Genomic DNA, 55,207 nt, shown 5'->3' with positions numbered 1-55,207 from the left:
TGCGCGCCGATGCTGAAGCCGATCTCACCGCTGCCGCTCTTGTTCTTCGACGACTGCGTGTGGTCTTCCGCTTCGCTACGCAGGGTGATGTTGTCCCGCGCGGCCAGCGCCACGTTGTCACCCTTCACCTGGCTGCCGATGATGCTCAGGTCACCGGCGGTGGCGACGATGCTGACGTCGCCCTGGCTGCGGATGGTGCTGCCCACCGCCGACTGGTCGTGGCTGGTCTGGCTCGCACTGGAGCTGGAGGCGCCGATGCCGATGCGCAGGCTTACGCCGTCAGTAGCGCCGGAAGCGCCTTGCTGCATGGCGCCGCCCACGCCAGCGGCGGCATTGGCCGCCTGCACCGCGTACAGCGCCTTCAGACGGTCATCCTGCGCATTGCCGGCGGCCTTGGCCGCACCGTAGGCGGCCAGGGCGGCGTCCACCACACCGCCGGTCAGGCCGACGTTGATGCCAGCACTCTTCTGCTTGGTGCTCTGGTGTACGTCGGTGGTGCCCTGCGCTGCGTCGATCACCACCTGCCCGCCCACCAGCTGCGTACCGGTCTTCGACAGCACGTCCGAACCGGTGATGTGCAGGGTATTGCCGGCACTCAGATTGACCCGCCCGTCGGTTGAACCGATCAGGCTGCCCTGCGGCGCGCTCTGCTCGATCTCCAGGCCCTTTTCCAGCTTGCTCTGGCCGATGGTCAGGTTGAAGCCACCGCCGCCGAACACACCCGAGCGCTTGACGGTCTTGTCATGCTCTTCGCTGTGCGTGGATGTGGCCGTGCCAATGGTCAGGTCACGGGTGGCGGCCACCACCACATCACCGGTGGCAGCCACCTGCGCCGCTTGCGCGACGACGTCACGACCGGCGCCGATGGTGACGGTCTCGCCGCTGAGCGTGGTGCCCACCACCAAGCTGTCGCGGGTCGCGTCATAGGTGGTGGTGGTCTTGCTCGACAGCAGGCCCTTCTTCCTGCGCGTGGTCTCCTGCTCCCAGCTGTGGTCCTCCTGCGCCGCCAGCAGATTCACGTCGCGCGTGGCCGCGATGCTGATGCCACCGTCGGTGCTGCCGACCTGGGTGGCAGTGAGGTTGGCATCGCGCCCCGCCACCAGCGCGATGTCACCGCCGGCCTGCAGCGAGGTGCCGTGCACGGTCTCGTCCATGCTCTGCGTGGTCTGCGAGAAGCGCTTGCCACGGCTCTGCTGCTGGCTGGTGTTGGTGGTGGTTTCGGCCTGCAGGTTGAGATCGCGCCCGGCCACCACGGCCAGGCCGTCGCCGGCCTTCAGCTGCGCGGCCTGCAGGTTCACGTCCTGTCCGGCCTGCATGCCCAGCGAGCCACCGGCCTCGATGCCGCTGGCGTTGAGGGTTTCGCGCGTGTAGCGGTTGCTGCCCCAGCCGCCCTGTTCGGTGGTGGTCAGTGCGTTGAGGTTGATGTCGTTGCCGGCCGTGGCATGGACGCTGCCGCCGGCCTTGGCGGTCACTGCCGTCAGGTTCAGATCTCGGCCGGCATCCAGTGACAGGCTGCCGCCCACATCCAGCGTGGTGCGGCGCAGGCTGCCATCACCCTGCATCTGCGTGGTGAGGTTGAGGTCGCGGCCGGCCTCCAGCGCCGCGTTGCCGCGGGCGCTGGTCTGCGAACCGACCAGTGCCAGGTCACGCCCGGCTTCCAGCGCCAGGCTGCCGCCACTACGGATGCTGGCCACGTCGATGCCACTGACACTCTTCAGGTCGCGGCCGGCCACCAGGGCCACGTTCCCGCCCTGGATCAGGCCACTGTTGTTGAGGATGTCCTCCACCGCAGTGATGCGCGCATTGCCGCCAGCGGAAATGCCACCGCGATCGTTGAGCAGGCTGCCGGTATCGATGGTCAATCGATCATCGGCGCGGATCATGCCCTGGTTGGACACATTGCCGGCGCGGATCTCCACCGACTCGCCGGCGATGGCGGCGCCCCCCAGCTGCAGGCGGTTGGCGGTGGCCTGGGACAGGTACACCACCGGTACCAACACCTTCTGGCCGTCCACTTCCTGGGCGACCATCCACACGATGTCTTCGTTGAGCGCGGCCACCTGTTCGGCCGACAGCGCCACGCCCACGCTCAGCTGCTGGCGCGCGGCTTCGCTGACGCCGGCATCCATCATGGCGCGGTACTGGCCCATGCCATCGCCCTGGTCGGCATCCAGGTAGCGACGCCCGGTCAGGCCGGTGATCTGTTCCATCACCAGGCGCTGCTCGTAGAAGTCGTCGCCCATCCGACGCAGCTGCTTGTCGGGGTCCAGGTTCAGGCGCTGGAACATGTAGTCCGAGCCGATCCACTGCCCGAAGTTGGCGAAGCGCGGATCGGTTTCCACCAGCCAGCGCTGGTTGCCCGGATTGACCGTGTACAGGCCGCCACTGGGCAGCGACAGGCCCGGCAGCGGATTCTGCGGGCTGCCCACCACCTGCGGCGGCGCCACCGTGGTGACACGGCCGGGGCCCGGGGAGCCGGTATCACCGGCCGTACCCGCACCCTGCGCCTGCGCGCTGGCAGGCCCGGTGGCTACGCCCTGCTGTGCACCCGGTGCGCCAGCGTTGCCGCCGACCGCGCCGGCGCCCTGCTGCTGGCCCAGTTCGGGTGCGTAGGCGTTGTTGCCCTGCCAACCGGCAACGTCCAGCGGCGTGCCACCACTGTGCGCGGTGACCACGGCGTTGTTGACCTCGCGCGCTTCGATCTGCACCCTGCGGCCGGCGGTGATGCTGGCATTGCCACCGGCCAGGGTGACCTGCTTGGTGACCGTGCTGGTGCCCAGCGCGCGGCTGCCGCCATAGATCTCGAAGTCGCAGCGGCTGGGGCAAGGGCGGTAGGTGTAGTCGATGGTCGACGTACGCTGGACCACCTTGTAGCCGGCCAGCGCCTCGTTGTTGACCACGCCGGCCCAGTCGTTGGGGTCTTCGCTGTTGGACGAGCCGCGGCCGTTGATCGAGAGGTTGCGACCGGCAGCGATGGCCGAGTTGCGGTTGTCGACCGAGCCGCCGGACATCTGCATGTCGCGACCGGAAATCAGCTGCGACGCCGCGCTGGCGGCGATGACGGTGGTGCCTTCCAGCACCAGGTCCTTGTGCTCGGTCCAGACCTCCAGCACGGCACAGTCACCCGGGCACAGCTTGCCCGGAGGTGCCGGGCCGTCGATGCCATCGACCCTGAACGTGCCGCTGTCCGGGTCGGCAGCGCCTTCGTTGCCGCTGTAGACCTTGTGCTGGGTGACCAGCACACGGCGCTCGTTGGCCACGCCCAGCGCAGCCAGGATCAGGTCGTTCTCGGCCTGGATGCGCCCGGAGCGGTTGCGGATCTGCTGGGCATTGCCACCGTTCCAGCCCTGCAGGCGGATATCGCCCAGGCTGAAGAGCTCGCCGTCGAGGTTGTCGATGTAGTTGGCATACAGGTTGATGCGGCCGGTAGCCGCCATCAGCCCTTCGTTGTAATCGCGTGCGACCAGCGTGTCGCCCAGGTCGCGGCCGTTGGTGATGCGCGAGGCGCGCAGTTCCAAGGCGTTGCCCATCAGGGTGCCGGTGTTGGTGATGTTGGCAGCCGACACCTCCACCGTATCGCCGTCCACGCGACCGGCATTGCTGAAGTCACCTGCCGTGGTCAGCACGACGCGGCCGCTGCCATTGCCTGCCGTGGCATTGAGCAATGCAGAGGCGGTGTTCTCGATCCGGGCCGCCGAGACTTCAAGGGTGCCCTTGCTCTCCAGGCGCCCCTGGTTGACCAGTGCGCCGGCCACGTCCAGCTTCAGCAGCCCGTTGCTCTCCAGGCGCTGGCCGTTGCCATGCACGTAATCGCCCGCCAGCGTCAGGCGCAGTTCGCTGCCGCCGAACAGGCGGCCGATGCCGCTGAAGGCCTGCAGGCGTGCGCCGAGTGCTTCATAGGCGCTGATTTCGCCACCACCATTGGCCAGGCTGCCCAGCGTCAGCTGGCTCTGGCGACTGAGCAGCCGGCCGTTGCTGTTGTCCAGCGCGGCAAGATCCAGGCGCAGCAGATTGCCTGCGCTGAGCTGGCCACCAACGTTGAATACCTGTGCGCCTGCGCGCTCCAGGTACAGGGTATTGGCGGCGTGGACCATGCTGCCGGCGTTGTCCAGCGATGCGGTCTGCAGGCGCAGGTCGGTTCCAGCCACCAGCTTGGCCTGGCCGCCTTCGGCGCGGTTGTCCACGCTGCCTGCGGTCAGCGCCAGCGCGCCGCCGGTGCTGCCCAGGGTGCCGCCACGGTTGTCCAGCGCACCGGCCGATTCCAGCGTCAGCGGCCCGGTGCCGTTGGCCACGATGCGGCCGCCACGGTTGCCCACTGAGGCAGCGCGGATGTTCGCCGTGCCCTGTGCTTCGATGTTGCCCTGGCTGTTGTCCAGTGCCTGGCGGATCTGCAGATCCAGCGAGGTGCCGCCGTGGACCAGACCACGCTGGTTGGCCAGCGCACCGGCCACGTCGAGCGCGAGTTCCTGGCGGGCGTACAGGTTGCCATCCACGTTGCGCAGGTCGCCCGTGCGACTGGTCACGCGCGCATTGCCCTCGGCCCCCAGCAGGCCATTGCTGTTGTCCAGCTGGGAGGCCAGCACCTGCAGCTGGCCGGCGCCACGCTGCACGATGGTGCCAGTGCGGTTGTCCACCGCCCCCGTGGCGTCCACGGTGAGGGTGCCACCGGCATCCAGGCGGCCACCGGCGTTGACGATCTCCGTACCGGTCACGCGGGCACCGGTGCCCGCGGTCAGCGTACCGCCGCTGTTGTCGAGGCGACCGGCAACGGCCACGTCCGCCTCGCCGTTGCCGACGATCAGACCGGCACTGCTGTTGTCCAGCGTGTCCGCCTCGATCTTCAGCACACCCGTGCCCGCATGCTCGATGCGGCCGCCCTGGTTCAGCAGCTGCGCAGCCTTCAGGTGGACACTGCCGGCGTTGGCGGCGATGCGCCCGCCGGTGTTGCGCAGGGCACCTGTCAGGCTCAGTTCAAAGGGGTCGGTGCCGGTCTGCAGCAGTTCGCCGGCGCTGTTGTCCAGCGCAGCCGCCAGCAGGCCGATGCGCATGCCCTGCAGGCTGCCGGCATTGCGCAGCAGGTCGGTGGCACGCAGGTCGAGCAGACCGATGGCGGTCAGGCTGCCGCCAGCATTGCGCCATTCGCCGGTGCGCGCCTGGGCCAGCAGAGTGCCACCCGACCAGACCTGGCCACCTTCCAGCAGCAGGCTGTCGCCCAGCAGGTGAACCTGCTGGCCGGCGTTGATCTGGCCGGCATTGCGCAGCTGCTGGCGCGCATCAAGGGTGACGCTGCCGGTGCTGCCAACCTTGCCGTCGGCCAGCAGGCCCGCCACGATCACGCCGCTGTTGTCGATCTGCCCTGCGCGCACCTCGATGTCACCCGAGGCCAGCATGCGCCCGCGATTGCTGGCCTGGGCAGCCTGCAGCGTGACGGTGCGCGCCTGCACGTCGGCAGCATTGCGCACGGCCTGCGCGGCCTGCAGCGACAACGCGCCGCTGGCGAACAACGCGGCCTGGTTGTCCAGATCGCCTCCGCTGCGCACCTGCAGATCGGCGGCGCTGTCGATCGTTCCCTTCAGCGTCACGCTGGCATCAGCGGACAGCGCGACGCCCTGCTGCGCGAAGACCTTGCCCGACTGGTCCAGGGTGCCGCCCGCGTGCGCGGTCAACATGCCCGCCGCCAGCGTACGGCCCCCCAGTACCAACGCCTGGTCACTGCCGAGCTGCACGTTGCCGCGCTCGCTGCCCAGTTCACCCTGGCTGCGCAGGGTCCGGCCCCGCACCTGCAACGCCTGGCCGGCCACCAGGCTGCCCTGGTTGTCCAGCGAATCGCGCGCGGTGACATCGACATCGCCGGCGCCGTAGAGGTCGCCACGGTTGTCGATCACATCGGCCGTGGCCGTCAGCGCGCCCTTGGCGAACACGTTGCCTGCGTTGTCCAGCGTCACCGCATCCAGCTGCAGCGACTGCGCACTGGACAGGTTGCCACCAGCGCGGTTGTGCAATGCATCCGCGCGCACGTCCAGCGCGCCATCGCTGGCGACTACACCCGCGTTGTCCAGCGTGGTGGTGCGCAGCCGGGCGCGGTCACCGCCATAGATCACGCCGCTGTTGGCAAGTTCGGTCGCGTGCAGGTCCAGGGCCTGCTGGCCGTGCAGGCGACCGGCATTGGTCACCTTCTGCATGTCCACGGCCAACACGCGTGCCAGCGCCGTGGCGGCCGCCWGCTGGCGCAGCGCGCCGCCCTGCAGGGTCAGCGTGCCGCCGGCTTCAAGCCGGTTGCGGTTGTCGAGCGTGGCAGCAGACAGGCGGGCATCGGCCGCACTGCCGATGATGCCGGCGTTGTCCAGCACATCCGCGTCGACCTGCAGGCCCTTGCCCCCCTGGATGCTGCCGGTGGGGTCATTGTCGATGCGTGCATTGGCCTTCAGCGCCAGCAGATCTACTGCCTGCAGCGTGCCGCTGTTGCGCAGACGGTCGACCGTCAGCGTGGCCTGGCGGGCCTCGAGAGTGCCTTGGTTGTCCACGCCGCCGGCAGACAGTTCCAGCGTCTGCTCGGAGAGGATGCGTCCGGCGTTGTCCAGCTGCTGGCGCGCCTGGGCCTTCAGCAGCACGCCTGCAGACAGCTCGGCGCCCTTCAGCTGGGTGATGCGGTCGGCCGCCACACGCAGGTTGGCACCGGCACCGATGATGCCCTCGTTGTCGATGCTGGCCGCGTCGAGTTCGACGTCGGCGTCGCTGTACAGCTGGCCGGCGTTGTGCAGCTGCGCGGCCTGCATCCGTACGCCCTGGTTGCCCAGCAGCAGGCCGGCGTTGTCCACCTGGCGCGCCTGCACATCGAGCACGGCCTGCGCGCCCAGGCGCGCGCCCTTGCCCTGCACCAGCGTGTCGGCACGCACGGCAAGCCCGGCGCCTGCGGTCACCTGTGCACGGTTCTGCAGCTGTGCGGCGGCCAGCGCGACGCTGCCCGCACTCTTCACCGTGTCAGCCAGCGTCAGCGTGCCGCCGGCGTCCAGCTGCACCTGCGCGGCCTGGGTGTTGCCGGCCAGGTCCAGATTCTGGAGGGCGCGTACCGCCATCGCAGCGCCCGCCGACGTGGAACCGGCAAGCGACGCCTGCCGGGCACGGATCTGAAGATCGCCTTGCGCGTACTGGGCACCGTCGGCCTTCAGGTCACCTTCGGTTTCGATCTGCAGGCGGCCCGCGGCCGCCGTGCGTCCGCTCAGGCGGACGTCGCCGGCCTGGGTCAGGATGAAGTCGCCTGCGTCGGCCACCATCTGGCCGGCGCTGCGCACGCCCACGCCGGCCTCGGTGCCGACCAGGCGGATCTTGCCTGCATACATGCCACCGAGAGCGGCAACGTCCAGGCCGAACTGCGGGCGTTCGCCGTCTCCGCTGATCGCCTGCGTCGCCAGCGTCTGGGCATCGATCTGGTTGGCGCCGGTCACCACGTTCACCTGGCGTGCCCACAGGCCAGCGTTGAGCTGCACCGCGCGGGCCAGCAGGTCGACACCTTCCAGGTTGCCGGCATCCAGCCCGTTGCCTTCCAGGCGGATCGTTCCGCGGGACACCCGGAACGCCGACAGGCTGCCATCGTTGCCGAACACCGGGGTGCCGGTGGTCAGCGTGCCACGGGTGGTGTTGATGAAGCCGCAGCCATCGCAGGTGATGCCGTTGGGGTTGGCGACGATCACCGCCGCCGAGCGCCCCGCCACCTCGATATGGCCCTGCAGGTGCGAGGCGTTGGTGGATGTCACCTCGTTGAGGATCAACCGTGCCGACTGGCCCGGCTGCAGGTTGCCGTTGCCCTGGATGTAGCCACCCAGCTGGGTCTGTACGGTGCTCGCGCTGTTGTTGAGGATCTGCCCTTCGCGCCCGACGTTGTAGTCCTGGAAGCGGTTGTGCGATACGCCGCCTGCGTTGGGCCGGTTGATCTGGATCACCGGTACGCCGTTCGCCGCCTGGTCGGCCCGTGCCTGCTCGCCGGCCTGCACCTGCACCTGGGCAAATGAGCTGCCCGGGGCCAGGAATGCCAATGCCAGGGTGGCGCTCGCCATCGCGATGCGCAGGCGCGTGGCCCAACCGGCGCCCGAAGCGGACAGGGACAGACTGCGGAATACGTTCTTCATGCCAGGTGCTTCCATCAACCCAGGGGGAACTGCACACACAACAACCCGATCACGTCGCCACCTGGCGACGGTGCTTCCAGTCGAATCAGAACTGCCAGGACGCGCGGAATCCGATGACGTGCCCGCGTGCCTCATGCTTGAGCCACGCCGGGCGGCTCATCGGTACGCCGACGAAGCCATCCCACGCCAATCCGCCCAGCTCGCCACGTGCACCCAGGTGGGCGCCGCTGAGGGTTCCGCCGCCGATCCCCTGGCGGTCGTCGCGCTGGATGTGGCCGATATCGATGCCCGCATAGGGCGCGATGGCACGGTGTGCCATCCAGCTGATGCTGTTGCGCCAGTAGCCGCCACGGCTGCCACCGAGTGGCACCTCGCCGTCGAAGCCGTTGACGGTATAGCGGCCACCGACGCTGATGAACTCCGAGCCGTACAGCGTGTCCTCGCTCCACTGGTAGCGGAGCGCGGTGTTCCATGCCAGCGGGCGCGGCCCGGAGGTCAGTGCGCCACCGGCGCCGATATCCAGCGTGGTCAGCCCGTAACGGAACGTCGGCGCCAGGTCATCACGGCCCACGGCGTCATCATCCCCCCCCAGCCATGGCACGCCACGGCGGTGCGCCAGGCGGATATCGGCCTGCACCCGCCCCAGGTACTGGCGGTGCAGCAACGCCAGCTCGACCGAGGTGGTACGGCGGCGCTGGCCTTCGATCTCCACGCCTTCCACGTAGCTGTGCGACGACCGTTGCGCCACGCGCAGCTCGATGCCGCTGCGGTAGCTCTGGCCGCGCACCAGAAGCCGCTCCACCGCCAGATCGACGTTGCTGGAGGTGCCGGTGCTGGCGAACGTGTCGGCGTTGCTGGCGATGGTCTGCTTGTAGCGCGAGCTGTAGGTACTGGTGCTGAAACGCCAGTTGCCCAGCGGAACCGACCACGACGCATTGAAGCCGTGGGTACCCCGGCCCTTGTCGGCACTGCCATCGCTGCTGACGCCAACGCTGAGCAGGTCGTTGACGCGAGCCAGGTTGTCTACCCATGCGGTCGCGCCGACCTGCTGCTTTCCGGTCGCACGGCTGCCGGCATCATCCAGCGACACCGAGGCGCGCCAGCGCTTGCCGTGGCGGATGCTGACGACCACGTCCGATTCGCCGGGCGCCTCGCCCGGCACCAGTTCCATGTTCACGTCCTGAGACGGAACGCGCTTGAGCTGTTCCAGGCCCTGTTCCAACGCGCGCAGATTGAGCACGTCCCCCGGCCGCGCGGGAAACGCACTCTTCCACATCGAATCGGGTACCTCTTCCGCGTTGAAGCGGATCTGCCGGATCACGCCCGGCACCAGCTGCAGGCGCAGGGTTCCGCTGCCCAGACTCTGCTCGGGCAGGCCGATGCGGGTGGTCACGTAACCCTTGGCCAGCGCCAGGTCCGAGGCACGCCGCACGATCAGCGCGATGCCCTGCTGGCCCACGCAGCGGCCGCGATAGCGGTCGAGATAGCGCTGCAGGAACGCGAACTGCCCCAGCTGCGCGCCGTCAAGCTGCAGCTGCTGCAAGGTGAAGCACGGTTGTTCGTCCGGCAGTTCCAGCGAATGCAGATCGGTGGCAGTGGCGGGCTGTTCGCGTGATACATCCGGCAATGCCTGCCGCTGCTCACGCTCGCGTGCCTCGCGCTCGGCGCGTTCGCGCAGTTCCTGCTGCTCGGCGAACGAGGGACTGGCCGACTGCGCATGCACGACGCCGATCCACAACAGCCCCGCAGTGCCCAGAACGGCACGCATGCTGCATCCTGCTTTTCTGTTACCCATCAACGACTTCCTTGTCCAGCATTGGTACAGACCTGAAGCTGTGAACAGACATCGTGCAGATAGAACATGCGGCCAACACCGACTCGACCGCCAACTGCTATCGGCGGGAGTGCGCGGAACTTTAGGGTCTTTGCATCCGTGCACCCATTGCGGCCCGGCCGTCACGGCACCCGTGCGCACACCCATACCCGCACGTCCTTGGCACCCGCCAAGCGCAACGTCTCGGCGATTTCCATCACCGTGCTGCCGGTGGTCATCACATCGTCCACGATGGTCAGCCGTGCCGGCGGCGACAAGCGCGTGCCGAATGCGTCAAAGAGATTATCCCGGCGCTGCTCTGCGCTGCGCTCGGACTGCGGCGCGGTGTGGCGGCGCCGGTAGAGGCCCTGCCAGACCGGCATCGGCAACAGACGGCACAGTTCGGCGGCCTGGTTGTAGCCACGCTGGCGCAGGCGTCGATTGTGCAGCGGCACCGGCACCAGCGGCGCGCACGGCCATGGCGGCGGTGCGCGCAGCATCAGCTGCGCGAGCAGGCGACCTGCCGCCAGGTCCTGATGGAACTTGTAGCGCACCAGCAGCTGATCCACAGGCGGCAGGTACAGCAGGCTGGCATGCGTGGCAGCCTGTGGCGGTACCTCGTCACGGCATATGCCGCAGACGATCAGGGCGTTGTCAGGTAGCGGCAGCGCGCAGCGCAGGCAGGCCCGGCCGGCCCAGGGCAGTTCGGCAGAGCAGGCGCCGCACAGATCAAGTCCATCGTGGCCCGGCTCGCCACAGACCAGGCAACGCAGTGGCAGCAGCACGCGAAGCGCTGCCTGCAGAAGGCGGGTGGGCTTGAACAGGGCCGGCATGCGCTACAGCGTGATCGCGCCGCTGCCGCGAGGCCATCAGGTACACGCTCTTCAACCCGTAGGCATCCTTACCCGTCTACGGAGCACCTCACCGCGTCGGCGCAGGCGCGGCATCCACCCGCGTGCGGTACACCATGTAAGGCTTCTGCCGACGATCCACCCCGCCATTGAAGCCGGCCTGGCGATGCAGCTGGTTGGCGGTGAAGTACAGATAGCCGTCCGGCCCCATCGACAGCGTATCCGGCCACAGGATGCGCGGGTCGTGCACCACCGTCGTCCATCGCCCCTGCGCGTCGCGGGCATGGATGGCGTTGTGCTCGTAATCGCTGGCATACAGCCGCCCGTCGGCGTCCATCTCCATGCCATCGGAGGCGCCCTTGTCGCCCAGGTCGACCACCGCCGCCGCCAGTTCCGCTTCGCTCACCTTCGGGTCACGCAGCAGCGCGGTCGGCACGCTGTACAGATGACGACTGGACAATGGCGTGTAGAACAGCGTGCCGCCATCGGGCGACAGGGCGATGCCATCGGCGGCCACGGTGAACGGCGCCGACGAACCATCGGCGTTGCGCAGTCGCATCTGCTGCCCTTCCACGATCGGCGCGAAGGCGGGATCGGCCGAGGTGGACACGTGGCCGACCAGTCGCTTGGACGCGGCGCCGGTGGCGAGGTCGATCACGATGATGCCGCCGATACCGCTCAGCGACGAATCGGTCACGTAGGCCACGCCCTCGCGGCCGACCCGGAAGTCGAAGCGCACATCGTTGACGTAGGTTCGTGCATCGATGACGTTGGACGGGAACACCAGGGTCCTGGCCACGCTGTTGGTGGCAAGGTCGATCGCCACCAGCTTGGCACCGCCGGCCTGCGGAGCAGAGAAGCCCGGCGCAGCGGTATCCAGCACCCAGAGGCGCCCCTGGCCATCGGCCACCAAGCTCTGCACGCTGATGAAGTGGGCCGCCGGGTCCGGTCCTTCAGCGCTGTTGATGCGCGCATCCGGATAGGGCACGGCGCGGCCGTCGCGCCATTCGGCCACGCTGCAGGCCACGTCATCGCCCCAGCGTGGGAAGTTGACGAAGATGCGTCCGCTTTCAGACACCGCCACGCTGGTGGGCATGGCGCCTTCGAAACGTGCCACCGGCTCGATGACACCGATGCTGCGTTCGCTGGGCAGCACGGGGGTGCCAGCCAGCGCCAGCGCGGGGGAACTGGCCAGGGCCAGGACGGCAGCCGCCAGGCGGCGGATACGGCAGTTGATCATGGTCGCGCTCTCGATGCGGGTCCGGGTGCAGCCCCGGCGTGGACGCATCTTCTGCGTCGCGCGCGGCATCGGGTAGACGGCGCAACGCGGAATCAGCTTCACCACTGGAGTGAAGATGGAGGGCTGATTGACCGCGTTGATTGAAGCAATGGATGTTGTCCATCCGTTGCGTGCCTGCCTCGCGGCGAACCCGCTCAACACATCTCAACGGCTGCCAGCGCGGTCTCGAACCTGTGCTGGCCTTGTTCACCCCACCAGGGAACGGTCATCACCCCACCCCGCCGCTGCAGCTGGTGCAGAAGAAGCAGGAAGGCCTGGACCTCCCGCTCACCCCATGACGATCCCATGCGGTAGTCGAGCGTCAACCCATGGCGCATGACGAGCACACCCAGTTCTGGCAGAAGAACGCCACCGCAGGCGATGTCTGCAAGACCGACATGGAAGGGTTCCACTTCGTCCTGGAGAACACGTCGCGCGTCGCCCGGTCCCATGAACGGCTGACCACGATCTTCCGCACGGAGCCAGAGCTGCTCGCTTCCAGAACGAGCGACGCGGGCACCGCAGGCAAACAGATAGGCGAACGCATCGGCCGTCCCGGCGGCTTCTCGGTAGGCGAGCTCCACTTCCGGAAGCGAACCATCATCGGTGACGAAGTAGCACCGTAACGGCGCCAACACCTCCTGTGGGAGGAACATTGCGACTCCAGGCTGCATTGCTCCTAGTCATCTCCATTTTCACGGGTGCGGGAGGTTCGCACAGCAGGCGCCTCGACAGCCACATCTTCAACCGCTTTCGGCACCATCAACAGCTCCGCCAACCCGCGATAGATCGGCACCCTGCACACCAGCCCGGACACACCACGCGCGATCAGCACCGTCGCCAGGATCGGCAACAGCAGGTCGCCGCTGTCGGTCAGTTCCAGCGAGATCACCGCCGAGGTCAGTGGCGCCTGGGTGACGCCGGTCAGGTAGGCACACATGCCCAGCAGCACGAACGCGCGCGGGTCCACGCCCGGCATCAGCACCGCCAGGTTGTGGCCAAGGCCGGCACCGACCGCCAGCGCCGGCGAGAACAGGCCGCCGGGAATGCCCGCCACGTAGGACGCCAGATTCGCCAGCAGCTTCATCAACCCGAACTCGTGGCCGACCATCGCCTGCCCCTGCACCAGGCTGCGCGCCTGTTCGTAGCCGGTGCCGAACGCGCCTTCGCCGAACGTCAAAGCCAGCGCCACCACCACCAGCCCACAGCCTGCAGCCAGCTGCACCGGATGCCGCTGCCGCAGCTGGCCCAGCCATCGCGGGCGGCCCGCCGCACTGGCCAGCACCGCGCGCGCGAACAATCCACCCAGCAACCCGGCCACCACGCCGCACAGCAGGATCGCCAGCCAGCCCTGGCCCAGCGGCAGCCGCGCACTCACATGACCGAAGTAGGTGTAGTTGCCGAGCAGGCCCAGCGACACCACGCCGCCGACAATCACCGCGGTCAGCAGGGTGCCGGAGAAGCGATGCTCGAAACGGCCGCTGAGCTCCTCGATGGCGAAGACGATGCCCGCCAGCGGCGTGTTGAAGGCCGCCGCGATGCCCGCGGCGCCGCCGGCCAGCAGGAAGTGCGAAAGCTCACGCGGATCCTTGAAGCCGAACCAGCGGCCGAACAGGTACATCAGGCTTGCACCCACATGCACCGTCGGGCCCTCGCGGCCGACCGATGCACCGCCCAGCAATGACAGCGAGGTCAGCAGCAGCTTGCCGGCCGAAACCGCAGGTGACAGGTTGGTTTTCCGGAACGGCTCATCGGCCTTGTCCAGCGCAGCGATGACCTGCGGAATGCCGCTGCCCCGCGTGGGCTTCAGCACGCCGGAGGTCAGCCAGGCCAGCAGCGCGAAGATGCCCGGCGTGAGCAGCAGGGCCCACCACGGCGAGTGCGAGGTGATGCGCTGGAACAGATGGAACGCCGCATCGCTGGCCTTGGCGAACAGGATGGCCACCAGTGCCACGGCCACGGCGCCGCCCCAGAGTGCGGCGCGGCGGCGCCAGGCCTCACTGAGAACCAGCGCGGTGATGCGGCCGCGGAGGCGATGGAGATCGGTCATGCAGGGCAGTCTGGACGCTGCGGAGGAAAGCGGACAGCGGCTACTGTGGCTGAAGGCCTTGCAGGATGCGGTGAAATGCCCGGCCATGGATCCTGCTGACAGCCTGCGCCGTGCGTGCACCGCTAGACGGGCAGTCGCTCCCGCCACCGGCGCTTTTCCACGCTGCGCACGTTGGGCTGCTGCCGCAGCCACTCCAGATAGAGCGGCAGATGTGCCAACTCATCATCGTTCGCATCACCGGTCAGGGCTGCTGCCGGATGCGCACTTCGCCATGGCGCATGCGCGCCAGGTCGCCCTGCGCTTCCAGTGCGCCGCGCGCGACCAGTTTGCGCACGCGCTGGGCGTAGAAGACATCGGCAATGCCGGGGCGGCGCTGCGGGTCCAGCGACATCGCGTTGCCCACGATGAAGGCGATTTTCCGGAACTGCCCATCGCAGTGGGAAAGCAGTTGCGCATCGATCCAGGCGATGTCCTCGTCGGTCAGCGCGGCGATGTTCTGTCGCTGCTGCTCGGTAAGGTGGACATCGCTGTCGGGCTCCTCCTCGGTGTCGCGCAGGCGGCCATTGATGGCCAGCAGGCGAACCAGCACGTACAGGCCGAACGCCTGCAACTCCTCGTCCGGCAGCGTCGACGGATCGAGCTGCCCCGCCGCGTAGTCCTTGAAGGTCACGAAGATGCGGTTCTGCCAGTGCCCGGGTTCACCCGTCTGGCGCAGATCATCCATCACCACGCGCAGGCCGCCGTCAGGCAGTTCGGCCAGGCTGCACAGCACCGCATCGCGGCGGATCGGGTAGGGCTGGTAGCTGTCCATGGCTCATGCTCGCGAGTCCGTATGCAGCAATGAACTTACACCGTAGCGCGCATTTCTGGCAGTCGATTTCTGTAAACCACACTAGAATATTCAGGTTGACAGCCCTCGCCAGCCCACCCACACTGCCGCCCTCGCTCCATTCGTACCCAAGGTCCCGCCATGGCTGCTGCCATCCGCCACGACTGGCAACACGACGAACTGCAGGCGCTGTTCGATCTGCCGTTCCCCGAGCTGCTGTTCCGCGCCGCAGCGGTCCATCGCGAGCATTTCGACCCATCGCAGGTGCAGGTCTCCACGCTGCTGTCGGTGAAGACCGGCGGCTGCCCGGAAGACTGCGCGTACTGCCCGCAGGCGCAGCGCTACAACACCGGCGTGAACGCGCAGAAGCTGATGGAGACCGATGCGGTGCTGGCCAAGGCCCGCCAGGCCAAGGCCGCCGGCGCCTCGCGCTTCTGCATGGGCGCAGCGTGGCGTTCGCCGAAGGACCGCGATATCCCGAAGGTGGCAGCGATGATCGCCGGGGTGAAGGCACTGGGGCTGGAGACCTGCGCCACGCTGGGCATGCTCAGCGGCGAGCAGGCGCGTGCGTTGAAGGATGCGGGCCTGGACTACTACAACCACAACCTCGACACTGCGCCGGACTACTACGATTCGATCATCCACACGCGCCAGTACCAGGACCGCCTGGACACGCTGGAGCACGTGCGCGACGCCGGCCTGAAGACCTGCTGCGGCGGCATCGTCGGCATGGGCGAGACGCGCGCGCAGCGCGTCGGACTGCTGCTGGCGCTGGCCACGTTGCCGGCGCATCCGGATTCGGTGCCGATCAACAAGCTGGTGCAGGTGGCGGGTACGCCGCTGCATGGCAGCGCCGAGCTGGACCCGTTCGAGTTCGTGCGCATGATCGCGGTCGCCCGCATCGCCATGCCGCGCTCGATGGTGCGGCTGTCGGCCGGCCGCGAGGCGATGAGCGACGAGCTGCAGGCGCTGTGCTTCCTGGCAGGTGCCAACTCGATCTTCTACGGCGACAAGCTGCTGACCACCGGCAACCCGGAAAGCGAACGCGACCTGGCGCTGTTCGCGCGGCTGGGCCTGCAGCCGATGGCGGTGCAGGTGGATGCCGAGGGCCACGATCACGGCGGTACCGTGCACGCCGATATCAGTGCCGATACGCCCGGCTGTGGCTGCGCTCACGCGGCCTGAGACGCGCCGCAAGCAGGCGCCGCGGCAACGCGCTACCCTAGCCGCCCCGTCGACGCATTCAGCCACCATGGCCCGCCCCGACCTGACCGCCCGCCTCCACGCCCAGCGCGCCCTGCGCGATGCCCAAGGCCGTCGCCGCCCGCGACGCACGGTCAGCCGTCGTGATGGCGTGCGCCTGGAAGTGGACGGCCAGTGGCTGACCGGCTTCTGCAGCAACGACTACCTGGGCCTGGCCCAGCAGTTCAGCGTGGTCAATGCGCTGCAGGATGCTGCTGCGCGCGAAGGTGCCGGTGCCGGTGCCTCGCACCTGGTCTGCGGCCACCACGCGATGCACGACGCACTCGAACGCGAAGTGGCCGAGTGGCTGGGTTACCCGCGTGCATTGCTGTTCGGCAGTGGCTTCGCCGCCAACCTGGCGGTGCAGCAGGCGCTGCTGAGCGAAGAGAACGATGTCTGCGTGCAGGACAAGCTCAACCACGCCAGCCTGCTCGATGCGACGCGGCTGGCCGGTGCGCGCCTGCGCCGCTACCCGCACCTGGATGCGGAAGGCGCGATGCGCCAGCTCAAGCACGCGCCCGACGGCGCGGCGATGCTCGCTACCGACGGTGTCTTCAGCATGGATGGCGACATCGCGCCGCTGCGTGCGTTGTCGCTGGTCGCGCGCCTGCAGCAGGCGTTGTTCTACGTCGATGACGCACATGGCGTGGGCGTGGTGGGTGATGGCCGTGGCGCCGTTGCTGCCGCCGGGCTGGGCGTGGACGACGTACCGCTGCAGCTGGTGACGCTGGGCAAGGCCTTGGGCGGTTCTGGTGCGCTGGTGCTGGGCCGCGACGATCTGGTCGAACACCTGGCCGAAACCGCGCGCCCGTACATCTACACCACCGCCGTGCCACCGGCGATGGCCGCTGCTGCACTCGAGGCGGTGCGCCTGGCGCGCCGGGACAACTGGCGCCGCTCCAAGCTGGCCGACCTGATCGCGCTGTTCCGCAGCGAAGCACGCCGCCACGGGCTGGACCTGATGGCCTCGGAAACGCCGATCCAGCCGCTGCTGTGCGGCGATGACCACAGCGCAATGGCGATGTCCAAGGCGCTGGAACAGGCCGGCTGGCTGGTTGGCGCGATCCGCCCGCCGACGGTGCCGGAAGGCAAGGCGCGCCTGCGCGTCACGCTGTCCGCACTGCATGCACCGGAACAGGTGCGGGGTCTGGTCGAGGCCATCGCCAGCGCGCGCGATCGCGTCGACCTGGCCGTACGCGACGCCGCCCCACCGCCGCTGCCCGCTTTTGCCTGAGTTCCGTGTCGTTGCCCATGCATATTGAAGTCACCGGCCGTGGGCCGGACCTGGTGCTGATCCACGGCTGGGCCCTGCAGGGCGGCGTGTTCGCGCCGCTGGTGGAGCGCCTGGCGGACCAGTTCACCCTGCATCTGGTCGATCTGCCCGGCCATGGCCACAGCCGCGAAGACACCACGCCGCTGCGTTTGCCGTTCGTAGTCAGTGCCATTGCCGCGGCCACGCCGCCGGCGGTGTGGTGCGGCTGGTCGCTGGGCGGCCTGTTCGCATTGCACGCGGCGGCGACGCTGCCGAAGGTACGCGGCCTGGCGATGATCGCTGCCACGCCGCGTTTCGTGCGTGGCGAGGATTGGCCGCATGCGGTGGAACCGGCGGTGTTCGAGCAGTTCGGGCGCGAGCTGGCCAGCGACTTCGGCGGTACCCTGGAGCGCTTCCTGGCACTGGACGTGATGGGCTCGGCGCACGCCCGCGAAGAGCTGCGCACGCTGCGCCAGCGCCTGGTCGAGCGCGGCGCCCCCACTGAACGCGCCCTGCTGGAAGGCCTGCGCCTGCTGGAAAGCACCGACCTGCGCGGCGCCCTGCCAACGCTCGGCAAACCCAGCCTCTGGATCGCCGGCCAGCGTGACCGGCTGGTCTCACCGACGGCGATGCAGGCCGCCGCTGCGCTGGCCCCGGGCGCGCAGGCGCTGACCATCGCCCACGGCGGACATGCGCCCTTCCTCGGCCATGCCGATGAGGTGGCCGCCGCCCTGCAACACTTCGTTGCCGGCCTGTCACCGGCCGATGGCGGACAATGAGCGCCTACCGAATTCCGCAGGACTGACGCATGGATCTGGGTATCACTGGTCGCTGGGCACTGGTCTGCGGCGCAAGCAAGGGGTTGGGCCTGGGCTGCGCACGTGCGCTGGCGCGCGAGGGCGTGAACGTGGTGATCGTGGCGCGTGGCGAGGCTGCATTGCAGATCGCTGCCGACGAACTGCGTGCACTGCCCGGTGCCGGTGAGGTACGCGCCGTCGCCGCCGACGTCACCACCGAGGCCGGCCGTGCGGCGGCACTGTCCGCCTGCCCGCAGGTGGACATCCTGGTCAACAACGCTGGTGGCCCGCCGCCGGGCGATTTCCGCACCTTCGAACGCGAGGATTGGATTGCCGCACTGGATGCCAACATGCTGGCGCCGATCGCGCTGATCCGTGCCACGGTGGACGCGATGATCGAGCGTGGCTTCGGCCGCATCGTCAACATCACCTCGTCGGCGGTGAAGGCACCGATCGACATCCTGGCACTGTCCAACGGCGCGCGCAGCGGCCTGACCGGTTTCGTCGCCGGCCTGTCGCGCCGCACCGTGGCCCACAACGTCACGATCAACAACCTGCTGCCCGGCCAGTTCGACACCGATCGCCTGCGCGCCAACTTCGCCCACAGTGCCGGCAAGGACGGCGACGCCGGCGAAGTGGCCGAGCGCCGCCGCCAGCAGATTCCCGCCGGCCGCTTCGGCACGCCGGATGAGTTCGGCGCCGCCTGCGCCTTCCTGTGCAGTGCACAGGCCGGTTACCTCACCGGGCAGAACCTGCTGATCGACGGCGGCGCCTACCCCGGTACGTTCTAAGAGACTTCCGCAATGCCGTCCCACTTCGATGCCCGCCATGTCCGCCGCGCGTTCGCCCGCGCCGCCAACAGCTATGACGCTGCCGCCGCCCTGCAGCGCGAGGTGCAGTCGCGGCTGATCGAGTCGCTGGACTACCTGGAGGCACGCAAGCCCGAGGTGGTGCTGGACATCGGTGCCGGCACCGGCCATGCCAGCGCGCTGATGAAGAAGCGCTGGCCGAAGGCGCAGGTGATCGCGCTGGACGTGGCGCTGCCGATGCTGGACCAGGCCAAGCGCCAGGCCGGCTGGTGGAAGCCGTTCCAGCGCCTGTGCGGCGACGCCGCTGCGCTGCCGCTGGCCGACAACAGCGTGGACGTGATCTTCAGCAACCTGTGCCTGCAGTGGGTGGACGACCTGCCGGCGGTGTTCGCCGGTTTCCGCCGCGTGCTCAAGCCGGGCGGCCTGCTGCTGTGTTCCACCTTCGGCCCGGAAACGCTGGTTGAACTCAACGAGGCGTTCGCGGCCGCCGATGACCGCCCGCACGTGAGCCGCTTCGCGCAGATCGCGCAGTTCGGCGATGCGCTGATGATGGCTGGCTTCCGCGACCCGGTGCTGGACCGCGATCTGTTCACCCTGACCTACGAGGACCTGCCCTCGCTGATGCGCGAGCTGCGCGCGATGGGCGCGACCAATGCCCGCGTCGACCGCCGCCACACCCTGACCGGGCGCGGACGTTTCGCGGCGGCGGCGGCGGCATACGAACCGATGCGCCGCGCCGACGGCAAGCTTCCCAGCAGCTGGGAAGTGATCTACGCGCACGCCTGGGCACCGGACCCGGGCGCACCGATCCGCGAAGGCGGGCATGACGTGGCCTCGGTGCCGGTGTCGGCGATTCCGATCCGGCGCAAGCAGACCTGAAGGTCTGGTAGTGCCGGCCACTGGCCGGCAACCTCACGATTCCATGGTGGGCATCTGCCGGCCWGCGGCCGGCACTACCGCATTCCACACCGCACGCGAATCGCTCTGATAGGTGCCAACCTTGGTTGGCACAACCCATCAGATCGCGATGCCGCCGGCATTGCGCCGACCAAGGTTGGCACCCACCCCAAGCAGGCCGCTGCTCAGGTATTGGCCGGCGAACTCAACGGCGGGCGTACCAGGTCGCGGTGGAAGAAATAGATTTCCTGCACCAGGAAGCGCCAGCTGGTATGGAAGCTGCGGAAACGCGTGCTGGGCGTGGACGAAGCCAGCGCATCGATGCCCAGCGCCTTGCTCAGGCGCAGCGCGCGCGCCATGTGCAGCGGGTCGCTGACGATGATCACCCGGTGCAGGTCGCGCTGGTCCATCAAGCGCTTGGCTTCCACCAGGTTCTGCACCGTATTGCGCGAGGCGGTCTCGATCAGGATGGCGTCGTCCGGCACGCCGTGCTTGAGCGCATAGCGCCGCGCCACCTGCGATTCGGAGAAGCGCGCGCCGGTGCCACCATAGCCACCGGTGAAGATCAGCAGCGGCGCATAGCGTGCTTCATACAGGTCCAGCCCATGCCGGATGCGCTCTTCGAACACCGGTGACGGCTTGGCGTCATAGGCGGCGGCACCCAGCACGATGATGGCGTCGGCCTTGGCGGCCTGGTCACGTTCACCCACCCAGACGATCCAGGCGGTCACGCCCAGCAGCCAGATCACCAGCAGCACGAACAGCCGCCACAACCAGCCCAGCAGGCCGGTGCGTTCGCGGTGCCGCCCGCGGCTCACGCCGCCCCCCAGCGCAGTGCTGGCAGGTCGACGTTGCCGCCGGACAACACCAGGCCCACGCGCAGGCCGGCGAAGCGCTGCGGCTGCGCCAGCACCGCAGCCAGCACGGTGGCCGAAGAGGGTTCCACCACCTGCTTGAGCACGTCCCACAGCAGGCGCATCGCCGCCAGCGTCGCGGCGTCATCGACCACGATCACCTCGGCACCGGCGGCGCGCAGCAACTGGAAATTGGGCGCGCCGATCAGGGTACGCAGGCCATCGCAGATGGTGTCCGGGGTGAACGCGCCCTGGCGCTCGCCGGTGGCCAGCGAGCGTGCGGTGTCATCGGCGCCGGCCGGCTCGGCCAGAATCAGCCGGGTGTGCGGACTGGCGTGCTGCAGGGCCAGCGCGGTACCGCTGGCGAGGCCACCGCCACCCACCGGCACCACCAGCACATCGAACGGGCCGTCGCTGTGCAGCAGTTCCAGGGCCGCAGTGCCCTGCCCGGCCATCACCGCCGGGTCCGCGTACGGATGGACCAGGGTCGCACCGGTATCGGCCTGCACCCTGGCACAGGTGGCCTCGCGGTCGGCGATGGTCGGCGGGCAGCGCCAGAGCGTGGCGCCGTGGCGGGCGATGTTGGCCAGCTTGGCGGCCACCGCCCCTTCCGGCACCACCACGTGGCAGGGGATGCCCCGGGTGCGTGCGGCCAGGGCCAGCGCGGCACCGTGGTTGCCGGAGGAATGGGTCACCACGCCAGCACTGGCACGATCAGCGTCGAGCGACCACACCGCATTGCAGGCACCACGGAACTTGAATGCGCCACCGCGCTGCAGGTGCTCGGCCTTAAACGCCAACTGTGCGCCGGCCATTGCATCGAGCGTGCGCGAGCGCAGCACCGGGGTCACGCTGGCATGCGGGGCGATCCTCGCAGCAGCAAGCAGGACGTCATCGGCGCGGGGCAACAGTGAATCGCTCATGACGCAAGATTAACGTATGCCCCTGCGCTGGCGACCGGGGCACAGGTCATGCCAGCATGCGGGCCTACGCCTCCATTCATCCTGGCCAGCCGGATTAAGGGCCGATTCAATGCCCGCGCACGAAGCTGGCTGCACACCTGTCCTCTGGGGGGACCCACCATGAAAATGCGCCTGTTGCTTGCCGGTGGCCTGTTGCTGGGCCTGACTGGCTGCACCACCTACGACTATGTAGGCGGTGGCCGCGGTGGCGGCTACTACCACGGCGCGCCGTCGGTGGAGTACCGCTACCCGGCCGGCTATCCCTACAACTACGGCTACCCGTACTACGGTGGCTATGGCGGCTATTACGGCGGCTATGGCAACCCGTACTACTCGCGCCCGATCTACCGTCCGCCGCACAACCACCGCCCGCCGCCGCGTCCGCCCGGCAACGGTGGCGAGAACCGTCCGCCGCCGCCGCCGCGGCCGTCGTACAACGGTGGTTCCCCGTGGCGGAACATGGATTCGATGCGACGCCCGCCGCAGTCGAACATGCAGCCGCCGGCGCCCGCGCCGCAGGCCCGACCGGCCCCGGCACCCAGTGCGCCGAGGATGAACGGTTCCCCCTGGCGCAACATGGATCGTGCGACGCAGCGCACAGTTGAGCGCTGAACCGTCTTGCATTTCACACGGTCTAAGCCGCAATCTACGCGGACAGTGACGGCCCGCGTCACAAAGTGACAAAAACGACACGGGCCGCCGCAAAAAGCTCTACGTCGATATCCGACAGGAACATCTGGATCCCCCCTGTTCCGGCCCTGTCGGATGTCGGCACCTCTGAAGGCAGACGGCCCCGCAATGCGGGGCCGTTTGTTTTCGGCGAGAGCCCCAGCGTCAGTAGATCCACGCCATGCGTGGATGGGGCCCTTCCCGGCAACCCAGAAAAAACAGGGCCGGACAGTCCCCCGACTGCCGGCCCTCTGCTCCCCCACCGTGCGCCTGTACCGGCCCCTGTTCCAATTCCGGTCACGGGCGCCTACGGCGCCAGCCACGATGGGTGCTATTGGGTTATCTGCAAAAATCCTGCCAACTTTAGGGCTGATTTCGACGCCAACTGGCCGACGCCGGCGTCCTGGCCCCGAATGGCGCTAAAATCGCCACCCCGGCGCCGCCTCAGGTCGTGCCCGCCCCCAGCTGAACAGCCCCCATGAACCCGTCCTTCCATCGTTACGACGTCATCGTCATCGGCGGTGGCCACGCCGGCACCGAAGCCGCGCTGGCCGCAGCCCGCACCGGCGTGCGCACCCTGCTGCTGACCCACAACATCGAAACCGTGGGCGCGATGAGCTGCAACCCGGCCATCGGCGGGATCGGCAAGGGCCACCTGGTCAAGGAAATCGACGCCCTCGGCGGTGCGATGGCGCATGCCGCCGACCGCGCCGGCATCCAGTGGCGCACGCTCAATGCCTCCAAGGGCCCGGCCGTGCGCGCCACCCGCTGCCAGGCCGATCGCAACCTGTACCGCATGGCGATCCGCGCCATCGTCGAAGGCCAGGACAACCTGACGGTGTTCCAGGCCGCGGTCGATGACCTGGTCATCGAAGACGACGCCGTACGCGGTGTCATCACCCAGACCGGCCTGCGCTTCGATGCCGAGGCCGTGGTGCTGACCGCCGGCACCTTCCTGGCCGGCAAGATCCACGTCGGCCCGACCCAGTACGCCGCCGGCCGCATGGGTGACCCGCCGGCCACCACGCTGGCCGCACGCCTGCGTGAACGCCCGTTCCAGGTGGACCGCCTGAAAACCGGCACGCCGCCGCGCATCGATGGCCGTTCGCTGGATTACAGCGTGATGGACGAGCAGCCCGGCGACACGCCGCGTCCGGTGATGTCCTTCCTCGGCTCGGTGGACGAACATCCGCAGCAGGTCAGCTGCTGGATCACCCACACCACCGGGCAGACCCACCAGATCATCCGCGACGCGCTGCACCGCTCGCCGCTGTACAGCGGCCAGATCGAGGGCATCGGCCCGCGCTACTGCCCATCCATCGAGGACAAGGTGGTGCGCTTCGCCGAGAAGGCCAGCCACCAGATCTTCGTCGAACCCGAAGGCCTGGGCATCGTCGAGATCTACCCCAACGGCATTTCCACCTCGCTGCCGTTCGACGTGCAGCTGGAGATGGTGCGCAGCATCCGCGGTTTCCAGAACGCGCACATCACCCGCCCCGGCTACGCGATCGAATACGACTTCTTCGACCCGCGCGGGCTGAAGGCTTCGCTGGAAACCAAGCTGGTCAACGGCCTGTTCTTCGCCGGCCAGATCAACGGCACCACCGGCTATGAAGAGGCGGCTGCACAGGGCCTGCTGGCCGGCCTGAACGCTGCGCGCCAGGTGCGCGGGCTGGATGGCTGGTGCCCGCGCCGCGACGAGGCGTACCTGGGCGTGCTGGTGGATGACCTGATCACCCACGGCACCAACGAGCCGTACCGCATGTTCACCAGCCGCGCCGAATACCGCCTGCAGCTGCGCGAGGACAATGCCGACCAACGCCTGACCCCGGCCGGTCGCGAGATGGGCCTGGTCGATGACCGCCGCTGGAACGCGTTCGAGACCAAGCAGGCTGCCGTGGCCGCCGAGCGCGTGCGATTGGGTGCACTGTGGGCGACCCCGGCCAATGCGCTGGGCCGCGAAGTGCAGGAAACGCTGGGCGTGGCAGTCAGCCGCGAAACCAATGTGCTGGACCTGATCAAGCGCCCCGAGCTGGATTACGCGCAGCTGATGCAGGTGCCGTCGCTGGGCCCGGCCGTGGCCGACGGCAAGGTGGCCGAGCAGGTGGAGATCGGCGTGAAGTACGCCGGCTACCTGGATCGCCAGCGCGAGGAAATCGAGCGGCAGCAGCGGCATGAGGCCACGCCGATCGCCGAGGCGTTCGACTATGCGACCGTGCGCGGGCTGTCGGCCGAAGCACTGCAGAAGCTGGAGCGTGTGCGCCCGCAGACCATCGGCCAGGCGCAGCGCATCCCGGGCATGACCCCGGCGGCGATCTCGCTGCTGCTGGTGCACCTGGAGCGCGCGCGCCGCGGCCGCGTGGCGTAACGCGGCGCTACCAGTGCAGCTTTCATCCACGCATGGCGTGGATCTACTGCCCCCGAACCGGTAGATCCACGCCATGCGTGGATGAACAACCCGGCGCCGACCAAGGTCGGCAGCTACCGAGCGTCGGCGCCGCCACCCAGCACCTTGAACAACGTCACCCGGTTGCCCGCTTCCTGCTGCTGCAGGGCGATCAGGTCCTGCTGCGCGGCATACAGGCTGCGCTGTGCATCCAGCGACTGCAGATAGCCATCCAGCCCGGTGCGGTAGCGCGCATCGGCAAGCGTGTAGCTGCGCTGGCTGGCGGCCACCAGCGCGCGTTGCGCGTCCATCTGCGCGGTCAGGTGATCACGCGTGGCCAGCGCATCGGCCACTTCGCTGAAGGCCTGCTGGATCGCCTTCTCGTACTGCGCGATGCCGATGTCCTTGCCGATCTTCGAGGCATCCAGCGACGCCTTCAGTGCGCCGGCATGGAAGATCGGCGCGGTGATGCTGGGCGCGAACGACCAGCCACGGGTGCCGGCCGAGAACAGCGTCGACAACGCGGTGGAGCTGTGGCCGTAGCTGGCAGTCAACGTCAGCGTCGGGAAGAATGCAGCGCGCGCGGCACCGATATCGGCGTTGGCTGCCTGCAACGCATGCTCGGCGGACAGCACGTCCGGGCGCTGCAGCAACACGCTGGAGGGCAGGTTGGCGGGCAGCGGTGCCAGCGCGACGCTGCCTTCCAGCGCCTGCGCGGTTGGCAGCAGGGCCGGTTCCAGCGGCGCCCCCACCAACAGCTGCAATGCATCACGATCCTGCGCCTGCTGGGTCTGCAGCTTGGCGAGCGCGCCGCACGCGGCTTCCACGCTGGTCTGCACCTGCGACAGGTCCAGGCCCGAGGCCACCCCCTGCGCATGGCGGGCCTCGGTGCGCTGCAGGGTCTGCTGCTGGCTGTCCAGGGTCTGTTGCGTGAATGCCAGCGTCTGCACATCGGCGGCCAGCGCCAGCCACGCCGTCGCCACTTCGGCGACCAGGCTGGTGCGTGCCGCGCGCTGGTTCTCGGCACTGGCCAGCCAGTTCTGCAGGGCCTCGTTCTTCAGGCTGCGGATGCGACCGAACAGGTCCAGCTCCCAGCTGCTGATGCCCACCTGCACCGCATCGGACCCGGTCACTTGGGTGGCGCCGGTCTCACTGTTGGCATCACTCACCCGCGAGCGGGTGACACTGCCGCTGGCATCCACCGACGGCAGCAGCGCTGCACGCTGGATGCGGTACTGCGCCCGTTCCTTCTCCACCTGCAGCACGGCTACGCGCAGGTCGCGGTTGTTCTGCAGCGCCAGCGCGATCACCTGCTGCAGGCGCGGTTCGAGGAACACCTCACGCCATGCCGGCATCGCCAGTGCAGGATCAACTCCGCCGGGAGCTGCATTGCCGAACTGCATCGGCACCGGCGCCTCCGGTCGCTGGTAGCGCGGGGCCATGCTCGTGCAGCCGGCAAGCACGGTGGTCATCGTCGCGACCGCCAGGGCGCGCAGCAGCATCGGCTTCATGGGCTTGCCTCCGGGGCAGTGGCGTGGGCCGGTGGGCGGCCCGGGAAAAGGCCGCGCACCAGCAGGTAGAACAACGGCACGAAGAACATGCCCAGCACCATCGAGGCGACGGTACCGCCGGCCACGCCGGTGCCCAGCGAACGGCGCGCGGCCGAGCCGGCGCCGGTGGCGAACACCAGCGGCAGCACACCCATCAGGAACGCCAGCGAGGTCATCACGATCGGGCGCAGCCGCAGATAGACCGCCTGCAGGATCGCCTCGCGGGTGCGCTTGCCCTGCTGCTCGAGGATGCGCGCGAACTCGACGATCAGGATGCCGTTCTTGGCCGCCAGACCAATCGTGGTCAGCAGGCCGACCTGGAAGTACACGTCGTTGTTGAGGCCACGCAGGTTCATCATCAGCACCGCGCCGAACACGCCCACCGGCACCGCCAGCATCACCGCGAACGGCACCGCCCAGCTTTCATACAGCGCCGCCAGGCACAGGAACACGAACAGCAGCGAGATGGCGTACAGCATCGGCGCCTGGTTGCCCGACAGCTGTTCCTGGTAGGCCATGTCCGACCAGGCGTGACTGAAGCCTTCCGGCAGTGTGTCGGCCAGGCGCGCGATCTCGGCCATCGCCTCACCGGAGCTGACGCCCGGCGCCGGCTGGCCGGTGATCTCCATCGCCGACACGCCGTTGTAGCGCTGCAATGCGGCCGGCGCGCTGGTCCAGTGGGCGCTGACCAGCGACGACAGCGGCACCATCTGCCCGGCCTGGTTGCGCACGCTCCAGCGCTCGATGTCCTGCGGCTGCATGCGTGCTTCGGCGGTGCCCTGGATGAACACCTTCTTGATGCGGCCCTTGTAGATGAAGTTGTTGACGAAGTCGCCGCCCAGCGCCGCGTTCAAGGTGTCATTGATGTCCTGCGGATTCACGCCCATCGCCTGCGCCTTGGCGTCGTCCACCTTCACCGCATACACCGGCGCGTCTTCCAGGCTGGCGTAGCGCACGTTGACCAGCTTCGGGTCCTTGGCAGCCGCCTCCAGCAGGGTGTTGCGCGCGGCCACGGCGGCCGCATGGCCGGCACCGCCTTCGTCCTGCAGTTCCAGGGTGAAGCCACCCGCATCACCGAGGCCGAGGATGGCCGGTGGCGAGGTGATGAACACCTGTGCATCGGGCACGCTGGCCATGGCCCGGGTCAGCCGAGCGGCGATGGTATCGGCATCGTCCTTGCGGTCGTCCCAGTCCTTCAGGCGGATGAAGGCCTGGCCGACGTTCTGGCCGCTGCCGGTCACGCTGAAACCGGCGGTGGCCTGGATCGACAGCACGCTGTCGTCCTGCACTGCGGCGGCACTGAGGCGGTCCATCACTGCACGGGTCTGCTCCAGGGTGGAGCCGGCCGGCAGCTTCACCAGTGCATTGAGCATGCCCTGGTCCTCATCGGGCAGGAATGCGCCCGGCAGGTGCCACAGCAGCAGGCCGGTGACCACGCTCAGCACCAGGTAAAACACCACGCCCAGCGTGCGACGGCCGAGGAATCCATCCACCCGGCGACGCAGGCCGTTGGAGGTGCGCTCGAAGCGGTGGTTGAACCAGATGAAGAACTTGCCCAGCAGGCTCGGTTCGCCGCCGTGGTCGCCATGCGGGTGGCCGCCCTTGGGGATCTGGTGCAGGATGCTGCCGCACAGCGCCGGGGTGATGGTCATCGCCACCAGCACCGACAGGATCATCGCCGCGGCGATCGTTACCGAGAACTGGCGGTAGATCACGCCGGTGACACCGCTGAAGAACGCCATCGGCAGGAACACCGCGGTCAGCACCAGCACGATGCCGACCAGCGCGCCGGTGATCTGGCCCATCGCCTTCAGCGTGGCTGGCTTCGGCGCCAGCCCTTCGAAGGTCATCACCCGCTCCACGTTCTCCACCACCACGATGGCATCGTCCACCAGCAGGCCGATGGCCAGCACCAGCGCGAACATGGTCAGCGTGTTGATCGAATAGCCGAACGCGGCCAGCACGCCGAACGTGCCCAGCAGCACCACCGGCACCGCGATGGTCGGGATCAGCGTGGCCCGCCAGTTCTGCAGGAACAGGTACATCACCAGCACCACCAGGATGATCGCCTCGATCAGGGTGATCACCACTTCCTTCAGCGAGATGGTCACGAACGGCGTGGTGGTGAAGGCCACGTGGGCGGTGTAGCCATGCGGCCAGTACTTCTGCAGCTGCTGAAGCCGTGCATCGATGGCCTTGGACACGGCGATGGCGTTGGCACCGGCATTGAGTTCGATACCCAGCGACGCAGACGGCTTGCCGTTGAAGGTGCTGATGCTGTCGTAGCTCTCCGGCCCGAGGCCGATCGTCGCCACGTCGCCCAGGTGCACCACGCTGCCGTTGGCATCGGCCTTCAGCACCACCTGCGCGAACTGTTCGGGCGTGTGCAGGCGGCTGCGCGCAGTCACGGTCGCGTCCAGCTGCTGGCCCTTCAGCGCCGGCTGGCCACCGAGTTCACCGGCCGACACGTCGGTGTTCTGCGCCTGCAGTGCGGTCTCGATGTCCGACGGCATCAGTGCGTACTGGCGCATCTTTTCCGGGTCCAGCCAGATACGCATGGCGTATTCCTGGCCGATCGGCTGGATGTTGCCGACGCCGCTGACACGGCTGATCTGGTCATCGATGCGCGCTTCCATGAAGTTGGCGACATCGAAGTTGTCCATGCTGCCGTCTTCGCTGGTGAACGACAGCACCTCGAAGATCGAACCACTGGACTTGGTGATGGTCAGGCCGTTCTGCTGCACCGCCTGCGGCAGCGTGGCCATGGCCGCCTGCAGCTGGTTCTGCACCTGCACCTGTGCGGTGTCCGGATTGGTACCGGTAGCGAACACCAGGTTGACCTGCGCCGAGCCGTCGGAGGCACTGGTCGAGGTCATGTACATCAGGTGGTCCAGGCTCTGCTGGGACTGCTCGATGACCTGGGTGACCGCGTTCTCCACGGTCTGCGACGAGGCGCCGGTGTAGGTGGCGCGGATGGTGATGGTGGGCGGGGCGATCTGCGGGTAGCGGTCCACCGGCAGGATCAGGATCGCGAGCAGGCCGAGCAGGCTGACCGCGATGGCGATCACCCAGGCGAAGATCGGCCGGTCGATGAAGAAACGAACCATGCGCGGCGGGCCTCAGTGCGACTTTTCGTCGGTGTTGCCGTTCGGGTCGACCGCCGGCATCGCCGCCAGCTGCGCCCTGCTGGCCGCCACCGCCTTCACCTGCTGGCCCAGCGACACCGCGCTGCCGTTGCTGACGATCACCCGCTCGCCGGCCTTCAGGCCCTGCGTAATCTGCCACTGGTTGCCCACCACCTGGCCGGTGCTGACCCGACGCTCCAGCACGTGATTTCCGGCGTCGAGCAGGCGCAGCAGCGGCTCGCCGCGTTCGTTGCGCAGCACCGCCTTCTGCGGCACCAGCAGCGCGCGCGCGTCGGTGGCCATCGGCAGCACCGCCTTCAGGTACATGCCGGGCAGCAACAGGCCGTCCGGGTTCGGGATGACCGCGCGCAGCACCACATTGCCGGTGCCCGGATCCACCGCGCTGCCGACGAACTCCAGGGTGCCCTCATGCGCATAGGTGCTGCCGTCCTCCAGCAGCACCTTCACCTGTGCCTTGCCGTCGATGGCCTTCACCAGGCCGGCATCGAGCTGCTTGCGCAGCGCCAGCATCTGCATGCTGGACTGGGTGACATCCAGGTACACCGGGTCCAGCCGCTGGATGGTGGTCAGCGCGGCGTCCTGTCCGGCCGCGACCAGCGCACCGGCGGTCACGCTGGAGGTGCCAATGCGACCGTCGATGGGCGCGGTCACCCGCGTGTAGTCGAGGTTGATGCGGGCGGCCTGCAATGCGGCGCGCGCGGCAATCACGTTGGCCTGCGCCTGCTTCAGTGCCGAGGTGGCATCGTCGGCATCCTGCTTGCTGGCCGCATCCATGCTGACCAGCGCGCGGGTGCGCTCGGCCTTCGGCTGCGCCGACAGCACGGTGGCCTCGGCCTGCGCCAGCTGCCCGCGCGCGGTATCGAAAGCGGCCTGGTATGGCGCCGGATCAACCTGGTACAGCAGCTGGCCGGCCTTGACCTGTTGGCCTTCGGTGAACAGACGCTGGCGGATCAGGCCGCCGATCTGCGGCCGCACCTCGGAGATCTCGAACGGCACGGCTCGGCCGGGCAAGGTCTGCTGCAGCGCCAGCGGCCGCGCGCTGGCGGTGATGACGCCCACTTCGGGCATGGCCGGGGCTTCAGTCCTGCCCACCGAACAGGCCGCCAGGGCCAGCAGCAGGGGCAGCATCAGGGGACGCGGGGAACGGGACAGCGGGCGCAGGAGGGGCATGGGGGGCGTGGGGGCCTTGCGTTGACCCGTGCACGCTGCCGTGGAACTGTGCAGAGAATATGGAGATTGTGCGACCGGCTCAGCTGGCGCTTGCTTTCGGCGCCGCATGCGCCGCTAATGGCCTCCGCGATGGCGAAGATTCGACTCAAATTCGGCCTGACCGCGAAGACCTTCCTCGCGATCTTCACCGCCTGCCTGCTGGTGCTGGCAGTGAACGGTATTGCCAGCCGCGTGGCCTTCCAGACCGGCTTCCTGGACTACCTCAACGACCAGGGCGACCTGCGCATGCAGCGGCTGATGCCACACCTGCAGCGCGAGTACCGCGAGCACGGTGGCTGGGAGCACCTGCACGGTGATGGCGACCGCTGGGCGCGGATGCTGCGCCCGGACCTGGCCCATGGGCACGAAGGACCGGTGCCGCCGCTGTCCGACCAGACCGGCGTACCGTCGCGTCTGGGCCTGTTCGATGCGCAGCACCGCTTCGTGGCCGGCAACCCCGACGCCACCAGCGATGACGAGCCGCATGCGGTGCAGGTGGACGGGCAGACCGTCGGTTGGCTGGGCATGGTGCCGTTCCAGACCGTCATCGCCACCAACGACCTGAATTTCTACAACACCCAGGTGCGCGCCTGGTGGGTGATCGGCATCGCACTGCTGCTGGTGACGGTACTGCTGGCCTGGCTGGTATCGCGCGCACTGCGCCAGCGCCTGGCCAAGCTGGCCGCGGCCACCCATCGGCTCGCTGCCGGCGACTATGCCACCCGCATCGAGCGCACCAGCGATGACGAGCTGGACGCACTGGTCAACGACTTCAACCGGATGGCGCAGGCACTGGACGATACCGAGCGCAACCGCCGCGCCTTCATCGCCGACATCTCGCATGAGCTGCGCACGCCATTGGCGGTGGTGCGCGCCGAGCTGGAGGCGATCGAAGATGGCATCCGTCCGCTGGACCGGGCCAACCTGGTGGGCCTGCAGGGCGAGATCCGCCAGCTGGGCAAGCTGATCGACGACCTGCACGATCTGTCGATGACCCAGTCCGGCGGCCTGGCGTACCGCTTCGCGCCACTGGACCTGGTGGCGCTGCTGCGCAGCGAACTCACTGGCATGCGCGTGCGCTTCGCCAATGCAGGCCTGGCGCTGGAGGAAGATCTTCCCGCCACGCCGTTGCAGGTGTCCGGTGACGAACGGCGCCTGCAGCAGGTGCTGGCCAACCTGCTGGAAAATGCACTGCGCTACACCCACGCCGGTGGCCGCGTACTCGTGCAGGCAGCGCGCGTGCCTGCCGGCCTGCAGCTGATCGTGGAAGACACCGCGCCGGGCGTTCCGGCCGACAAGTGCGCACTGCTGTTCGAACGCTTCTACCGCGTGGAAAGTTCGCGCAATCGTGCCAGTGGCGGCAGCGGGCTGGGCCTGGCCATCAGCCACAACATCATCCTCGCCCACCACGGCGACATCCACGCCGAGCCCTCGCCACTGGGCGGGCTGCGCGTGGTCATCACCCTGCCGGAGCCTGCATGAGCACGTCGCCCGCCACGCCCGCGAAGATCCTGATCGTCGAGGACGAGCCGCGCCTGGCCTCGGTACTGCGCGACTACCTGGCCGCCGCCGGCATGGCCAGCGAGTGGGTGGACGACGGTGGCCAGGTGATCGACGCGTTCGCGCGCTACCAGCCCGATCTGGTGCTGCTGGACCTGATGCTGCCGCAGCGCGACGGCGTGGACCTGTGCCGCGAGCTGCGCGCCGGCAGCGATGTGCCGGTCATCATGGTCACCGCACGGGTGGAAGAGATCGACCGCCTGCTGGGCCTGGAGATCGGTGCCGACGACTACATCTGCAAGCCGTTCAGTCCGCGCGAAGTGGTCGCGCGGGTGATGGCGGTGCTGCGCCGCTACCGCCCGGACCCGGGTGCGCGCGCCAACGGCGGCCTGCACATCGACGAGCCGGCCGCACGCGCCACCTGGAACGGCAAGGGCCTGGACCTGACTCCGGTGGAATACCGCCTGCTACGCACCCTGCTGGCCACGCCGGGCCGGATCTGGGCGCGCGATGAACTGCTCGACCGGCTGTACCTGGACCATCGCGTGGTGGTCGACCGCACCGTCGACAGCCATGTGCGCAACCTGCGCCGCAAGCTGGCCGACGCCGGCATGGAAGGCGAGCCGATCCGTTCGGTGTACGGCATGGGCTACAGCTACGAACCCTAGCCGGTAGTGCCGGCCGCTGGCCGGCAACCGCAGAATTCCAGGTGCGCCCATGAGGTTGCCGGCCGGCGGCCGGCACTACCCGTGCGCACCTGCGTTACAGTCGAGCACGCTCAACATTGCGAACACGACTGCATGGACGACATCCACCCGGTCGCGCCGGACAAGCGCGCCGCCATCCTTTCCACCCTGGCCGAGATCGAACAACGCTACGATGTACGCGTGCTGCTGGCCTGCGAATCGGGCAGCCGCGGCTGGGGTTTCTCCTCGCCGGACAGCGACTACGACGCGCGCTTCATCTACGTGCATCGCCAGCCGTGGTACCTCAGCGTCAACGAGAGCACCGGTCCCGGCGAAGCACAGCGCGATGTGATCGAACTGCCGATCGACGATGAGCTCGACGTCAGCGGCTGGGACCTGCGCAAGGCACTGCGGCTGGTCTCCAAGTCCAATCCAACGCTGATCGAGTGGCTGCGTTCGCCGATCATCTACCAGCAGGATCGCGCTGCGGTGTCGCAGTTGTGGGAAGCAGCGAAGGCGTTCCATTCACCGCTGGGCACCTGGTGGCACTACTTCAACATGGCGCGCTCGAACCATCGCGGCTACCTGCGTGGCGAAACGGTACGCACCAAGAAGTACCTGTACGTGCTGCGCCCACTGCTGGCCTGCCAGTGGATCGAACACGAACAGACACCCCCGCCGATGGCCTTCGAGGATCTGCTGGACCGGCTGCTGCCGCACGGCCCGGTGCGTGAAGCCATCGATGCCCTGCTGGTGGTAAAACGCGCCAGCGCCGAGGTCAGTGCCGGACCACGCATCGCGGCGATCAGCGATTTCATCGATCGTGAGCTGGCCGCCCGCGCCGAGCAGGCCCCGCAACTTCCGGCCGGCCAGGGTGACAGCACCTGGCTGGATGCGCTGTTCCGGCAGATGCTGGCCGAGCACGCGCCTGCATAGGCGACCGTGCCTGCCGCGGCGTGCGGACCACGCGCGTATCATCGTCGCGAACGCCCTGATTTCCGGAGACACCGATGAACCCGCTGCGCCCCTTCCGCGACAAGATGCCCGTCCTCGGCGAGCGCGTGTACATCGACCCGGCCTGCACCGTCATCGGCGACGTGGAACTGGCCGACGACGTGTCGGTGTGGCCGGGCACGGTCATCCGCGGTGATGTCAATTACGTGCGCGTCGGTGCGCGCACCAATGTGCAGGACGGCACCATCATCCATGTCAGCCACCACAGCCCGTACAACAAGGCGGGCTACCCGACCCTGATCGGAGAGGGCGTGACCGTCGGCCACGGCTGCATCATCCATGCCTGCACCATCGGCGATTACAGCCTGATCGGCATGGGCGCCTGCATCCTCGACGGTGCCCGCGTTGAACGCCACGGCTTCGTCGGTGCCGGCGCGGTGGTCGGCCCCGGCAAGGTGGTGGGCGAAGGCGAGCTGTGGGTCGGCAACCCGGCCCGGCCGGCGCGTACGCTGAGCGGCAAGGAGATCGAGTCGCTGCACTATTCGGCCGACCACTACGTGCGCCTGAAGGACGAGTACCGGGGCTGAGCAGCCAACGCCGCCACGCGGCTCTGCTAAAGTCTGGGCCCGACCAGGACCTGTCGAGACCCCCCATGCCTGTGGTTGCCCGCCGGAGAGGACTCCGGCGCCCACAACGAAGGCCATCGCGCTGATGGCCGCACCGATGCTCGATACCTACCGTGAGGTGGTGACGCCGGAGGGTGTGCTGCTTCAGTTGCCGGTAGCCGGGCCGCTGCCGCGGGCCATGGCCTGGCTGGTCGATCTTGGCGTGCGCATCGCGGTACTGGTGTTGATGGCGATTCCGCTGGCGGTGCTGGACGAATTCGGCTCCGGCCTCAACCTGGTGCTGATGTTCCTGGTCTACTGGGTCTACCCGATCGTGTGCGAGGCGCTGTGGGGCCGCACCCTGGGCAAGCGCGCGCTGGGCCTGCGCGTGCTGTCCCGCGATGGCGCGCCCGTGGGCTGGATGGCGGCGATCACCCGCAACCTGCTGCGTACGGTGGACATGCTGCCGTTCGGCTATGCACTGGGCCTGGTCAGCAGCCTGTTCGATCCGCACGGCCGCCGCCTCGGCGACCTGGTGGCCGGCACCGTGGTGGTGCACGCGCCGGTGCTGTACCTGCCGCCGCCACCCACCATCGACAGCGTGCTGGCCCCGCCGCAGCCGCTGCGGCCGGAGGAACAGGCCGCGCTGATGGCCTTCGCCGAGCGCGCCCCACGCCTGTCCGCGCCCCGCCAGCAGGAGTTGGCCGGCATCGCCGAACCCCTGACCGGCAGCCTGGGCCAGATCGGTGTGCTGCGCCTGTATGCGATGGCCAACTGGCTGCTGGGGCGGCGATGAAACAGGAACAGTTCGTCGCCCGCTACCAGCAGGAATGGCAGGAGCTGGAACAGTGGCTGCTGCTGCGTGCCGGCGCCTCGCGCCGCGCGCGCCGCAAGGCCAGCGGCCTGGCACTGGACGATACTGCCGTCCCGCAACGCTATCGGCGCCTGTGCCAGCAGCTGGCACTGGCCCGCGAGCGCGGCTACAGCCCACAGCTGGTCCAGCGCCTGCAGCAGCTGATGCAGCAGGGCCACAGCGTGCTGTACCGCACACGGCCGACGCGCTGGCGCGCCGCGCTGGAATTCCTGGTGGCCGACTTCCCGCTGCTGGTGCGCAGCCAGGCACGCAGCATGTGGGTGGCGCTGGCGATGTTCGCGCTGCCGGCAATCGCCTGCTTCGTGCTTGCACAGGTCTACCCGGACCTGATCCACACGCTGATGGACAACCGCCAGATCGCTGCGATGGAGCGCATGTACGACCCTGCTGCCGAACGACTGGGCCGCGACAGCGGCACCGACTGGATGATGTTCGGCCACTACATCCTCAACAACATCAGCATTGCCCTGCGCACCTTCGCCAGCGGCCTGCTGGCCGGGCTGGGCACGCTGCTGGTGCTGCTGTTCAACGGCGTGACCATCGGGGCGGTGGCCGGCCACCTGCAGCACATCGGGCACGGTGGACCGTTCTGGCGCTTCGTGGTCGGCCATGGCGCGTTCGAGCTGACCGCGATCGTGATCGCCGGCGGTGCCGGCCTGCAGCTGGGCATGAAACTGCTGGCACCGGGCCGGCGCGGCCGCCTGGATGCGCTGGTCGACGGTGGCCGCATCGGTGCCCGGCTGTGCCTGGGCGTGGCGTTCATGCTGCTGGTCGCAGCCTTCATCGAAGCGTTCTGGTCGTCGATCGCCGAAGTCCCCGCGTGGATCAAGTTCAGCGTCGCCGGCGTGCTCTGGGCCGGCGTGCTGCTGTGGCTGTGGCGTGGCGGGCGTGGGGGCGGCCATGCGCATTGACCGCCTGGACGTGGTGCTGCGTGCACGCAGCGGCTGGGAAGCGATGGAGCTGGGCAGTGCCCTCGCCCGCCGCCATGCGCGCGCCGTGTGGGGCAGCTGGCTGCTGGCCAGTGCCCCCTTGTTCGTGATCTTCAACGCGCTGGGAGGGTGGCTGGATGCCTTCGGCTGGGCCTGGCTGGCGATGTGGTGGTGCAAGCCACTGTTCGAGCGTGCGCCGCTGTATGTGCTGTCGCGCGGCATCTTCGGCGAACCGGTCAGCGCGCTTTCGGCCCTGCGGGCGCAGCGCCACTGGGGCAACACCGGTTTCTGGGGCTACCTGGGCTGGCGTCGTTTCAGCGTGCTGCGCAGCCTGTGCCTGCCGGTGAACCTGCTGGAAGGCAATGCGCCGGGCCAGCGCGGTCCACGCCGCCGTGCGGTGGCGGCCGGCGCCGCAGGTGCGGCGACAGTGCTGACCGTAGCCTGCATGGCCTTCGAAGCAGTGTTGGTGTCCGGCGCCATCGGTGCAGTGTTCATGTTCATGCCACTGGACCTGATGTCCGAATCCTGGCGTGCGGCGTGGGACATGATCGGCAAGGACACGCCGGCGTGGGCACGCTTCGGTTTCAATCTGGCGTGCTGGCTGGCCTCGGCGCTGATCGGCCCGTTCTTCGTCGGTGCGGGCTTTGGCCTGTACTTGAACCGGCGTACGCAGATGGAAGCCTGGGACGTCGAAATCGCCCTGCGCCGCCTGCGTGATCGCCTGCTGCCTGCGGCGTCGACGCTGGCCCTGCTGCTGTGCCTGGCACTGCCGCTGGTCTCCGCACCGGTGCACGCGCAGGACGCAGATGCCGAGCCCGGACGCGCAATGGGCAAGCCCAATGCCAGTGACATCGCCTCCGAAGAGGACGACGAAGAACCGACCATCGACCCGGCCAACACACCGGCCACCATCTTCGGTGGCACGCCTGTGGACACCGCCGGTTTCCGCCAGGCGGTGAATCGCGCCTACGAGGATCCGCTGCAGCGCCCGACCCGCCAGGTCACCCACTGGAAGCCGATCGAACAGGCCGAGGAAAAAAAGAAGGAAGACAAGCAGCTGCAGAGTGACAGCAGCCCCCGCGGCGAACGCAAGGCGCGCAAGGATGGCATCGCCTGGCTGGCACGGTTGGCCGAGTGGGGCCTGTGGGGCCTGCTGGGCGTCCTGCTGCTGGTGCTGCTGCTGACGGCGCGGATGTGGTTGCCCTGGCTGCGCGGCAGCGGCCGGCGCAAGGCCGATGCACCGCCGCAGGTGATGGAGGAACAGGTGGAGCTGCCCGTGGTGCTGCCGCCGGACGTGGCCACCCAGGCCGGCCTGCTCTGGGACCAGGGCCGGCCCCGCCAGGCGCTGGCCCTGCTCTACCGTGCCAGCGTGGGTACCGTGGGGGAGCGCAGCGGCATCGCGCTGCCCCCCGGCGCCACCGAAGCGCAGTGCCTGCGCGCATCGCGACGCATGCCTGACGCCACCGACCGTGACCTGTTCGCGCGCATCGTGCGCATGTGGCAGTACGCCGCCTACGGTGGCCGCCTGCCCAGCCGCAGCGATTTCGACGCACTGGCCGCAACGCTGCGCCAGCAGTACGGGTGGCAGGCATGAGCCCGCGCCTGTTCTGGTCGTTGTTGCTGGGCATGCTGGTTCTGTTCGGCGTGCCGCTGACCATCCTCTACCTGCGCACGCATGAGCGCGTGACCGAGACCATCCGGTTGCCGCCGCAGGGCGAGGCCGCGTACAACCCGTTGTACGTGCTTGGCCAGGCCCTGCGTGCCGACGGCATCGACGTGCATTCGCTGCCCCGGCTGGAACTGCAGCAGATGACGCTGGGGCCGCACGACACGGTGGTGCTGCTGCAGGACAGCAGCGAGCTGCCGCCGCCCGTCGCCAACGCGCTGCTGGATTGGGTCGAGGATGGCGGCCACCTGCTCGTACGCACGCCGCCGCCGGCCGAGGATGATGCCGGCAGCACGCAGGGTCCGCTGCTGGACCGGCTGGGCGTGGACAGCCTGTTCCAGCGCAGCGACTGCCAGCCCTTCCATGTCGACGACGATCCGGGCCACGTCGAATTCTGCGGTGGCCGCCGTTTCACCCTGGGCTTTGCGGCCAGTGCGCAGGCCGAACGCCGCTGGGGCGGTGATCGCGATCTCGTGTTCGCACGCCTCCGCCATGGCCAGGGCAAGGTGAGCGTGCTGGCCGACATGGAGTTCATGCGCAGCGAGGTGGACTCACCGGCAGCGCGCCTGGCCTCTGCCGCAGGCAAGGCCAGCGACGGCCTGCACGATGCTTCGCACCGCGACCTGACCCGCTATCTGCTCGACCCGAACTACGGCAAGGGTGCGGTCTGGCTGATCTACGCCAGCCGCCCGCCGTCGCTGTGGGCACGCATCTTCTACCAGGGCTGGCCACTGTGGGCGCCCCTTCTGCTGGCCCTGCTGGGTTGGCTGTGGAGCCGATCGCAGCGCTTCGGCAGCCTGCAACCGTCGCCGGTGCTGGAGCGCCGCTCATTGCTGGAGCATGTGCGCGCCAGCGGCGAACTGCTGCTGCGTTTCGGCCACGGAACACGCCTGTACGACGCCGTGCTCGCCCTGTTCCTGCACCGCCTGCGCCTGCGCGCGCCGGTTGCCGCCGCACTCGATGGCGCACCGCGCGAGCAGGCCATCGCCGCGTTGCTGAAGTGGCCGCAAAGCCGCGTGGCCAGCGCACTCGCACCGCCTCCGCCGCACGATTCCTCCGCCCTGCGCGAGCGCATCCGCTTGCTGCTCCAGATGAGATCCCTGCTATGACCGAAGTCCCCGAGCTGCCGGCGGCCGCCGATGCCCGCCTGATCGAACGCGTCGATGCCATCCGCGAGGCCGTCGGCCGCGCCTTCATCGGCCAGGCCGACGTGCTGGACCAGATTCTGGTGGCCCTGCTGGCAGGTGGCCACGTACTGATCGAGGGCGTGCCCGGGCTGGGCAAGACCCTGTTGGTGCGCGCGCTGGCGCAGGCGATGGAGCTGGACTATGGGCGCGTGCAGTTCACCCCCGACCTGATGCCCAGCGACGTCAGCGGCCACGCCGTGTACGACCCGAAAAGCGAGAGCTTCAGGATCCGCCGCGGCCCGGTGTTCACCAACCTGCTGCTGGCCGATGAGATCAACCGCGCACCGGCCAAGACCCAGTCGGCGCTGCTGGAAGTGATGCAGGAAGGCCAGGTGACCATTGAAGGCAAGGCCTTCACCCTGGCGCCGCCGTTCATGGCGCTGGCCACGCAGAACCCGCTGGAACAGGAAGGCACCTACCCGCTGCCGGAAGCCCAGCTGGACCGCTTCCTGCTGAAAGTGCTGATCGACTACCCGCAGCTGGAGGACGAGAAGCGCATGGTGACCGCGATCACCAGCGGCCGCTCCGCCAGCGATTTCGACCTGAGCCAGGTACCGCGCGTGCTCGGCGCCGGTGAACTGCTGGAGCTGCAGCGCGCCACCGCGGCCATCACCGTTGATGACGAAGTGATCGACTACGCGGTGCGCATCGTGGCCGCTACCCGGCAGTGGCCGGGCATCGCGGTCGGTGCCGGCCCACGCGGCAGCATCGCGCTGGTGCGTGCCTCGCGCGCGCAGGCGGTGCTGGCCGGCCGTGACTTCGTTACCCCCGACGACGTGCGCGACATCGCGCGCCCTGCGCTGCGCCATCGCATCGCGCTGGCCCCGGAGCTGCAGATCGAGGGCCAGGATGCCGACGACGTGCTGGGCGCACTGCTGGCCAAGGTGGAAGCACCGCGCCGATGAGGCCTGCCCCGCTGCTGCTGGCGCTGTTGCTGGCCTGGGCCGCCCTGGGTGGCCTGGTGCTGGGCGGCCTGCTGCCACGCTGGGGCTGGGCGCTGGCCGCGGTGGCCATCGCACTGCCCGCGCTGTTCGACCTGTGGCGGCAGACGCGGCGTCCATCGCCGCAGATCCAGCGTGAGCTGCCCGAAGCGCTGGCGTTGGGCGTGCGCCGCGAGGCCGCGCTGCGCCTGCAGGCGGACGCTGCGATGACAGTGCAGGTGTTCGACCTGGTCCCCGGCGGCTGGCCGCTGGAATCGCTGCCGCAGCGCGTGCGCCTGCAGCCCGGCAGCGCCTCGACCCTGCACTACCACCTGCAGCCGCTGCAGCGTGGGCGCTTCCGCTTCGACGGCGTGCATCTGCGCATGCGCTCGCCATGGCGGCTGTGGTGGCAGCAGCGCACCCTGCCACCGGCGCTGGACGTACGGGTCTATCCGAACTTCGTGCCGCTCACCCGGTTTGCGTTGTTCAGTGCTGACCAGGCCTCGCGGCTGGTCGGAGCGCATGTGAAGCGCCGCCGTGGTGAAGGCACCGACTTCCACCAGATGCGCGAGTACCGCATTGGCGACAGCCTGCGCCAGCTCGACTGGAAGGCCACCGCGCGGGCGCGCAAGCTGGTCTCACGCGAGTACCAGGACGAGAAGAACCAGCAGCTGCTGCTGATGCTCGACAGTGGGCGGCGCATGCTGGCCAGCGAAGGCGGTCTCTCGCATTTCGACCACGCCTTGAACGCCTCGCTGGTGGTGGCGTACCTGGCATTGCGCCAGGGCGATGCCGCCGGCCTGTTCGCTGCCGGTGGCGAGCGCCGCTGGGTGGCGCCGCAGCGTGGCATGGGCACGGTCGAGCACCTGCTGCGTGCCAGCTACGACCTGCAGCCGCGCGCGGTGGCCACCGACTACCTGGCCGCCGCCACCGAAGTGTCGCTGCGCCAGCGCCGGCGCGCGCTGGTGATGCTGGTCAGCAACGTGCGCGACGAAGACATCGAGGATCTGCTGGCGGCGGTGCGCCTGCTGCAGAAGCGCCATCTGGTGTGCGTGGCCAGCCTGCGTGAGCGCGAACTGGATGCTGTCCTCGATGATGAGGTGCAGTCGCTGGAGGACGCCGCCCAGGCCGGTGCCGCGGCGCTGTACCTGCAGCAGCGCGCGAAGGCGCACGACGCGCTGCGCAGCGAGAAGGTGATGGTGCTGGACGCGACCGCCGATGCGCTTCCCGGTGCACTGGTGGAGCGCTATCTGGCCGTGAAGCGCGAAGGGTTGCTGTAGTCCTGCGTTTGACCGGAGCCGAGCATGGGCTCGGCTCTACAGACGGCACGATTACTGTAGAGCCGAGCCCATGCTCGGCTGCCGTATCAGCGTTCGCCCAGCAACCGCCGCTGCAGCCGCTCCACCGCACGCTGCAGCAGCACCCGGTTGCGGGCCAGCTTCATCCACTGCGGCAGGCACGAGAACATCGAGCGATGATGCCCGCTGCCTTCGCGCAACGTGGCCGTGGCGTAATCGTGCAGCGCCTGCAGGTGCCCGGCGTTGTACGCCCACAGCACGCCGGCGGCGGTCTTCTCCACCAATCGCAACGGCAGGCCGAAGTCCGGGTCGATGGCTTCGTTGCCACGCCACCGCGACAGGGTGACGTCGACCTCGCTGCTACGACCACATTGGCTGCAATCGGCCGCCAGCGTTCTCAGCGGCATCGTGGCACGGCCACGGCGTACCTCGATGCTTACCCACTGGTGACCGCAATAACCACATGGACGGCAGCCGCTACAGCGCACTGGCCCGACCCAGTCACCGGGGCCACAGCGGCTGCAGCCGCAACCGCCGTCCAGTGCTTCGCTGCACCCCAGGCAACGGAAGCGCCGTGAATCAGATGGGCCTGTAACCCAGCCAGGCGTATCGCAGCGATGGCAGCGAACCGCTACGCGGTCGGCATAGCGAAACAGGGCATGGCCATCATCGCGATGGCGCAGGGGCGGCGATGCGGGCCGCGGGCCACCCTCGCGCCGCACCGCCATCAGACGTAGATCCGCGTCGGCGCCTCATCGACGATCGCGTGCGGCACGAAACGCGCGCTGTCGCGGGTGATCGCGCTGTCGTCCTCGCGGATGCCGATGCCGCAGGCGTGGTCGCCGATCACCCAGCTGCCGATCAGCGGATAGCCGCCTTCGAAGCGGGTGAGCGGATGGGCGCGCTGGATGATCGCCGGGCCATCGTAGGGCCCGTCGCTGCGCTGCGTGCTGCCGTCGGCCAGGTGCATCTCGATGTTCGCACCTTCGCGCGAGAACAGCGGCTTGCGCACCCAGCCCGAGGCCAGCGTGCTGCCGTCATCGAAGTGCGCTTCCAACAGGTTGGGATGGCCCACGTTGCGCTGCCACAGCAGCGGCAGGATGCCCTTGTTGCTCAGCACCGCCTTCCACGCCGGCTCCAGCAGCTGCACGCCGGAACCGGGCAGCGCGCGACCGAATTCCTCGGCCATCAGGTCTTCCAGCGGGTACAGCTTGAACAACGTACCGATCACCGAATCATCCAGCGCGGTGAAGCGGCCGTCCTCGGACAGGCCGATATCCTCGACGGCGATGGCCTGGCCATGCAGGCCGGCCTGCGAAGCGCAGTCGCGCAGGTAGTCGACGGTGCCACGGTCCTCCTCGGAACTGCCCACGGCACTGAAATACAGCGGCGGCGGCAGCTGCGTGGCCAGTTCGCCGAAACGCTCGACCAGCGCCTCATGGATGGCGTTGAACTGGTCGGCATGCTGCGGCAGGCGCCCGGCATTGCGCTGGTCTTCCAGCCACTGCCACTGGAAGAAGCTGGCCTCGAACAGCGAGGTCGGCGTGTCATAGTTCAGTTCGTACAGCTTGGCCGGGCCGGTGCCGTCGTAGGCCAGGTCGAGGCGGCCATAGAGGTGCGGCTGGCGCTGGCGCCAGCTGTCGGCGATCCAGTCGCGGTAGTGCGACGGAATCGCCAGCTGGTCCATCAACCGTTCGCTGGCGATGACATCGCCGACCAGGTCCAGCGCCATCTGGTGCAGCTCGGCGCTGGGGTCTTCGATGTCCTGTTCGATCTGACGCAGGGTGAACGCGTAGTACGCGCTTTCATCCCAGTACGGCTGGCCGTCGATGGTGTGGAAGCGGAAACCCGCCTCTTCCGCGCGTGCCCGCCACTGGGCACGCTCGGCAATCCGGATGCGCTGCATGGGTCGATCAGCCGCCGTAACTGCCGCTGGTACTGCGGCGCGCGCTGGTGTTGCCGAAACCACCACGGCTGGCAGTGACCGCACGGTTCGGTTCGCTGGTGACCGGGGCCAGGCCGGCCTTGCCGGCGCCGATGCCGCTGGCGGTGTTCAGGCCGCCGCTGCCACCCGGTGCCGGACGCGCCCAGCCGGCGCTCTTGTCCTGGTAGGCCGGCGATGCCGCCGGCGCCTGCGGAGCCAGGCCACCGCGGTTGCTCAGCATCTGCGACATGAAGAAGCCCATCATCATCGGGCCGATGAACGAGGTACCGGCCGAGGTGTGCTGCTGCACGCACTGTTCCGGCTTGTAGTCCTTCTCGCAGGCTTCCTTGCTGGCGTACTTCGGCGCCGCATCGGCGGCCTGCTTCTGCGCTTCGGCGAAGGCATTGCGGCACGACGACGGATCGCCGGTGGCCTCGGTGCAGGCCTCGACCGAGGTGTACAGGCCTTCCTGCACCTTCACCTCCGGCTCCTTCTGGCAGGCGGTGAACAGCAGCGGCGCAGCGCTCATCAGCAGCAGCGCGGTGGTGCGGGAACGTTTCATGGCCTCATGCCCTGTCGACGGATCAATGCCCCAATGATGCCAAATCCTGGCCAACAACCGGAATCGGCAAAGTCCGAAAGATGAACGGACTTTCATTTTCGTCGTTCCAATCAGGAATCGGGGTTCAGAGCCCGTCGCGCAGCAACGGGATCCGACCCCGTCAGATCGCAGGAAACTGTCGAAGGCGGGGTGGGTCCGGTTGCGGGGGCGTGAGCGCCATGGATGGCGCGACCGAGGCTACATGGACGTACTTGCGCCGTCCCCCGCAGCCGGACCCACCCCGCCATCCCATGGATAGCCCAGCTGTTGCTGTTGAGGTTGCCGGCCAGCGGCCGGCACTACCCCGGGTGCAGGGTGCAGCCCTGCCGCTCTCTCCCCGGTGGTTGCAGCAGCAACCGAAAAAATTGTCCATGATCGGCTGACCCCCACGTCGTACGGCCCGCCCGTTCCGCCAGCCATGCCCGAATACCGTTCCCGCACCTCCACCGCCGGCCGCAACATGGCCGGCGCCCGCGCCCTGTGGCGTGCCACCGGCATGAAGGACGGCGACTTCCACAAGCCGATCATCGCCATCGCCAACTCCTTCACCCAGTTCGTGCCCGGCCACGTGCACCTGAAGGATCTCGGCCAGCTGGTCGCGCGCGAGATCGAGCAGGTCGGCGGCGTCGCCAAGGAATTCAACACCATCGCCGTGGACGACGGCATCGCGATGGGCCACGACGGCATGCTGTATTCGCTGCCCAGCCGCGAGATCATCGCCGACGCCGTGGAATACATGGTCAACGCACACTGCGCCGACGCACTGGTGTGCATCAGCAACTGCGACAAGATCACCCCCGGCATGCTGATGGCCGCGCTGCGCCTGAACATCCCGGTGGTGTTCGTTTCCGGCGGCCCGATGGAGGCCGGCAAGACCAAGCTGTCCGAGCACAAGCTGGACCTGGTCGATGCAATGGTGGTGGCCGCCGATGACAGTGCCTCCGACGAGAAGGTGGCCGCGTTCGAGCGCAGCGCGTGCCCCACCTGCGGCTCCTGCTCGGGCATGTTCACCGCCAACTCGATGAACTGCCTGACCGAAGCACTGGGCCTGTCGCTGCCCGGCAACGGCACCACGCTGGCTACCCATGCCGACCGCGAAGCGCTGTTCCGCCGCGCCGGCCGCCTGATCGTCGAACTCTGCCATCGCTGGTATGGCGGCGAAGACCCGAGCGCGCTGCCGCGCGGCATCGCCACCCAGGCCGCGTTCGCCAATGCGATGACCCTGGATATCGCCATGGGCGGTTCCACCAACACCATCCTGCATCTGCTGGCCGCGGCGCAGGAAGCCGAGGTCGACTTCGACCTGACCCACATCGATGCGCTGTCGCGGCGCGTGCCGCAGCTATGCAAGGTGGCGCCCAACACGCCGAAGTACCATATCGAGGACGTGCACCGCGCCGGCGGTGTGTTCGGCATCCTCGGTGAACTGGACCGCGCGGGGCTGCTCGATACCGGTGTGCCGACCGTGCACAGCGCCAGCCTGGCCGACGCGCTGGAACGCTGGGACGTGGTGCGCAGTGACAACGACACCCTGCATACCTTTTTCAAGGCCGGTCCGGCCGGCATCCCCACCCAGGAAGCCTTCAGCCAGGCCACGCGCTGGCCGACGCTGGACATCGACCGCGCCGAAGGCTGCATCCGTTCGCTGCAGCATGCGTACTCGCTGGAAGGCGGCCTCGCCGTGTTGCGCGGCAATCTGGCCATCGATGGCTGCGTGGTGAAGACCGCAGGCGTGGACGAGTCGATCCACGTGTTCGAAGGCCCCGCGCGCGTCTATGAAAGCCAGGATGCCGCCGTCGCCGGCATCCTCGCCGACGAAGTGCAGCCGGGCGAGGTGGTGGTGATCCGCTACGAGGGCCCGAAGGGTGGCCCGGGCATGCAGGAGATGCTGTACCCGACCAGCTACCTGAAGTCGAAGGGGCTGGGCAAGCAGTGCGCACTGCTGACCGACGGCCGCTTCTCCGGCGGTACGTCGGGCCTGTCGATCGGCCACGTCTCGCCGGAAGCCGCCAGTGGCGGTGTCATCGGCCTGGTGGAAGATGGCGATCGCATCCGCATCGACATCCCTACCCGCCGCATCGATCTGCTGCTGGATGACGCCACCCTGGCCCAGCGCCGCGCCGACGCCGATGCGCATGGCTGGAAGCCGCACGCGCCGCGCCCACGCAAGGTCACCAGTGCATTGAAAGCCTACGCCCTGCTCGCCACCAGCGCCGACAAGGGCGCCGTACGCAACACCGCCCTGCTGGGCGATTGACCCCCGTGCGGTAGTGCCGGCCGCTGGCCGGCGTCTGCACAATGCGTCTGCACATCAATGAGGTTGCCGGCCAGCGGCCGGCACTACCGATCCGCTACGCTGCGCGGCATGACCCAACGCCCACCGCGCCTACCTCTCATCGATGCCCTGCGTGGGTTCGCGCTGCTCGGCGTGTTCCTGGTCAACCTGCGCTTCTTCTCGCTCGATGCGCTGATGACCGAGGCCGCCCAGCAGGCGCTGCCCAGTGCCTCGCTCGACCATGCCATCCGCACCGGCATGGAATGGCTGGTGGACATGAAGGCGATCACCCTGTTCTCGCTGCTGTTCGGCATGGGCGTGGCGATGCAGATGGACGGCAACGTTCCCGGCCGCATGTCCGCGCACCTGCGGCGGATGGCCGTGCTGCTGGTGATCGGTTTGCTGCATTCGGTGCTGCTCTGGTGGGGTGACATCCTGCTGGTGTATGCCGTGGTCGGCCTACTGCTGCCGTTGTTCCGCCACCTCGGTGATCGCACCCTGCTGTTCAGCGGCCTGTTCATTGCCTTGTTGCTGCCTCCGCTGCTGTCGCCGTGGATACGCGAATGGGTGGCCCTGCTGACTCCGCGCGCGCAGATGAACGCCATAGCGCTCGATGCGCTGGAGCACGGACGCCTGGCGCAGGCGTGGTGGCACAACCTGCAGCTGGCGGCGTGGCTGAAGCTGAGCAACTGGGCGTTGTTGTTCTTCGTGCTCGGTCGCTTCCTGCTGGGCTACTGGGCAGGCCGTCGCGGCCTGCTGCAGCGGCCGCAGGCAAACCTGCCGCTGCTGCGTTCGATCGCTCTGGGCGGCCTGCTGCTGACGGCAGCGTTCCTGTGGATCGATGCCAATGCCGATGCACTGAAGCAGGCATGGCCGGTGCTGCGTGGGGGCGTGCCCGGCTACCTGCTGCGCGTGTCGTACCGCGTTGCGCCGCTGGCATTGGGCATCGCTGCGGCAGCGACCTTCGCCCTGCTCTATCTGCGCCCGTGGGCCGAACGTGCGCTGCGCGTGTTCGTTCCGGCCGGGCGCATGGCGCTGAGCAACTACCTGCTGCAAAGCGCGATCTGCGTACCACTGTTTGCCGGCTTCGGACTGGGCATCGGCCCGCGGCATGGATTGTGGCCGGTGCTGCTGGTGGCTGCAGTAGTGTTCCCGCTACAGCTGTGGGCGAGTGCATGGTGGCTGCGCGGCCATCGTTTCGGGCCGGTCGAATGGCTGTGGCGCAGCGCCAGCGAAGGGCGATGGCTGCCGTTGCGGCGCTAGAGTGTGCGCGGCCTCCAGGAAACAGCCATGAACTTCGCTCGCGTGCCCATGCTGTTGGCGCTCACCGTTGCCTCTACACCCGCGCTGGCCGACGACTGCCGGTTCGACGATCGCGCCGAGCTGCTGGCGATGTCGCCGGAGGCGTTTGACCATGGCCCAGGACAAGGCTGGGACGCGCTGGCCGAGCGTGCAGGCTGCCAGCTGGAAATCGCCCAGTTGTTCGCTGCCTATCGCCAGCAGGCGAAGGCGGCCGGGCATAGCGGGCTGGCGTGGCATGAGGCAACGATGCGCGCCGATGCGGGACAGCGCGATCCTGCCATTGCCCTGATGCGCTTGACCTACACGCCCCACGGTGCCGATCCGGAGGGATGGAATCACTATGTCGATGCCACCATCGCCTTCCTCGATGATGATCTGCCGGCACTGAAACGGGCACGTGCGCGGCTGGCGAAACTCCCGCTGCCCGCAGGCAGCGCACGTGAGCAGGGCGATGCTCGGCGATCGGCATGGCCACCGCGACTGCAGATCGTGGATTCACTGATCCGCTGCATGTACCAACCCTACGCGTTGGCCTCCCGATCCTGCCCGGAAGCCTAGTATCCGCCGGCATGGTCCGGCGCTACCCGTGCGCCTCAGCCGATCACGCGCTTGAACGGCGGCAGCGCGTCGATGATGCGCTTGCCGTAGCGGCGGGTCAGCAGCCGCGAATCGAGGATGACCACGCGGCCGGTGTCGGTGGAGGTGCGGATCAGGCGGCCGGCGAACTGGGTCAGCGTGCGCAGCGCGTGCGGAATGGCGATCAGATTGAAGGCATTCAGCCCGCGCCCCTCGAACCATTCGCTGAGGGTGGCGGTCTGCGGATCGGTCGGCACCGCGAACGGCACCTGGGTGATCACCACCGTGGTGCAGGCTTCGCCCGGCAGGTCGAGGCCTTCGCCGAACGAGTTCAGCCCGAACAGCACCGAGCCCTCGCCCGCCGCGACACGGCGCAGGTGCTCGTCGATCAGCCGGGTCTTGGACATCTCGCCCTGTACCAGTACCTGCTTGCGGCGCGCGGCCGACATCAGGCCGGCCACCTTCTCCATCTTCCAGCGCGAGGTGAACAGCACCATCGAGCCCTTGGCCCAGTCCAGTTCGGTGTCCAGGTAGCGCGCCACTTCGCGCGGGTGGCCTTCGCGGTCGTCCGGGGTAACCGGGAACTTCGGCACGATCAGCTCGGCCTGGTTGGGCAGGTCGAACGGCGACGACAGCGAGACCATCTCGGCCTCTTCGGGAATGCCGTTGTCGATCGCCAGCGACTGGAAGTCACCGCCGCCGGTCAGCGTCGCCGAGGTCATCACCACCGAATCCACTTCATCCCACAGCAGCTTGCGCAGCACGTGCGCGGCCGATACCGGCGAGCCGTGCAGCACCAGGTCGCCGTCGCGGGTGGCGGTGACCCAGCGCGCCATCGGCGGCGCACCGTCCTTGTCTTCGCGACGCCAGGCCTGCCACAGGTTGTACTGCTGCTCGATCATCTCCAGCGCCATGCCCAGGTTGCGCTGCAGGCGCTCGCGCGCGGCATCGTCCGGCTTGCCCTTGGCCACCTGCGCGGTGGCGGCATGCGCCCAGTTGTAGAGGCTGCGGGTATCGTCGGCCAGTGCTTCGATCGGCTCGCGCCAGGCCTCGGGCAGCCGCCCGTTGGCCGCGCGCCACATCGGTTCCTCGTCGGCCGGCGCCGGCATCCACACCCGTTCGATGTGGTCGCGGAACGCGCGCAGCTGCTTGGCCACGTTGCTGGCCACCTCGATCGCCTCGTTCGGCAACAGGTTGCCAAGGCGGTCCTTGTCGACCGCGCGGTAGGCACCGGCGATCAGGATCTGCAGACGACCGGTGCGCTTGGCCATCTCGTCCAGCGCGAGGCTGGCCGCGCCCTGGTCGATCGCCACGTTGCCGATATGGTGGCCTTCGTCCAGCACCAGCAGCATGTCCGACGGCGGCGCGATCAATGGCTGCCCGTTGTCGCTGTCACCGATCGACAGTGCCGACAGCAGCAGCGCGTGGTTGGTGACCACGATCTGTGCGTCGCGCACCGTATTGCGCGAACGCAGCACCGCGCACTGCGCCGAATAGGCACAACGGCGCCCGGCGCAGCCCGAAGCCGGCGTGGTGATGCGGCTGCGCAGGCCGGGGCTGATGGTCTCCGGCGCGTTGTCGATGTCGCCATCCCAGCTGCCGCCGGTGAAGGCGTCGGTCAGGCGCTTGGCGATGTCCATCTCGATCGGCGCCAGCGGCCGGTCGAACAGCGGCGCGTCGTCCTCGAACATGCCGCCCTGCGAGCCCTCGCCCTGCGCTTCGGCGGCGTTGCGCGTGCACAGGTAGCGGGTACGGCCCTTGGCCAGCGCCACGGTCGCTTCCAGGCCGGTGGCCTTGAGGAAATTCGGGATATCGCGCTCGACCAGCTGCGACTGCAGCGCCACGGTGCCGGTGCTGATCACCAGCTTCTTCCTGCTGGCCAGCGCGATCGGCACGCCCGCGGTGAGGTAGCCCAGGCTCTTGCCGACGCCGGTGGGCGCCTCGACCACGCCCACGCCACCACTTTTCGACAGCGCGCGCGACACCACGCCGATCATCTGGCTCTGCGAGCGGCGGGTGGAGAAGCCGGGGGTATTGGCCTGCAGCGTCGTGTACGCCTTGCGGATCGCGTCCTTCAAGGCGTCATCGAGCATGCGCGGAGCGGCGACGGTTTCGGTCACGCCGGGAATTACCGTGGCTGGATCAGGCCGGGCATTGTCGCATGGCCGGCCACCTCCGCCGCCGCCGGCTGCCTGAACGGGGCAGCGGCGACGCCCGGTGGCTGGATGAACACACCGGACAGGACAGGTGACGGCCCGAGGCCGTCACCTGCGCGTCAGTGCGCTGCGTTGCCGCGCAATCGCAGCAGGCGCACCAGCGCCCACACCACCAGCACCACACCGATGGCCTCGACCATCGCCAGCGCGAAATGCAGCACGCCGAGGATGGCGCTCAGGCTCGACACGGCGCTGAAATCACCGCTGCGGACCATCCACATCGGCAGGATGCCCGCCGCCATGCCGCCGAGGCTGGCCAACAGCAACAGCAGCAGGCCGACCAGGGCACCGGTGCGGGTGGCATCGCGCGGTGCGCCGACCACCCAGACCAGGCCCACGCACAATGCGATCAGCACGGGCAGGCGCACGCCCACCATGGTCAGCACCGTGACCAGCAGGGTTGTGCTGTCCATCGATCAGTCCTCGCCGGCCAGCACGGCCGAGCCCTGGCGCAGCGACTGGTAGACCTCGTCGGTCTGCGGGCGCACACCGTGCCACTGCAGGAAACTCTCGGCCGCCTGCTCGACCAGCATGCCCAGGCCATCGACGGTGTTGCGGCACTCCGCTGCACGCGCCCAGGCCAGGAAGGCGATCGCCGCCTCGCCGTAGTTGAGGTCGACGGCGGTGGTCATCGAGTTGACCAGCGACAGCGGCAGCTTGAACTCGACGTCACGGTCGCGGCCAGCCGAGGTGGCGTTGACGATCAGCTCGAAGTCGCCCAGATCACGCAGGTCTTCCCAATAGCGGCTGATCGCGCGGCCCGGCTCACCCATCGCATCGATCAGTTCATCGGCGCGTTCCGGCGTGCGGTTGACCACCACCAGCTCGGTGATGCCGGCATCAAGCAGTGCCGGCGCGACGCTGCGCGCCGAACCACCGGCACCGATCAGCAGCATGCGGCGGCCGCGCAGGTCCAGGCCATGGCGATCGGTCAGGTCACGCACCAGGCCGATGCCGTCGGTGGTGTCACCGTGCCAGCGGTCGCCCTTGCGCAGCAGCGTGTTGACCGACCCGGCGCGGCGCGCGCGTGCGGTCAGCGTGGTGCATGCCGAGAAGGCGGTTTCCTTGTGCGGCAGGGTGACGTTGGCGCCGACGCCGCCCTCGGCGGCGAACGCCTCCAGGCCGGCCAGGAACGCATCCGGGGCCAGGTCGATCGCGCGGTAATCCACCGCGATGCCTTCCTGGCGACCGAACGTCGCGTGGATCTGCGGCGACTTCGAGTGGGCAACGGGGTGTCCGAAGACGGCGTAACGGTCGGTCATGGAATCCTCAAGCTGGCTAGACTGGTGCTCTTTCGTGCACGGACCCGGATGATGCGCATCACCCCGCCCCTGCTGGTGCTTGCCGCCAGTCTACTCTCTGCCCCCGTGGCGATGGCGTTGAACGAGTACGGCATCGAAGGCATGGGCGTGGTCTCGACCCGCGCCGACGAGGGCCGCGCCACGATCAGCGCCGACGGCCAGCGCATCGTGTTCGCGCGTCGTGGTGAGGCCGGCTGGGACCTGTGGGAAGCGCGCCTGGTCGAGGGCCGCTGGCAGCAGGCGCAGGCCCTGGCGCTGGGCGTGGCTGGCGAGGCCCGTGATCCCTACTTCAGCCGTGACGGCCACTGGTTGCTGTTCGCCGCCGGCCGCGAAGGCGCGCTGGCGCTGTACCGGGCCGCGGTGGAAGCCGATGGTCGGGTGGGCAAGGCGCAGCCCCTGGCGGGGGACGGCGGTCGCCGGGAAGAGCGCGGGCCGGCCCTGAGCGCGGATGGCAGGCAGCTGTTGTTTGCCCGCCAGCAGGGCCGTGGCGCCGGCTGGGACCTGTTCGTGGCGACGCTGGATGCGCAGGGCCTGCGTGGCCCGGCCAGCGCACTGAGCGCGTTGAACAGCGCCGACGACGAGACCGACGGTGACTGGCTGGGCAACGACGGCGCAGTGGTGTTCAGCCGTGGCAGCGGCGAGGCCGCGCAGGTGTGGAGCAGCGGCTGTGCGTGGAGTGGCGTGGCGCTGCAGCCGCTGGGGCTGTCGTTCAACCAGACCGGCGGCTGGACCGGCGCGCCGGTGATCGACAACGCCAAGCCGGGCGAGATGATGGTGGCCAGCAGCGCGGCCAAGGCACCGCGTGCCGGGGGCGTGGACGTGTACCGGTTGGCCGTGCCGAAGGTGGCGGCGGTTGCGGGGTGCGTGCGGTAGATCCACGCCATGCGTGGATGGTGCCCGCGAAGGGGTCAGAGCCCTTTCCTGCGGAAAGGGATCCGACCCCGGGCATTGGACCCCGGGCATTGCCCCGTCAGCGCGAAAGCACCTTGGCACGCTGCTGCTCGTACTCCATCTCGCTCAGCTGGCCGTTGTCCTTGCGCTGGTTCAGCGCGGCCAGCTCGGCCTGCACGCTGTCCGGCAGGGCCTGCTCACGGGCCACGTGGCGGGCGGCCGAGAGCTGCTCCGGCGGGCGCTTGCCGGCCCGCCAGGCGGCGATGAAGACACCGACGATGATGGCGCCGAACACCAGCGTACCGATGCCCCAGATCAACCATTGCACCCATCCCAGTTCGGGTCCCATCGCGCATTCCTCCGTCTATCGAGGCGCTATTGTCAGCGCTCGCGCAGCCATCGCGCCACCTGCGGCGCGAAATAGGTCAGCACGCCATCGGCGCCAGCCCGCTTGAAGCCCAGCAGCGACTCCAGCACGCAGGCGCGCTCGTCCAGCCAGCCGTTGGCGAAGGCGGCCTTCATCATCGCGTACTCGCCACTCACCTGATAGGCGAAGGTCGGCACGCCGAAGGTTTCCTTCACCCGGCGCACCAGGTCCAGGTAGGGCATGCCCGGCTTGACCATCACCATGTCGGCACCCTCTTCCAGGTCCAGCGCGATCTCGCGCAGGGCCTCGTCGCCGTTGGCCGGGTCCATCTGGTAGGTCTTCTTGTCGGCCTTGCCGAGGCTGGCGGCACTGCCCACGGCGTCACGGAACGGGCCATAGAACGCCGAGGCGTACTTGGCCGAGTAGGCCATGATGCGCACGTTGATGTGGTTGTCGGCATCCAGCGCACGACGGATGGCGCCAATGCGGCCGTCCATCATGTCCGACGGCGAGACGATGTCCGCGCCGGCCTCGGCATGCGACACCGACTGCTTGACCAGCGCGTCGACGGTGATGTCGTTCAGCACATAGCCCTTGTCATCGATGATGCCGTCCTGGCCATGGGTGGTGTACGGGTCCAGCGCCACGTCGGTCATCACCCCCAGCTCCGGGAAGCGCGACTTCAGTGCACGGATCGCCCGCTGCGCCAGGCCGTCTTCGGACCACGCCGCCGACGCGTCCAGCGACTTCAGCGACGGGTCGATCACCGGGAACAGGTCGATCACCGGAATGCCCAGTTCCAGTGCCTCTTCGGCCACCTTCAGCAGCTCTTCGATCGACAGCCGCTCCACGCCCGGCATCGACGGCACCGCGGTGCGGCCGGCCTGTTCGTGCACGAACACCGGGTAGATCAGGTCGTCGGTGGTCAGCGTGTTCTCGCGCATCAGGCGGCGTGAGAACTCGTCGTGGCGCATGCGGCGCGGGCGGTACAGCGGGTGGGACATGGCAGGCTCCGAGGAGTGGCTATTGCAACAGGTAGCCCTGCGGCAGCAGGGGTTCGGGCAACGGGCGTTCGCCGAGCGCGTCGAGCTGGTCGATCTCGATCGTGCGCACCAGCGCGTCCAGCGGCAGGTCGTTCGGTTCCAGGCCGAACGGGTCTTCCATTTCTTCGCCCAGCTGGTCCAGGCCGAAGAAGGCATAGGCCAGCACCGCCGACAGCACCGGCGTGCCCCAGCCCAGCGAACTGGCCAGGCCGAACGGCAGCAGCACGCAGAACATCCACGCGCAGCGGTGCAGCAGCAGGGTGTAGGCGAACGGCAACGGCGTGGTGAGGATGCGCTCGCAACCGGCCTGGATCGACGACATCGCGTGCAGGCGCTCTTCAAGCTGGGTATAGAGGATGGGGTCGAGCTGGCCGGCACGCAGCGCCTGCGCCAGTTCGGCCGCGATCATCGCCAGCAGTGCATCGGGCACGTTCTCGCGCTGGCCCAGCTGTTCGCGCTGCCGCTTGTCCAGCCACGGCAGTGCCGCCAGGGCGACGATGCGGCCGCGCAGTCGCGCCGCCAACGCATGGGCGAACGCAGTGGTGAGGTAGGCAACGCGACGACGACGGCCCGCGTCGTCGGCCAGCAGCAGGTTGACCTGGCGCGCCAGCGAACGCGATTCGTAGACCAGCTGGCCCCACAGCTTTCGGCCTTCCCACCAGCGGTCGTAGCAGGCGCTGTTGCGGAAGCTGAGGAAGATCGACAGCACCAGGCCAAGCAGGGTGAACGGCGTGACCGAAACGCGTTCGATGCCGGTCGGCGGCGCCAGTTCCACCACCGCGGCCACGGCGATGGACAGGATCAGGATGGCCAGCACCTTCGGCGCGATCGCTTTGACGATCGAGCCGCGCAGGATGTACAGCAGTTGCCAGCCGTGGGGACGGGGTCGGATGATCATGGGCAGCCGCGCGGGGCGCGGATTCACAGGCACGCGGGGGGCTCGCGCAGCCATTCATTGTACGCCCCCGCCCGGCCATCGGCCGTGTGCCTGCGACGCCCTGTCGCACCCGGGACCGGGCTCAGACCACGCCGCCGCCCAGGCCAAGACGGAGGATGCCGACCACCACCACGATGCCGTTCAGGACCAGCCCGGCCCAGGCCCGGCCACGCTTGCTCGGATGGGTGAACAGGATGCCCAGCGCGGCGATCACCGCGCCGACCGCGGCGAACGGGATCAGGAACCAGTTGCCCCAGCCCAGCAGCGGAATCAACGCGAGGATCATCCACAACAGCGCCAATACGCCCCACAACAGACTGATCACACCCATGCCGCTCTCCCGCAGTTGGTTCCTGGCCCCACCATAGACGTTCCCGCTGCCGCCGCCTACTGCCATTGGCGGGGCTGTCACCCGCACCGTGCTAGCGTGCTGC

The 55,207-nt window shown here is 68.6% G+C and carries 43 protein-coding genes; 21 read left to right on the top strand and 22 right to left on the bottom strand.

What is annotated here, in order from left to right; translation table 11 throughout:
• The 7 genes from D7T59_RS06435 to D7T59_RS06405 form a co-directional block, all read right to left on the bottom strand.
• The coding region (locus D7T59_RS06435; RefSeq protein WP_180853328.1) for a two-partner secretion domain-containing protein at nt 1-8,126 on the bottom strand (8,126 nt) is incomplete at its 3' end.
• An 85-nt stretch (nt 8,127-8,211) separates the two neighbouring features.
• The gene (locus D7T59_RS06430; RefSeq protein WP_258013197.1) at nt 8,212-9,894 is read right to left on the bottom strand and encodes a ShlB/FhaC/HecB family hemolysin secretion/activation protein; all 1,683 of its coding nucleotides are present in this window, start codon (nt 9,892-9,894) and stop codon (nt 8,212-8,214) included.
• 188 nt (nt 9,895-10,082) lie between these two features.
• Nucleotides 10,083-10,772, bottom strand: a complete 690-nt coding sequence (locus D7T59_RS06425; RefSeq protein WP_180853332.1) for a ComF family protein — start codon at nt 10,770-10,772, stop codon at nt 10,083-10,085.
• A gap of 88 nt (nt 10,773-10,860) precedes the next feature.
• On the bottom strand, nt 10,861-12,030 hold the full coding sequence (locus D7T59_RS06420; RefSeq protein WP_180853333.1) for an L-dopachrome tautomerase-related protein: 1,170 nt from the start codon (nt 12,028-12,030) through the stop codon (nt 10,861-10,863).
• Between the two features lie 194 nt (nt 12,031-12,224).
• Entirely contained in the window at nt 12,225-12,725 is a 501-nt protein-coding gene (locus tag D7T59_RS06415) for a hypothetical protein (protein ID WP_180853335.1), read from the bottom strand.
• Nucleotides 12,726-12,748: 23 nt separating this feature from the next.
• Nucleotides 12,749-14,119, bottom strand: a complete 1,371-nt coding sequence (locus D7T59_RS06410; protein WP_180853336.1) for a chloride channel protein — start codon at nt 14,117-14,119, stop codon at nt 12,749-12,751.
• A 241-nt stretch (nt 14,120-14,360) separates the two neighbouring features.
• Nucleotides 14,361-14,930 (bottom strand): DUF3658 domain-containing protein, encoded by a 570-nt coding sequence (locus tag D7T59_RS06405; RefSeq protein ID WP_180853337.1) that lies wholly within the window; start codon nt 14,928-14,930, stop codon nt 14,361-14,363.
• Between the two features lie 159 nt (nt 14,931-15,089).
• Between D7T59_RS06405 and bioB the strand changes: the two genes are divergently transcribed.
• The 5 genes from bioB (at nt 15,090) to bioC (ending at nt 19,927) form a co-directional block, all read left to right on the top strand.
• The gene (bioB, locus tag D7T59_RS06400) at nt 15,090-16,133 is read left to right on the top strand and encodes a biotin synthase BioB (RefSeq protein ID WP_032127076.1); all 1,044 of its coding nucleotides are present in this window, start codon (nt 15,090-15,092) and stop codon (nt 16,131-16,133) included.
• A 67-nt stretch (nt 16,134-16,200) separates the two neighbouring features.
• Nucleotides 16,201-17,424, top strand: coding sequence for an 8-amino-7-oxononanoate synthase (gene bioF / locus D7T59_RS06395; RefSeq protein WP_164137890.1), 1,224 nt, complete (start codon nt 16,201-16,203; stop codon nt 17,422-17,424).
• A gap of 17 nt (nt 17,425-17,441) precedes the next feature.
• Nucleotides 17,442-18,221 (top strand): pimeloyl-ACP methyl ester esterase BioH, encoded by a 780-nt coding sequence (gene bioH, locus D7T59_RS06390; protein ID WP_164137891.1) that lies wholly within the window; start codon nt 17,442-17,444, stop codon nt 18,219-18,221.
• A gap of 29 nt (nt 18,222-18,250) precedes the next feature.
• Nucleotides 18,251-19,030: an SDR family oxidoreductase gene (locus D7T59_RS06385; protein ID WP_180853338.1), complete on the top strand. Its 780-nt coding sequence runs from the start codon at nt 18,251-18,253 to the stop codon at nt 19,028-19,030.
• A 12-nt stretch (nt 19,031-19,042) separates the two neighbouring features.
• Nucleotides 19,043-19,927 carry a malonyl-ACP O-methyltransferase BioC gene (gene bioC / locus D7T59_RS06380; protein WP_180853339.1) on the top strand — a complete coding sequence of 295 codons (885 nt, stop codon included), beginning with the start codon at nt 19,043-19,045 and terminating at the stop codon, nt 19,925-19,927.
• Nucleotides 19,928-20,130: 203 nt separating this feature from the next.
• Here the strand turns inward: bioC and D7T59_RS06375 are convergent, their stop codons facing one another.
• Together D7T59_RS06375 and D7T59_RS06370 are read right to left on the bottom strand one after the other, a co-directional pair.
• Nucleotides 20,131-20,775 (bottom strand): YdcF family protein, encoded by a 645-nt coding sequence (locus D7T59_RS06375; RefSeq protein ID WP_164137902.1) that lies wholly within the window; start codon nt 20,773-20,775, stop codon nt 20,131-20,133.
• The gene (locus D7T59_RS06370) at nt 20,760-21,722 is read right to left on the bottom strand and encodes a pyridoxal-phosphate dependent enzyme (RefSeq protein ID WP_180853340.1); all 963 of its coding nucleotides are present in this window, start codon (nt 21,720-21,722) and stop codon (nt 20,760-20,762) included. Before D7T59_RS06370 ends, D7T59_RS06375 begins: the two co-directional genes overlap by 16 nt.
• A gap of 159 nt (nt 21,723-21,881) precedes the next feature.
• Here D7T59_RS06370 and D7T59_RS06365 point away from each other — a divergent pair, with 159 nt between their 5' ends.
• On the top strand, nt 21,882-22,373 hold the full coding sequence (locus tag D7T59_RS06365; protein ID WP_100443712.1) for a hypothetical protein: 492 nt from the start codon (nt 21,882-21,884) through the stop codon (nt 22,371-22,373).
• A 535-nt stretch (nt 22,374-22,908) separates the two neighbouring features.
• Entirely contained in the window at nt 22,909-24,798 is a 1,890-nt protein-coding gene (mnmG, locus tag D7T59_RS06360) for a tRNA uridine-5-carboxymethylaminomethyl(34) synthesis enzyme MnmG (protein WP_164137894.1), read from the top strand.
• Between the two features lie 113 nt (nt 24,799-24,911).
• Here the strand turns inward: mnmG and smeC are convergent, their stop codons facing one another.
• The 3 genes from smeC to smeA are packed head-to-tail and all read right to left on the bottom strand — an operon-like array spanning nt 24,912 to nt 30,682.
• Nucleotides 24,912-26,327 (bottom strand): multidrug efflux transporter outer membrane subunit SmeC, encoded by a 1,416-nt coding sequence (smeC, locus tag D7T59_RS06355; RefSeq protein ID WP_180853341.1) that lies wholly within the window; start codon nt 26,325-26,327, stop codon nt 24,912-24,914.
• Nucleotides 26,324-29,473 (bottom strand): multidrug efflux RND transporter permease subunit SmeB, encoded by a 3,150-nt coding sequence (gene smeB, locus D7T59_RS06350; RefSeq protein WP_180853342.1) that lies wholly within the window; start codon nt 29,471-29,473, stop codon nt 26,324-26,326. The genes smeC and smeB overlap by 4 nt, the downstream gene beginning before the upstream one ends.
• Nucleotides 29,474-29,485: 12 nt before the next feature.
• Nucleotides 29,486-30,682 (bottom strand): multidrug efflux RND transporter periplasmic adaptor subunit SmeA, encoded by a 1,197-nt coding sequence (gene smeA / locus D7T59_RS06345; protein ID WP_180863243.1) that lies wholly within the window; start codon nt 30,680-30,682, stop codon nt 29,486-29,488.
• 117 nt (nt 30,683-30,799) lie between these two features.
• On the opposite strand from smeA, the gene baeS reads away from it, so the two are divergent.
• The 10 genes from baeS to D7T59_RS06295 all read left to right on the top strand — a co-directional run bounded on the left by baeS (nt 30,800) and on the right by D7T59_RS06295 (nt 41,322).
• Complete coding sequence (gene baeS / locus D7T59_RS06340; protein ID WP_180853344.1) at nt 30,800-32,203, top strand: sensor histidine kinase efflux regulator BaeS; 1,404 nt, start codon at nt 30,800-30,802, stop codon at nt 32,201-32,203.
• Complete coding sequence (locus tag D7T59_RS06335) at nt 32,200-32,889, top strand: response regulator (RefSeq protein ID WP_180853345.1); 690 nt, start codon at nt 32,200-32,202, stop codon at nt 32,887-32,889. Before baeS ends, D7T59_RS06335 begins: the two co-directional genes overlap by 4 nt.
• Before the next feature lie 132 nt (nt 32,890-33,021).
• On the top strand, nt 33,022-33,843 hold the full coding sequence (locus D7T59_RS06330; RefSeq protein ID WP_180852776.1) for a nucleotidyltransferase domain-containing protein: 822 nt from the start codon (nt 33,022-33,024) through the stop codon (nt 33,841-33,843).
• 74 nt (nt 33,844-33,917) lie between these two features.
• Entirely contained in the window at nt 33,918-34,448 is a 531-nt protein-coding gene (locus tag D7T59_RS06325) for a gamma carbonic anhydrase family protein (protein WP_180852777.1), read from the top strand.
• Nucleotides 34,449-34,572: 124 nt separating this feature from the next.
• Nucleotides 34,573-35,262, top strand: a complete 690-nt coding sequence (locus D7T59_RS06320; protein WP_106550024.1) for an RDD family protein — start codon at nt 34,573-34,575, stop codon at nt 35,260-35,262.
• Complete coding sequence (locus tag D7T59_RS06315) at nt 35,259-36,251, top strand: stage II sporulation protein M (protein WP_180852778.1); 993 nt, start codon at nt 35,259-35,261, stop codon at nt 36,249-36,251. The genes D7T59_RS06320 and D7T59_RS06315 overlap by 4 nt, the downstream gene beginning before the upstream one ends.
• Nucleotides 36,241-37,863, top strand: coding sequence for a DUF4129 domain-containing protein (locus D7T59_RS06310; RefSeq protein WP_164138637.1), 1,623 nt, complete (start codon nt 36,241-36,243; stop codon nt 37,861-37,863). Before D7T59_RS06315 ends, D7T59_RS06310 begins: the two co-directional genes overlap by 11 nt.
• Nucleotides 37,860-39,044, top strand: coding sequence for a DUF4350 domain-containing protein (locus D7T59_RS06305; protein ID WP_164138636.1), 1,185 nt, complete (start codon nt 37,860-37,862; stop codon nt 39,042-39,044). Before D7T59_RS06310 ends, D7T59_RS06305 begins: the two co-directional genes overlap by 4 nt.
• Complete coding sequence (locus D7T59_RS06300; protein ID WP_164138635.1) at nt 39,041-40,027, top strand: AAA family ATPase; 987 nt, start codon at nt 39,041-39,043, stop codon at nt 40,025-40,027. Before D7T59_RS06305 ends, D7T59_RS06300 begins: the two co-directional genes overlap by 4 nt.
• A complete protein-coding gene (locus D7T59_RS06295) occupies nt 40,024-41,322 on the top strand; it encodes a DUF58 domain-containing protein (RefSeq protein WP_180852779.1) in 1,299 nt (432 codons plus the stop codon). The genes D7T59_RS06300 and D7T59_RS06295 overlap by 4 nt, the downstream gene beginning before the upstream one ends.
• An 86-nt stretch (nt 41,323-41,408) precedes the next feature.
• Here the strand turns inward: D7T59_RS06295 and D7T59_RS21420 are convergent, their stop codons facing one another.
• From D7T59_RS21420 to D7T59_RS06280, 3 genes are all read right to left on the bottom strand, one after another.
• Nucleotides 41,409-41,747 carry a hypothetical protein gene (locus D7T59_RS21420; RefSeq protein WP_306464214.1) on the bottom strand — a complete coding sequence of 113 codons (339 nt, stop codon included), beginning with the start codon at nt 41,745-41,747 and terminating at the stop codon, nt 41,409-41,411.
• 320 nt (nt 41,748-42,067) lie between these two features.
• Nucleotides 42,068-43,246: a glutathionylspermidine synthase family protein gene (locus tag D7T59_RS06285; RefSeq protein WP_099551704.1), complete on the bottom strand. Its 1,179-nt coding sequence runs from the start codon at nt 43,244-43,246 to the stop codon at nt 42,068-42,070.
• A 7-nt stretch (nt 43,247-43,253) separates the two neighbouring features.
• Nucleotides 43,254-43,826: a DUF1190 domain-containing protein gene (locus D7T59_RS06280; protein WP_014038869.1), complete on the bottom strand. Its 573-nt coding sequence runs from the start codon at nt 43,824-43,826 to the stop codon at nt 43,254-43,256.
• A gap of 457 nt (nt 43,827-44,283) precedes the next feature.
• On the opposite strand from D7T59_RS06280, the gene ilvD reads away from it, so the two are divergent.
• The 3 genes from ilvD to D7T59_RS06265 all read left to right on the top strand — a co-directional run bounded on the left by ilvD (nt 44,284) and on the right by D7T59_RS06265 (nt 48,000).
• The gene (ilvD, locus tag D7T59_RS06275) at nt 44,284-46,122 is read left to right on the top strand and encodes a dihydroxy-acid dehydratase (RefSeq protein WP_180852781.1); all 1,839 of its coding nucleotides are present in this window, start codon (nt 44,284-44,286) and stop codon (nt 46,120-46,122) included.
• A 108-nt stretch (nt 46,123-46,230) separates the two neighbouring features.
• Complete coding sequence (locus tag D7T59_RS06270) at nt 46,231-47,403, top strand: DUF418 domain-containing protein (RefSeq protein WP_180852782.1); 1,173 nt, start codon at nt 46,231-46,233, stop codon at nt 47,401-47,403.
• 27 nt (nt 47,404-47,430) lie between these two features.
• Complete coding sequence (locus tag D7T59_RS06265; RefSeq protein WP_164138625.1) at nt 47,431-48,000, top strand: hypothetical protein; 570 nt, start codon at nt 47,431-47,433, stop codon at nt 47,998-48,000.
• Nucleotides 48,001-48,035: 35 nt separating this feature from the next.
• Here D7T59_RS06265 and dinG read toward each other — a convergent pair whose 3' ends face one another.
• The 3 genes from dinG to aroE all read right to left on the bottom strand — a co-directional run bounded on the left by dinG (nt 48,036) and on the right by aroE (nt 51,496).
• Nucleotides 48,036-50,111: an ATP-dependent DNA helicase DinG gene (dinG, locus tag D7T59_RS06260; protein ID WP_180852801.1), complete on the bottom strand. Its 2,076-nt coding sequence runs from the start codon at nt 50,109-50,111 to the stop codon at nt 48,036-48,038.
• Nucleotides 50,112-50,293: 182 nt separating this feature from the next.
• Entirely contained in the window at nt 50,294-50,647 is a 354-nt protein-coding gene (locus tag D7T59_RS06255; RefSeq protein ID WP_180852783.1) for a hypothetical protein, read from the bottom strand.
• 3 nt (nt 50,648-50,650) lie between these two features.
• A complete protein-coding gene (gene aroE, locus D7T59_RS06250) occupies nt 50,651-51,496 on the bottom strand; it encodes a shikimate dehydrogenase (protein WP_164138619.1) in 846 nt (281 codons plus the stop codon).
• Nucleotides 51,497-51,544: 48 nt separating this feature from the next.
• On the opposite strand from aroE, the gene D7T59_RS06245 reads away from it, so the two are divergent.
• Nucleotides 51,545-52,408 (top strand): TolB-like translocation protein, encoded by an 864-nt coding sequence (locus tag D7T59_RS06245; protein WP_180852784.1) that lies wholly within the window; start codon nt 51,545-51,547, stop codon nt 52,406-52,408.
• A 97-nt stretch (nt 52,409-52,505) separates the two neighbouring features.
• Here the strand turns inward: D7T59_RS06245 and D7T59_RS06240 are convergent, their stop codons facing one another.
• The 4 genes from D7T59_RS06240 to D7T59_RS06225 all read right to left on the bottom strand — a co-directional run bounded on the left by D7T59_RS06240 (nt 52,506) and on the right by D7T59_RS06225 (nt 55,104).
• Entirely contained in the window at nt 52,506-52,775 is a 270-nt protein-coding gene (locus D7T59_RS06240; RefSeq protein ID WP_075675897.1) for a hypothetical protein, read from the bottom strand.
• A gap of 32 nt (nt 52,776-52,807) precedes the next feature.
• Nucleotides 52,808-53,797, bottom strand: a complete 990-nt coding sequence (gene hemB / locus D7T59_RS06235) for a porphobilinogen synthase (protein ID WP_164138614.1) — start codon at nt 53,795-53,797, stop codon at nt 52,808-52,810.
• A gap of 19 nt (nt 53,798-53,816) precedes the next feature.
• The gene (locus tag D7T59_RS06230; RefSeq protein WP_049428569.1) at nt 53,817-54,734 is read right to left on the bottom strand and encodes a bestrophin family protein; all 918 of its coding nucleotides are present in this window, start codon (nt 54,732-54,734) and stop codon (nt 53,817-53,819) included.
• Between the two features lie 121 nt (nt 54,735-54,855).
• Nucleotides 54,856-55,104, bottom strand: coding sequence for a hypothetical protein (locus D7T59_RS06225; protein WP_005411548.1), 249 nt, complete (start codon nt 55,102-55,104; stop codon nt 54,856-54,858).
• Nucleotides 55,105-55,207 lie beyond the last annotated feature (103 nt).

It is taken from the genome of Stenotrophomonas maltophilia (assembly GCF_013464915.1).
GTDB classification, from domain to species: Bacteria; Pseudomonadota; Gammaproteobacteria; order Xanthomonadales; family Xanthomonadaceae; genus Stenotrophomonas; species Stenotrophomonas maltophilia_AT.
Note: the sequence above shows the minus strand (reverse complement) of the source record. Positions and strands in the feature narration are given on the sequence as shown.

Excerpts from the sequence above, each read along its gene's own strand:
- D7T59_RS06430 (WP_258013197.1), bottom strand. The coding sequence starts at position 9,894 with ATGCGTGCCGTTCTGGGCACTGCGGGGCTGTTGTGGATCGGCGTCGTG.
- D7T59_RS06425 (WP_180853332.1), bottom strand. The coding sequence starts at position 10,772 with ATGCCGGCCCTGTTCAAGCCCACCCGCCTTCTGCAGGCAGCGCTTCGC.
- D7T59_RS06420 (WP_180853333.1), bottom strand. The coding sequence starts at position 12,030 with ATGATCAACTGCCGTATCCGCCGCCTGGCGGCTGCCGTCCTGGCCCTG.
- D7T59_RS06415 (WP_180853335.1), bottom strand. The coding sequence starts at position 12,725 with ATGTTCCTCCCACAGGAGGTGTTGGCGCCGTTACGGTGCTACTTCGTC.
- D7T59_RS06410 (WP_180853336.1), bottom strand. The coding sequence starts at position 14,119 with ATGACCGATCTCCATCGCCTCCGCGGCCGCATCACCGCGCTGGTTCTC.
- D7T59_RS06405 (WP_180853337.1), bottom strand. The coding sequence starts at position 14,930 with ATGGACAGCTACCAGCCCTACCCGATCCGCCGCGATGCGGTGCTGTGC.
- bioB (WP_032127076.1), top strand. The coding sequence starts at position 15,090 with ATGGCTGCTGCCATCCGCCACGACTGGCAACACGACGAACTGCAGGCG.
- bioF (WP_164137890.1), top strand. The coding sequence starts at position 16,201 with ATGGCCCGCCCCGACCTGACCGCCCGCCTCCACGCCCAGCGCGCCCTG.
- bioH (WP_164137891.1), top strand. The coding sequence starts at position 17,442 with ATGCATATTGAAGTCACCGGCCGTGGGCCGGACCTGGTGCTGATCCAC.
- D7T59_RS06385 (WP_180853338.1), top strand. The coding sequence starts at position 18,251 with ATGGATCTGGGTATCACTGGTCGCTGGGCACTGGTCTGCGGCGCAAGC.
- bioC (WP_180853339.1), top strand. The coding sequence starts at position 19,043 with ATGCCGTCCCACTTCGATGCCCGCCATGTCCGCCGCGCGTTCGCCCGC.
- D7T59_RS06370 (WP_180853340.1), bottom strand. The coding sequence starts at position 21,722 with ATGAGCGATTCACTGTTGCCCCGCGCCGATGACGTCCTGCTTGCTGCT.
- D7T59_RS06365 (WP_100443712.1), top strand. The coding sequence starts at position 21,882 with ATGAAAATGCGCCTGTTGCTTGCCGGTGGCCTGTTGCTGGGCCTGACT.
- mnmG (WP_164137894.1), top strand. The coding sequence starts at position 22,909 with ATGAACCCGTCCTTCCATCGTTACGACGTCATCGTCATCGGCGGTGGC.
- smeC (WP_180853341.1), bottom strand. The coding sequence starts at position 26,327 with ATGAAGCCGATGCTGCTGCGCGCCCTGGCGGTCGCGACGATGACCACC.
- smeB (WP_180853342.1), bottom strand. The coding sequence starts at position 29,473 with ATGGTTCGTTTCTTCATCGACCGGCCGATCTTCGCCTGGGTGATCGCC.
- smeA (WP_180863243.1), bottom strand. The coding sequence starts at position 30,682 with ATGCCCCTCCTGCGCCCGCTGTCCCGTTCCCCGCGTCCCCTGATGCTG.
- baeS (WP_180853344.1), top strand. The coding sequence starts at position 30,800 with ATGGCCTCCGCGATGGCGAAGATTCGACTCAAATTCGGCCTGACCGCG.
- D7T59_RS06335 (WP_180853345.1), top strand. The coding sequence starts at position 32,200 with ATGAGCACGTCGCCCGCCACGCCCGCGAAGATCCTGATCGTCGAGGAC.
- D7T59_RS06330 (WP_180852776.1), top strand. The coding sequence starts at position 33,022 with ATGGACGACATCCACCCGGTCGCGCCGGACAAGCGCGCCGCCATCCTT.
- D7T59_RS06325 (WP_180852777.1), top strand. The coding sequence starts at position 33,918 with ATGAACCCGCTGCGCCCCTTCCGCGACAAGATGCCCGTCCTCGGCGAG.
- D7T59_RS06320 (WP_106550024.1), top strand. The coding sequence starts at position 34,573 with ATGGCCGCACCGATGCTCGATACCTACCGTGAGGTGGTGACGCCGGAG.
- D7T59_RS06315 (WP_180852778.1), top strand. The coding sequence starts at position 35,259 with ATGAAACAGGAACAGTTCGTCGCCCGCTACCAGCAGGAATGGCAGGAG.
- D7T59_RS06310 (WP_164138637.1), top strand. The coding sequence starts at position 36,241 with ATGCGCATTGACCGCCTGGACGTGGTGCTGCGTGCACGCAGCGGCTGG.
- D7T59_RS06305 (WP_164138636.1), top strand. The coding sequence starts at position 37,860 with ATGAGCCCGCGCCTGTTCTGGTCGTTGTTGCTGGGCATGCTGGTTCTG.
- D7T59_RS06300 (WP_164138635.1), top strand. The coding sequence starts at position 39,041 with ATGACCGAAGTCCCCGAGCTGCCGGCGGCCGCCGATGCCCGCCTGATC.
- D7T59_RS06295 (WP_180852779.1), top strand. The coding sequence starts at position 40,024 with ATGAGGCCTGCCCCGCTGCTGCTGGCGCTGTTGCTGGCCTGGGCCGCC.
- D7T59_RS21420 (WP_306464214.1), bottom strand. The coding sequence starts at position 41,747 with ATGCCGCTGAGAACGCTGGCGGCCGATTGCAGCCAATGTGGTCGTAGC.
- D7T59_RS06285 (WP_099551704.1), bottom strand. The coding sequence starts at position 43,246 with ATGCAGCGCATCCGGATTGCCGAGCGTGCCCAGTGGCGGGCACGCGCG.
- D7T59_RS06280 (WP_014038869.1), bottom strand. The coding sequence starts at position 43,826 with ATGAAACGTTCCCGCACCACCGCGCTGCTGCTGATGAGCGCTGCGCCG.
- ilvD (WP_180852781.1), top strand. The coding sequence starts at position 44,284 with ATGCCCGAATACCGTTCCCGCACCTCCACCGCCGGCCGCAACATGGCC.
- D7T59_RS06270 (WP_180852782.1), top strand. The coding sequence starts at position 46,231 with ATGACCCAACGCCCACCGCGCCTACCTCTCATCGATGCCCTGCGTGGG.
- D7T59_RS06265 (WP_164138625.1), top strand. The coding sequence starts at position 47,431 with ATGAACTTCGCTCGCGTGCCCATGCTGTTGGCGCTCACCGTTGCCTCT.
- dinG (WP_180852801.1), bottom strand. The coding sequence starts at position 50,111 with ATGCTCGATGACGCCTTGAAGGACGCGATCCGCAAGGCGTACACGACG.
- D7T59_RS06255 (WP_180852783.1), bottom strand. The coding sequence starts at position 50,647 with ATGGACAGCACAACCCTGCTGGTCACGGTGCTGACCATGGTGGGCGTG.
- aroE (WP_164138619.1), bottom strand. The coding sequence starts at position 51,496 with ATGACCGACCGTTACGCCGTCTTCGGACACCCCGTTGCCCACTCGAAG.
- D7T59_RS06245 (WP_180852784.1), top strand. The coding sequence starts at position 51,545 with ATGATGCGCATCACCCCGCCCCTGCTGGTGCTTGCCGCCAGTCTACTC.
- D7T59_RS06240 (WP_075675897.1), bottom strand. The coding sequence starts at position 52,775 with ATGGGACCCGAACTGGGATGGGTGCAATGGTTGATCTGGGGCATCGGT.
- hemB (WP_164138614.1), bottom strand. The coding sequence starts at position 53,797 with ATGTCCCACCCGCTGTACCGCCCGCGCCGCATGCGCCACGACGAGTTC.
- D7T59_RS06230 (WP_049428569.1), bottom strand. The coding sequence starts at position 54,734 with ATGATCATCCGACCCCGTCCCCACGGCTGGCAACTGCTGTACATCCTG.
- D7T59_RS06225 (WP_005411548.1), bottom strand. The coding sequence starts at position 55,104 with ATGGGTGTGATCAGTCTGTTGTGGGGCGTATTGGCGCTGTTGTGGATG.